The sequence below is a fragment of the Bacillus sp. AM 13(2015) genome, from assembly GCF_001518755.1.
Lineage (GTDB): Bacteria > Bacillota > Bacilli > Bacillales > Bacillaceae > Bacillus > Bacillus safensis.
In genome coordinates this window covers 1-56889 of sequence record NZ_LKCP01000082.1, presented here as the reverse complement: position 1 = coordinate 56889, position 56889 = coordinate 1, and the positions used below count along the sequence as shown (strand labels likewise).

Below are 56889 nucleotides of genomic sequence, written 5' to 3'. Positions count from 1 at the left end.
CTTTCACTTTGTCATGATCATGACCTTTCGCAGACACAATCAGCTTTACGCCAAGCTTAAAGCCGCCGTCGCTTTCATCTTTTAAAAGACTGACATGTCCTTCTACTTCCGATTCAATTTCTATCCCTTGCTTCTTGGCTACCTGTTCAAGTGCTCCTCCGAAACAAGCTGCATAGCCTGCTGCAAATAATTGCTCTGGGTTTGTACCAGTCTCTCCATCTTTCTTTGCGTTAGGCATGACTATGTTATGATCGAGCACACCATCTTCTGAACGAACATGTCCAGCTCTTCCATGCTGCGCCTTTACTTTTGCTGTGAATAATGGTTTCATCTTCATCTCCTCCTTTATCTATTGATCCTTTTCACGTTCTATTCATTTCTCAAACATTTATCGCACATTGAAGAATTTTTCATTTTTCGTCTGTATTTATTTTAAAAAGGAAGAAAATCTTATACAATGATAAGTATGACAAAAAATAGTTGGTGACTGACATGACAAATGAATTTGAACATATGAAGCTGGAAAATCAGCTTTGTTTCTTGTTATATGCAAGTTCACGAGAGATGACGAAGCAGTATAAACCGTTATTAGAAGAATTAAACATTACGTATCCGCAATATTTGGCACTGCTTTTATTGTGGGAGCATGGAACATTAAATGTGAAAACGATGGGAGAACTTCTCTATTTAGACTCCGGTACACTCACACCCATGCTGAAACGAATGGAGCAAAACGGACTCATTATCCGAGAACGCTCGAAAGAGGATGAACGGTCTGTGCAAATTCGTTTAACGGAATATGGAGAACAGCTAAAAGAAAAGGCTACTGCAATTCCGTCTCACATGCTGACTGGGACAGGCAGATCAGAAGAAGAGCTAAAAATACTGCGCGCCTCTTTACATGAGCTTTTGCAAAATTTAACACAACCAAAAGGCTGAGGGAACGATCCCCTCAGCCTTTTATTGATGTCTAATTATTGTGCGACAGCTACTAGTTCTACTTCGATATTTCCTTGAGTTGCTTTTGAATATGGACATACACCGTGTGCTTTATGAACAAGTTCTTCTAATGCTGACTGCTCAATGCCAGTTCCCTTTACTTCTAATTGAACGCCTAGTTTGAAGCCGCCATCTGAACTGTCTTTTAATAAGCTGACATGTGCTGTTACTTCACTTTCAAAACGGATACGCTCTTGTCTTGCTACCATTTGAAGGGCAGAATCAAAACATGCAGAGTAGCCTGCTGCGAATAATTGCTCTGGATTTGTTGCTTTTTCAAGTTTTTTTGCTCTTGGTGTTCCAGGCATTGCTACATCATGCTCTAGTACACCATCTGTTGAAACAACCTTTCCTTCTCTTCCTCCGACAGCTGATACCGTTGCTGTAAATAAAACGTCTGACATGAATATAACCCTCTTTCTCTCCAATAATATTTTCTACAATTGAATTGTACACAATTTAAATTGCGGAGTCAATCAATAAATACTCTTTTTTAAGTTTTCCTCCCTGAACCCTTTTTATGAGCATGTCCCAAAATTGTTAGACATAAAAAAAAGCCCTTTAACAAGGGCTTTTAGATCGTGTCATGCTGTGGATTCGGTTGTTCTAGCGTATGGTTTCTGTTATCTGGATCGGCATTTGCTGCTGCCAGCCACAATGCCATGATGGTGATGCTTGTACAGACGACTGCCCATTTTTTAAAATTCATATAAACAATCCCCTCTCTGAATATAGATTCGAGCATGTTCCGCTTCCCCATAGAACATGGAAGATTTTTCATAATCCCCCATTTCATTATAATACTTTGCGGTATCTAATGCCAGCTCCTCTATATCAGGATATGCATAGGCAGACTCTAAAAAATGGAAAATTCGTTTCATATGCTCCGCATCTTGTCTTAAATACAAAGCTTCTAGAAATATGGTTTTCTGAATATGAATGTCATCTTGAAGAGCTTCTGCTCGCTTCATACATTCTTCTCTGTAGTGTAATGCTTCTTCGTGTTTTCCTTGTTTGTATAATATCTGAGCGGCTGTATAAAGAGGGTCTATAGATCGACGAAGATGATCGGATTGATTTTGATCAAATAACGAGATGGATTCTTTCATTAATTCGAGTGCGCGGTCCAAGTCTCCCATTCGGTAATAACTGTTGCCCATATTAAATAAAGAGGAGGCAATAAAACGCACATTCTGAAACTCTCTTGATCTCGCAAGTGCTCTTTCGAGATGTGGTAATGCTTTTTCATGCCTTCTCATATCATCGTAGTTACCGGCCACAATAAATTGACACTGAATGGTGCGAAGCGCATACAGTTCATGCTGAACATAAACATCCAGCGCTAGTTTAGCATGGTGCATCGAGATATGTGTTTGTTTCATGTGGTAATATATTTCTGACATTTTAAAATGAAATTCCGCACGTTCAATATCATCTGATACAAAAGAAAGCTTGTGCTCTGCCTTTTGATAAGACGATATGGCAGCAATATACTCCCTCCGTCCGAATTCATACATGCCTCTGAAAAAATGATAGTAGTATTCAAGCATGCCTGTGACATGCGTTTGATGCTCATCTATTTCTTTCGAAAGCTCGGAAAAGTTGGCGCGAAGCTTTCCTTCCTTTAATGGCTTTAAATAATCGAGCATGACCTCATGCCGAAATTCCATTAAAGAAAAATAGAGAAGCAAATTCTGATCTTCTTCCATTGAATCAAGAGAGGTGCGAATTTCCTGTTTTAACTGTTCTGCTTGTTCTGAATCAAATCTGCGGATTAATTCATACCACTTGTTGATTTTCACTCCAATATCCGAAGAGGGAATGATTTTCGCCATACGTTGCCTTCTCCAATCTTCTCAAAATATAAAACATTACCATATTTTATCATACTTGACCGGAGAAATACAAAAATGAAAGGAAAAAGAGAGCCTGTTGTCATAAGACTCTCTTTTGAATTCGTTATTCTCTTATTTGTCCTTGTCCACGAATGACAAATTTTTCAGACGTTAAGGCTGGCAGACCCATTGGCCCTCTTGCATGAAGTTTTTGTGTACTAATACCTATTTCCGCTCCATAACCAAATTCAAATCCATCTGTGAAACGAGTAGAAGCATTATGATAAACAGCGGCTGCATCGACAGCTGTTAAGAAAAGGGCTGCATGTTCATCATTTTCTGTAATGATCGCTTCAGAGTGCTTAGAGCTATATGTTTGAATATGCTGAATCGCTTCTTCTAAGTTTTTTACTATTTTAATGCTGACAATCGGTGCTAAAAACTCCGTTGCATAGTCCTCAGTTGTCGCTAATGCAGCACTAGGAGCAAGCGCGCAAACGGCTTCATCACCGCGTATTTCTACCCCATTTGATTGAAGGGCTTCAAATAACGAAGCACCGTAGGTTTTTGCCCAAGTTTCATGAATGACAATGCTCTCAATCGCATTACAAACAGATGGTCTTTGGGTTTTGGCATTCAGCACAATCCGCTCAGCCATTTCGTTTTTCGCTGTTTCATCAATGTAGATATGACAATTTCCTGCACCTGTCTCAAGCACCGGCACAGTTGACTCTCTCACTACAAGATCAATTAAATTCTTCCCGCCGCGCGGAATGAGGACATCGAGGTATTCATTTAAGGTGAACAGTGTTTTCGCCGTTTCACGGCCAGTATCTTCAATCAATTGCACACTGTCTACTGGAATATCCGTCGTATGAAGCGCTTCATGAATCACCTTTACAATCGCTTTATTACTATGAATAGCAGATGAGCTTCCGCGCAGAATCACAGCATTCCCAGTTTTCAAGCAAAGGGTCGCAGCATCGACTGTCACATTTGGTCTTGCTTCATAAATCATGCCAACCGTTCCAAGCGGTACACGGACCTTTTCGATGAATAGACCGTTTTCTTTTTGAATGGTTTCTAACGTTTCACCAATTGGGTCTTTTAGCTGAATGAGTTGAAAGGTCGCGTCTGCAATGGCTTCAATTCTCTCTTCCGTGAGTGTGATCCGGTCAATGACAGATGGCGTGAACTGCTTTTCCACAGCCGCTTGGACATCCTTTTGGTTCTCCTCTATTAAATAAGCTGAAGATGCTTTTAGTGCACTCGCAATGGCGTGCAGGGCAGCATTTTTTTGTTCCGTCGTTTTTAGAAGCAGCTGATCTTTAGCTACACTTGCTTTTTTTGCTTTTTCAAGAACTTCATTCATCGTATTCCCTCCTCAGTTTTGTACATGCTGTACCCAGTGATCTCGGTGTATGACCTCAGGCTTCTCTTTTGAAAGCTCGTCACTTCGCATTCCTTTAATGCCGAGAAGCTCATCGGATGCGTACAAGGTTTGTCCCTTACCAACTAATCCGTTTGGCCCGACGACTTCTACAACCTCTCCTTTAGAAAAGTCACCAGCGACATCAATGACTCCTGCCGGAAGAAGGCTTCTGCCATTATGCAAAATCGCCGCTTCCGCTCCTGCATCAATCATGATCTTTCCAGAGACCGGTGAGTGGAATTGAATCCATTGACGGCGGTTGTTCACGGCTGATAAATCCTGTTCACCGATATACGTTCCGTCACCTTGACCCGCAAGAATGCGAAGCAGTTTGTCTCCCCCAGTGCCTGTGCCAATGAAGACTTTCACACCAAGTGAAAGTGCCGTTTGTGCAGCAGACAGCTTCGATTTCATTCCGCCTGTGCCAACCTTTGAACCAGTGCTCTTTGCATATGAAAACAATTCTTCTGAAATGTGAGTCAGGACATCAAACCGCTTCGCCTCAGGATGCTCATTTGGATTTGCATCATAAATGCCATTGATGTCTGTTAATATGATCAATTGGTCTGCATGGATTAATCCACTGACAAGAGCTGACAGCATGTCATTATCCCCAAAGGTAAGCTCCTCGATGGAAACTGAATCATTTTCGTTTATGATCGGCAAAATCTTTCTTTCCAGCAGCTCCATCATCGTTGCGTAAGCATTTCGATATCTTGTTCGATCTGAAAAGTCATTACGTGTTAAAAGCATTTGAGCAGGTGTCATCTGAAACTGTGAAAAAAGCTCTGTATATTTTTGCATTAACAAGCCCTGACCAACGGCAGCGGCTGCCTGTTTCCCCTTTAAGGTCACAGGTCTTGATGGATAGCCTAGGCTTCCAAATCCTGCCGCAACGGCTCCTGATGAAATTAAAATGATTTCATGCCCTGCTTCTTTGAGCTTTGCTATGGCTCTTACATGATCCTGCATCTTTTGTTCATCAATGGCTCCTTTTTGCTCTGTTAATGAACTGCTGCCAATTTTTATGACGATCCTTTGCTTTTTCATCCTTGATTCCCTCCGCTATACCTTTAGGCACAAAAAAATCCCTTTTTCTCCTTATGTAAAGGACGAAAAGGGATTTTCCGTGGTACCACCTTCATTGAATAAGCATGCGACATGCTTATTCCACTCAACTCCTGTAACGCCAGGCACGCGCTTAGATTTTTCCTCTAAGGCTCAAAGGGCAGGTTCAGCAGCTGTCTGCGGCAAATGTTTCAGCATATCATTTGCTCTCTTTACGCATCAGTTCCTGCTTACTATTCCTTTTCAACGCTCGTTAATTTTTTTATATTATCACCAATTGCTAAAGAAAAGTCAAGCGGTCAATTAAAGACAATCGTTTTATTCTCATGAACAATAATTCGATCTTCCAAGTGCCATTTGACAGCACGTGCAAGCACACTGCGCTCAATTGTCCGGCCAATATTTTTTAGAGCTTCCGCATCATCCCGGTGATCTACACGCTCAATATCTTGTTCAATGATCGGTCCTTCGTCTAAATCATTGGTCACATAATGAGAAGTCGCACCAATTAATTTGACTCCCCGCTCATATGCCCGCTTGTATGGGTTTGCACCAATAAACGCTGGCAGGAAGGAATGATGAATATTAATGATTTTATTCGGATGCTCTTCAATAAATTTAGGCGTTAAAATTTGCATGTATCGAGCAAGCACAACGGCATCAATGTCGTACTTTTCTAATAGAGCAAGCTGCTGTTTTTCTGCCTCTTGACGAATGTCTTTATTCGCCTTCACAAAATGGAATGGGATGCCGAGTGCTTCGACCGTATCCTTTGCCGTTTCATGATTGCTGATCACAACTGCGATTTCAGCCATTAAATTTCCGCTTTGCCATTCCCATAGAAGTTCATTTAAACAATGAAGCTCTTTCGATACAAAGATCGCCAGCTTTTTCAGATCACTTGCACGTGACATGCTCCATGTCATTTGAAATGATGCGGCAATTGGCTCAAAGCTATTTTTCAACTGATCTAAGTTGGCCGAAATGTCTTTCCAATCAAATTCAATTCTTAAAAAGAACCGGCCGCTTTCATGATCTGTTGTATATTGGCTGGATTCAATGATGTTCGCTCCGTGCTCAAATAAAAAGGAAGAAACAGCTGATACAATACCAGGCTGATCCGGGCAGCTGACAAGCAGTCTGCCTTTTTGGTCGTGCTTTTGTCTGTGTAATTCAAGTTTCTCTGTAATCAATGTTCTCATGTATCATGACCTCATTTACGTTTTCATTCTAATGAAATATTATACTGGACTGGAAAGAGAAAAAGCAATGAAGAGTCAATTTTTTATTGAATATTCATTCAATTCTGCACCTAGCGTGATATAATGTGAGTAGACCTTTTATCACAAAAGGAGTGATGGAGATGAAAAGCATGACTTTGTTTGGTAAAGTGAGCTTTTGGCTCGGCATCGTATGTCTGATCACAGGTATTTATCTATTTATGACCGGTGAGAGACTCATTCCTTTGCTCACATTTGGTGTCTGTTTTCTGCTTGTGAGTCAGCTTTACCGAAAAAATGAAAACGATTCCAATCATCATTCGATGTAATAAAAAAGGCTGGCAGACAGATGCCAGCCCTTTTCTTATTCAATAATCTTTAACCCGACCGCCGCAGATAAAATCAATGCGATAAAGAAAATACGTTTTGCGTCTTTCGACTCACCATAAAACAGCATGCCGACAATGGCTCCTCCAGCAGCTCCAATACCTGTCCAAATGGCGTACGCCGTTCCCATCGGAATTGTATTCATCGCAAGAGAGAGCATGAGAAAGGACAGCGAAAATCCAGCTGCAATAAATAAAATCCATTTGACATGCCGGTCTTTCTGGAATTGATTCATCATGGTGACACAAAGCATTTCTAAAATGCCTGCCCCAATGAGTAAAAGCCAGCTCATGATTCAGTCTCTCCTTTCTTTTCTCCTGTTGTCAGTTTGAGCCCTAATACACCGCTTAAAAGCACCATGATTAAAAGTAATTTCACTAGCTGTACCGGCTCCCCCATGACCATACCTACTATGACAGTACCTGCTGTCCCAAGTCCGGTAAAAACGGCATAAAGTGTGCCAACTGGCAGTACAGTCGTAGCTCTCAGGAGTAAATAAAAGCTGACGACAATACAAACGATGGTTGCGGCCCATTCCAATAAAGAGTCAGCATATTTCAATCCCATCACCCAGCCGACTTCAAAGATCGCCGCAATCAAGACATTTCCCCATTTCATTAGATCCCTTCCTTTCTGAACGATTCCAACCAACAAAAAAAAGCCTGGAAATCGATCGTTTGATCAAATCTCCCGGGCTTTTATCCCTCCGTGTCATACGGTCTATTGTCTAGACCCTATGTGTTTTCTCTCGGTCCAGACTGCGCCACCCGCACGGAACCCTAGAAAACCAATTCATGATAAGCAGATCTGACTTAGAGCAGATTCTGTGTCAAAATTGTATCACACCCCTAAATACTGGTCTATCACTTTGCTTTCCTCTGCCAAATATACTTGTTCATTTTTCGAAAGAATTTTTATGGGACCGCCGTATACTAAGTGTTAGAAACAGGTTAACTGATCAAGAAGATTTACGGGCTGTTTCGCGTGCTGCGGACTGAAGGGAAATGAGCATATATGACAATCCATTTATTTTTTATCACATTGACGATCAAGCGTAAATACAAGGACATGGAGACCGTACTTTACGAACAAGAAGTTGAAGCATTTTATGAAGAAATGAAACAGAAGCAGCTAAAGTATATGAACTAAAACAGGAGGAGATCGACATATTTATCATGCTTTCATACGAGAAAGAAGATTCATTCCGCCTTCCTTAAAGCGCGGGTACGGGTACGGCAACGATCACATCGCTGATATAATGAAATAAGATTGATGTGATGAACGTTCAACTTTAAAATACTGAAAAACATTTTATAGAAAATCAAGAGGTGGATTCATATGATGATGACCGATGAACAAAAACATGAATTTTATCAAGCACTTGTTGACAAGAATCCGCAATATGACGGCACATTCTTTGCCTGTATTAAGACAACCGGCATCTTCTGTCATGCCACATGTACGGCCAGAAAGCCCAAATATGAAAACTGTGAGTTTTTCTTTACAGCGGAGGAGGCACTGCTGGCAGGGTATCGCCCATGCAAACGCTGCACACCATTAACATACCCTAACAGTATTCCTGAAGAAGTCAAAACACTCGTTTCAGCAGTAGAAAAAAATCCTGAGAAACGCTGGAAGGAAGAGGACTTCCGTCAATTAGGGATTCACTCTGCCACAGCTCGAAGAAAGTTTAAAGACATTTACGGCATGACCTTTGTTCAATATGCAAGATCACGCCGAATGGGACTTGCCTTTAAAGAAATTTTGAACGGAAAAAAAGTAATCGATCAGCAGGTCACCTTCGGCTATGAATCTTCAAGCGCCTTCAATGATGCATTTACGAAAATCATGGGAAATCCCCCTAAAAAAGCGCAGATTCACATTCTCTATGCTAATTTTATTTCCACACCGATCGGGCGGATGATCAGCGTGACAGATGCCACACATGTGTATTTACTGGAGTTTATGGACAGGCGGGGGCTCGAAAAAGAAATTGAAACATTAAGAAAGAAGCATCATGCCCGTATTTTAGTTGGAGAGACAAACGTCCATCAGCAATTAGCAAAGGAATTGGCCTTATATTTTGAGAAAAAGCTCACTCAGTTTACTGTACCCCTTTCCTTACATGGCACCCCTTTTCAAATGAAGGTGTGGGAGCAGCTCTCACTCATTCCATCAGGCGAAACGAGATCCTATCGTGATCTAGCCACAATACTGGGCGATCCGCATTTGGTTCGTGCCGTTGGTAATGCAAATGGTGCGAATCAATTGGCGATTATCATTCCTTGTCACCGCGTGATTCAAACAAGTGGTGAGCTTGGAGGCTACGGCGGGGGAATTGAACGGAAGAAATATTTGCTTCAGTTAGAACAGCGCGGATAAAAAAACGGCTCTGCTTATTCAGTAAGCGAGCCATTTTCTCCGTCACGGGTGATGCTGTATACATCAATGATTTGGTCCCATTTTGAAATGGTTTTTTCTTTTTTCATGCCCATTTTTAAAGCAACCTTCACCGACGCTTCATTCTCAGGACGTATTAGGCTGATCATCCGTCTGACCTTCATTTCTTCAAATCCATAGGTGAGACAGCCTTTTGCAGCCTCCGCAGCATAACCATTCCCCCACGCCGCTTTCTTTAGCATATACCCGATCTCAAGCTCTGTTTGCCCTTCAATGTTTTGCAGGACAATTCCGCTTTGTCCAAGTCGTTCATTTGTTTCTTTATCTTCAATGATCCATAGCGAGGTGTGGTACGTGCGGTCATTTTTTTGATTCCATGCAATCCACTCTTTTGTCTGCTGTTCATCCTTCAAAGAAGGATAATACTTCATCACTTCTTCGTCTTGAAACAGCTCGTCATATAAAAATGACGCATCATGTTCATTCATCGTTCTCAGTTTCAGGCGCTCTGTTTCAAATACTGTTCTTGTTTGAATTGTCATTGATGATCCTCCCTTTTTTTACTTGCTAAAAATATCTCCGAACAACCCATTTGAATCTGGGGCAAAGTAATGGAAGCCCGCACCGGTTAAACTTGCAGCCAGCGCTGTCCACATCATTAAGCTGACGGTCATCCACACCGCGACTTGCTTTCTTTTCGTTCCAAAGCTCATGCACATCAAGGCCGCTAAATGACTGCCGATGATAAAAGGACCAATGAGCGCTAATCCAGGCAGACCATATCGTTCCCAAATTTTTCTCGCCCGCAGCTGCTTTTTCTCTCCTTTTTCATCACCTTTCTCTTCTTTTCTCTTTAACCACCATGCTTTAAACCGGTCCACAAACAAAATGAGAAACAAGACTGTGAGAAAGTTGCCGATAAATCCAATCACAGCCGTTGTCACAGGATGCAGCCCACTTAAGATTGCGAATGGAACGACTCCAATCACTTCAAAAAAAGGCAAAGCAGCCAATACAAAAACGAGTACATACCCCCATACGATATCCAAAAACAGAACCCCTTTTCATTTTTGTCCTCTCCCCATTGTAATGAAAAACACAATTCCATTTCTACATTTTTTTAGAAAAAGAAAAGCACATCGGATCGGATGTGCTCAGTTTACATTCGTATTTTCATTTTTCTTATTTGCCCGGCGCAGGACAACGAGCATAAGTCCTATTAAAATCACAATAGACAGCAGGCTTTGCAGTAAAATCACACTTGGTGACGTCCAGCCAATCCATTCGAATATGAGCTGCGGTCCGAAAAAGATGAGCGGAATCAATGAAACGACATTCGCCTTTAAGATCGCATTGAATACAACGATACATAGCAGCATAAGCAGAATGACGCCCCATCTTTGTCCTGAAGTAAGTACAAGTAATGGCGTGCCAAGTTTTTGATCCAAAAGTTTGATTGTCACCATTGCTGTCAGCTGAAAAATTCCTAATAACCAAAAGTAGAGAAATACCCGGCTGCTTGTTTGAAAGGCGGTCGCTCTAAACATCACAATGATCATGATCACATTGGCCACTAAAACGATTGGATATCCAATCAAAGCAAACCAAGAATACGATAAATTTTGGCTGATTGCATCTGATAAAATCATGTAAAAAAGTGACCCAATCAAAAATGCACTGACAAACGGCACCCAGTCTTTATGATTTCCTGACAGCTCTTTTGAGAGTTCATCTGCATAGCTCCGTGGATCTCCGCCGAACACATCCTCTCCTGTTTTGCCGTCTTTTTCAGCCTCAACTGCATGTGTGGTCAGTTCGTCCATCAGCTCATCAATCTCATCCTGATTTTTTCCCTTTGATATGAGATAAAGTTGCAGCTCTAGTAGAATGTGTCGTGTTTCTTTTGATACCATAATCTCACTTCCCTTTTTGTAATAAGCGGTTTACATTATTTGAAAGCTCATCCCAGCGGACAATAAACTCTGTGAGCGCTTGTTCACCCGCTTGTGTGAGCGTATAGTATTTCCTTTTCGGTCCGCTTGCTGACGCTTTTGTGACAGTGGTCACCAGCTGTTCCTTTTGCATTCGCAGCAAAATCGGATAGATACTGCCTTCACTTATTTGATCAAACCCATAATGCGCGAGCTTCTTCGTCATTTCATACCCATAAATTTCACCCTCAGAAATAATCGACAGCAGGCAGCCTTCTAAAATTCCTTTTAGCATTTGTGTGGATGTTGTCATAATCGTTCCTCCGGTTTCAGTATCTTGCATCACAAGATAGCTTCATCTTACCATACACTATCTTGCCATGCAAGATACCGTACTAGAAAAAAATCACCGCTTAAAGGGTGATTTTTACGCCCAAGGTTTATCTGTCCCAAGTGCGTCAGCAAGCGCCTTACTATGTTTTCGGCGGCTTTTTCTTTCCTCTGCCCGCTGCTTCGCTGTTTGATGAAGCATGATCTCTTCTTCTGTTTCCGGCATCACCTGCGGGACTCGTTTAGGCTTTCCGTTTTCATCTAATGAAACAAATGTCAGAAATGAAGTCGCTGCGAGCCTGCGTTCTCCAGACATCAAGTTTTCTTTAATGACTTTAACGAACACTTCCATAGAAGACGTGCCGACCCATGTGACATAGGATTCCAAGCATACTGACTCCTTTTGTCCAATCGGCTCTAAAAAGTCAACAGAATCCATTGAAGCTGTGACCGTTTCACTGCGGCTGTGTCTTGCTGCCGAGATAGAGGCAATGTCATCTATATAGCTCATTAATTTCCCGCCAAATAACGTTTGGTGGTTATTCGTATCGAGAGGGAATACCCTGCTGGTTTTTACAACTTTCGATTCCTTGCAGTATTTGAAATTTTCTTCACTCATCATCATAGCTCCTTCTTGCTGTTTTCGTAGATGCGGAACGACTTTTATTAAACACTATTCTTTTAGGTTTGTCTAAACTTTTTGCTTTAGTCTTATGTGAGAGATTTTCTTTCGGAAATGTTTCAACCCTGACAAGAAGAAGGAATAATAGAACTATGAACGAACAAGGAGGCCATTTGATGGATTCGATGAGAGCAGAGCAATTATACAAAATGCCGCAATGCATGAGTGAATACGACGATTTAGAAGAAGTTCTTTTATGCAGTCCTATTTATATGGAAATCAAACAAATTATCAACGAAACACAGAAACATTTTGCGAAAGAAAATATTTCTCAAATGAAAGCAGTCGCTCAGCATAAAGAATTGATCCAAACGCTTAAAGATCATCAAGTACGGCCCATCCTGCTCCCAGCGAATGACCGCTTCCCTGAGCAAGTCTTCACTCGGGATATTGGGTTTACGATTGGACATACACTGTTTGTTTCAAAGATGGCCGCTCCGGTTCGGCAAGGGGAAGAACAATGTCTAAAAGAGTGGGCACAGGCAAACGGGTTATCAGCTGTCACCTTGACAGAAGGAACGATTGAAGGCGGCGATGTGCTTGTGGATCAGAACCGTGTGTTTGTTGGCACGAGCAAAAGAACTAGTCCAGCCGCTATCTACCAGCTCAAAAAGGAACTGCCGGATCACGACATCATTCCAATTCACCTTCCCCCTCACATTTTGCATCTCGATTGTGTGATGAATATTCTGTCTCATGACGAGATATTCATTTATCCTGAAGCGTTCAAGCAAAAGGATCTCCAGCTGCTCAAAACGTATTATCATTTTGTTGAAATCAGTGAACAAGAGCAATTCACACTTGGACCAAATGTTTTATCCATTGGGCAGAAAAAAGTGATCAGCTTGCCAAGCAACCAAGAAACAAATGCTGCATTAATCGCTCACGGGTACACTGTTATTGAAGTGGACTTTTCTGAAATTATTAAATCTGGCGGCTCGTTCAGATGCTGCACATTGCCTATTCGGCGTTCATCTATTAAAAAAGCCAGCGTGTAGAACAGCTTGTCTACTTGCTGGCTTTTTATCTGGCTTGTCCTATTTTCTATTATATAAATGACAGGCGACTTCATGTCCTTCTTCCACTGCTTGTAATACTGGCTTTTTTTCAGCACACACATCCATCGCGGCAGGACATCTTGTTCGAAATACACAGCCGCTTGGCGGGTTCACTGGACTTGGAATTTCTCCTTTTAAAATAAACCTTTTGCGCTTGTCCTCTACGTCAGGATCTGGAATGGGGATGGCAGACAGCAAGGCTTGTGTATATGGGTGAAGCGGTGTTTGATATAATGCATCACTCGTCGTCAATTCAACGAGATGGCCTAAATACATGACACCGATTCGGTCGCTAATATATTTCACCATCGACAAGTCATGTGCAATAAAAAGAAAAGTTAATCCTTCGTCTTTTTGCAGTTTCTTCAGCAGATTCACGACCTGCGCTTGAACGGAGACGTCTAATGCAGAAATCGGCTCATCTGCCACAATAAACTTTGGCGCCAAGGCAAGCGCTCTTGCAATGCCGATTCTCTGCCTCTGTCCTCCGCTAAATTCGTGCGGATAGCGGGTGGCAAAATCATAGCTTAACCCTACCGCTTCGAGCAGTTCTTTTACGCGGGCAATCCTTTTCTTTTGACTGCCATAAAGCTGATGAATCTCCATTGGCTCCAGCATAATATCTTTTACTGACAGTCTCGGATTTAAGGAGGAATACGGATCTTGAAAGACCATTTGCATTTGCCGGTTGAAATCAAATGATTCTTTTTTAGAAAGGCGGTGAAGGCTTTTCCCTTCATATAAGGCTTCACCATCTGTTGGTTCATAAAGACGCATGAGCACTTTTCCAAGTGTGGATTTGCCGCAGCCAGATTCACCAACGAGACCAAAGGTTTCACCTTGTTTCAGCTTAAAAGAGACACCATCCAGCGCTTTTAACGTTCTCCCTTTTGATAGGTGAAAATGTTTTTTGAGGTTGTTTACTTGTAAAAGTGGTTCAACTGTCATGATCGCTCCTCCTCTCGCTTGGTAAATACCGCCTTGCACCTGCCCATTCCTTTTCATATGAAGTGCCAGAAAGGGAGAGCAGTTCAATTTGTCTGCCGGTTTTAGGCGAATGAAGCATCTTCCCGTCCCCAGCGTAGATCCCTACATGGCGGACCGCTCCCTTTCCGTTTTCATTTGCAAAAAACAACAAGTCGCCTGGTTCTAAATGGCTTGATGTCACCGGCGTTCCTTGAACTGCTTGGTCACTTGCGTCTCTCGGCAAAAGATATCCGCACGCTTTGTACATGCTGTAAGCAAAGCCTGAACAATCATAGCCAAAGCTGCTCATGCCTCCCCATAAATACGAAAGTCCAATAAATTGTTTTCCTGTGTCTACGACATCTTTGCCGGTCAAAGAGTAAGCATGTGAAACTGGGCGTACATCCGCTTTGTTGATTTCTCTTATTCCTACTGGGGTGACAACATAAAATTGATCATCTGTTTCTTTGGCTGCTGCCAGCTCTGTTAAAAAACTAATCTCCATATCGGGTTCCCCGTTTTGATAGAGCGTGGCTTTTTTCTGACAAACAATCAGAGATGCTGCTGACGCACTTCCCTCTGTTACTTGGTTTAATTGCTCAACAGGTATATAGCCTGGATAGCCTTGCGGATGTTTCCGGCTGGCCTGCTGCGGTATGACAACTTTCATCCAGCCATCTGCCTCTTCTAATCCAATCACTCGCCCGCCGAGCAGTACTTGAGATTGAATCAAATTTTCTTCACATAAAGCCAACTTTTCTTCATATGTTTGCTGGTCAATCCACTCTTTGATGTTGATGGAGTCCTGAAGTACATTTCGATCGATTTCTCTCGTAGACTGCGGCGCTGTCCATACGTTAGCGACTGGAACCTTTGATTCATATATCATCACGAGACTCCTTTCACCCCTTGAATCCCTAACCCATGATCGAGCGGTAAAAATATGTCTTTTCCTTTGTACACGATTCCTCCGTCTATCATGTCTTCTTTCAGCATAAGCGGCGCATCAAAATCGCAGCGGGTGATATTCGGCTGACTTGCGGCGAAATGTGCCGCTGCTGTAATGCCAAGCTTTGACTCAATCATACTGCCAACCATGCACTGAACACCGTATGCTTCAGCTAGGGCATTGATTTTTAGTGCTTCTTTTATGCCGCCCGATTTCATTAGTTTTAAATTGATCAGATCACAGCTTCTCGTTTCAAGCACTTTGATTGCATCATGAAAACTAAAAATGCTTTCGTCTGCCATAATCAATGTATCAGTTGCTTCTGTCACACGGCGCAGACCTTCGATATCTTCTTTCGGCACTGGCTGTTCTACTAATTCAATATTCAGTGCTTCCATTTTTCGAATGGCTGTGATCGCTTCCTTCCACGTCCATCCTTGGTTTGCGTCGAGCCTGATCTGAATGTCCGGTCCGACTTTTTCTCGAATCCGCTTGATCCGCTGAATATCCGTGTGTATGTCATCTTTCCCCACTTTCACCTTTAACGTCTGAAAGCCTTCGGCTGCGTATTGTTTCGCATCTTCTGCCATCTCGAGCGGACGGTTTACACTGACCGTATAGTCGGTTTCGAGCTGATGACGATATCCGCCAAGATATTGATAAAGCGGAAGTCCTGCCTGCTTTGCTAACCCATCATAAATGGCCATATCGATTGCAGCCTTTGCGCTTGTGTTGCTTGCGAGCACACGGTTCATAGCAGAAAAGATTTGTTCATACTCTGCCAAGGAAGCCCCGAGCAAAATGGGTCTGATCACTTCACAGATAGCATAGTCGATGCTTTCCAGCGTTTCTCCTGTAATCACCGCCGTGGGAACTGCCTCTCCGTAGCTGACGTCACCTTGATCATATGTGATGATGACGATTAGAGATGCTGCGTCATACACCGTTCTTAAAGCGGTTTTAAAAGGCTTTTTTAGCGGTACACTCGTTCTGCATGTATGAACATCCACGATTTTCATTTGATCGCCTCTTTCGCAGCAACGCCTGGAGAAATGTGCAGTTTTTTCCCCTCCGCATCTAGTGCAGCCTGCACGCCCATTGGAATGGCAAAGTTCGGTGATGAATGACCGATCCGAAAGCCGCCGAGTGCAGGTTTCTTTTGCGGCACAATATAGGTTTCCCACAGCTGTTCCAAGGTTAAGGACTGGTCTTTCTTTTTTGGTTCACATTGATGAAAATCTCCAATGATGAATCCTGCCGCATCATCCAGTTTTCCAGCAGAGGTGAGGTGCTGCATCATGCGATCGATTTTATACGGCTCTTCGTCAATATCTTCAATGAACAACAGCTTTCCCTTCGTATCAATTTCAAAAGGTGTACCAAGTGTTGTCACGATGAGGGCAAGATTCCCTCCTATGATGTCACCTGAAGCAGTGCCGGGGTAGAAGGTATGAAGAGGTGACAAGTGATGCGTATACGTAAAGGCCTTAGGCGTGAACAGTTGCAAAAAGGTATCCTTCGTATACGGATGAACCTCTTCAAGTCCTACATCAGAAGCAAGCATTGGTCCATGAAAAGTCACAAGACCGGTCTGCTGCTGGATGGCCGTATGTAAAAACGTAATGTCACTATAACCCCAAAAGATTTTCGGATTCCGGCGAATGAGATCATAGTCAATGGCTTCCGCAAGTCTTCCAGTTCCGTACCCTCCGCAAGCACAAATAACTGCTTTGACTTCTGGATCTTGAAACATGCCATGAAGATCTTCCACTCTTTCATGATCACGCCCCGCTAAATACCCGTACCGAGAATCGAGATACTTCCCTTTTTTCACCTTCAGCCCGAGGCTTTCTAAAAAGGCAATTCCTTTTGCTAATTTCAATTCATCAGGCGGGCTTGCTGGTGCAATAATCCCCACCGTATCCCCTGTTTGAAGCGCTGCTGGCAGCTGGTTCATGCCAATCCCCTCTTTCTATTTGTTTCTTTCAATCTATGGGCATCTTCTCCATAACATGAACGAATAAAGGAACAGACGCTTTTTTCCAAAGCGTCCGTGTTTCTCATTTACTACTCTCCATCTACTTGTGCCCATTTCAAATCGATATACCCAACAGGGTGGCGGACAATTCCCTTTACGCCCTCTTTTTGTAAATGGACTTGGTTATAAAAATGAATTGGAATGATCGGTGCTTCTTCCATGAGAAGTGCCTCTGCCTCATGAAGAATGCTGTTTCTCTTTTGTTCATCTGCTTCCTGGCTCGCCTTTTTAATCAGCTGATCATAGGTGTCGTTTGACCATCCCGTCCGGTTCATCGCATTCCCTGTTTGAAAGCTCTCTAGGAAATTGATCGGATCTGCATAGTCTGCTAAAAATGAACTTTGCGAGAATTGGAATTTCAGCGCCTTTTGATCTTCTGCAAATACATTGGCTTCCATGTTCGCAAGCTTCACGTCTACACCCAGCGCTTCTTTTAATTGCTGCTGGATAGCTTCAGCTTTTTTCTTGTTCTCAGGCTTTGTGCTATATGTTAATGTGACGGGCGGCAGCTTCGAATAGTTCTCTTCTTTCAGCCCTTTTTCTAATAGCTTCGCAGCTTCACTCGTATCTTGTTTGACAAGATCGCCGCCAGCTTCTCTGAAATCTTCACCCTTTGAATCTAGAATTCCCGGTGAAACGAAGGCGCGGGCAGGCTTCTCTTTATTCTTTGTTACATAATCCACGATATCTTGCGGATTGATCGCCATTTGAAAGGCTTTGCGAATGTTATTATTTTGAAAAGGTTCCATGTTCACATTCAGACGATAAAAGAACAGTCCTGCCTGATCTTCAATTTGCACATCTTTATTTTTCAGCAAATTTTCACTTTGTTCTGCTGGGACGAAGGCAGTATCTAAATCTCCCGATTGATACATTTGATAATCCGTGTTGCGATCACTGATCATCAGCCACTTTACCTGGTCCAGCTTAACTGATTTTTTGTCCCAATATGTCTCACTTTTTTCCATAGTGAAGCTCTCATCATGCTTCCATTCTGTCAGCTGAAACGGTCCATTCCCAACAAAGGTTTTGGCATCCTTTGCCCAATTTGGGTCCTTCTCAGCTACCTTCTCATTGACAGGGAAAAAGGCAGGGTTTGCGGTCATATTTAAGAATGACTTCTGCGGGTATGCCAGTGTGACTTTTAGCGTTTTGTCATTTTCAGCACTGACTTTTACGTCCTCTTTCTTTCCCTTTCCGCTGTTAAATGCCTCTCCGCCTTCAATCATGTAAGCTAAGAACGATGCAGAGGAGCCTGTTTTCGGATCGAGCAGACGCTTCCACGCATATTCAAAGTCACTCGCTTTCACTGGATCACCATTCGACCACTTGATACCATCTCTTAAATGAAACGTGTACGTTTTTCCATCCTCTGAAATCTCCCATTTTTCAGCCATTGCAGGAGATGGTTCGTGCTTTTCATTCAGTCTCGTTAATCCTTCCATTAAGTTATTCAGCCCTTGCCACGATACATTATTAAAACCAATCGGCGGGTCAAATGACGTCGGTTCATTTTCGTTATTTAAGGTTAATATTTTCTTTTCACCCTTGTTACTTGATGATCCTTTACCTGCTTGCTCATTCGCTGTACATCCTGCGAGCAGCATGATGATGAACAAACAAACACTGATGATCCACCCTTTTTTTCTCATCAAAAACTCCCCCTTTGTGTTGAAGATAACATCGCTTGGTTCGCTCGCTCATCCTGGAGCCAGCAATGCACTGTATGAGTAGGTGATCGCTGCGTTTCATGCGGCATGATATGATCACACACTTTCATGGCCACCGGGCAGCGATCGGTATACGGACAGCCCTTTGGCGGCGCAAATAAATCAGGCGGGCTTCCTTCGATCGGAATCAGTTCATCTTTCATATCAAGTCTTGGAACGGATTGCAGGAGCCCTTTAGTATAAGGATGCTGCGGACTGTAAAAAATATCTCGTCTTGTTCCGACTTCAACCATTTTCCCTCCGTACATGACTGCTACTCGGTCGGCAACTTGGGCTACGACCCCTAAGTCGTGTGTGATTAAAATAATGGTGACACCTGTTTTCCTCTGAATCTCTTTAAACAGCTCTAAAATTTGTGCCTGTATGGTCACGTCCAGCGCGGTCGTCGGTTCATCTGCGATCAGCACCTTTGGCTCACAAATCAGTGCCATTGCAATCATGAGCCGTTGCCTCATTCCTCCGCTGAATTGGTGCGGGTATTGCTTTAATCTCTCCTTCGGCTGCGGAATACCAACCAAATCAAGCATCTGTACGGCGGCTTCTTTCACTTCTTTTTTCGTCAGCTTTTGATGTTCCTTCGCTGCTTCCATCAGCTGATCTCCTATTGTCAAGGTTGGGTTGAGTGCCGTCATCGGATCTTGGAAGATCATCGAGATATCGACACCTCGTATGGCGCGCATTTCTTTTTCAGATAATGACAGCAAGTTGCGGTCTTGAAACCAGATTTCTCCCTGATCAACATGCGCGCTGTATGCAGGCAGAAGCCTCATAATACTTTGTGATGTCACACTTTTTCCGCAGCCTGATTCTCCTACAATGGCTAAGGTTTCTTTTTCATAAACATCGACATTCACTCCGCGTACTGCTTGAACTGAACCGCCGTATGTTCGAAAGCTGACGTGCAGATCGATAATTTGCAGAACTTTTTTCACAGCACCATCACCTCTTCATCTTTGGATCAAGCGCATCTTGCAAGCCATCACCTAAATTGTTAAAGCAAAACATCGTGAGTGAAATAAAAAATGCCGGGAAAAATAAACGCCACCAATGTCCATTGTCTGACAGCACAGTCGGCAAAGCATCATTGGCCATCACGCCCCAGCTTGCAAACGGCGCTTGAATACCTAAACCGAGAAAGCTTAGGAACGCTTCAGCAAATATCGCGGTCGGCACAGTGAGGGTCATCTGGACGATAATCGGCCCCATCGTATTCGGCAGAAGGTTGCGGCGAATGATCCGCAGGCTTTTGGCACCAAAGGTTTTGGAGGCAAGGACATATTCCTGGCCTTTCAGCTGAAGAACCTGACCTCTCACAATTCTTGCCATTCCAATCCATCCGGTGACAGTGAGCGCTACAATAATGGTGACAAGCCCTGGTCCCATGAGCACCATCAATAAAATGACGACAAGTAAATAAGGAAGTCCGTAGAGCACCTCGACAATCCGCATCATGATATGGTCATAGCGTCCGCCTTTATAGCCGGCTATGCCCCCATAAATCACACCGATGGCAAAATCAATCAGGGCTGCCATGACGCCCACAAATAACGAAATGCGTGCTCCGTACCAGGTACGTGTGAACACATCTCGCCCAAGCTCATCTGTTCCGAACCAGTGAGCAGCCGAGGGCGGCAGATTTTGCATCGAAAGACGCTGCTCTGTCACACTATTTGGCGCAAGCAATGGGCCTAAGATTGCCATGACAAAAAGAAAAATCAGGACCGATAGACTAAACATCGCAAGCTTATTTTGCTTCAGCCGCCTCCATGTATCAGCCCAATAGGAAAGAGAGGGTCTTTTAATGGCATGGGCTTCCGTTTTCTTTTGCTCTCGAGGAGAAAACCATTCGTCCGGGACTTCAGGATGCCTGTTCGGTGGATCATGCTGAAGGTGTATACTCATGCCTTTCCTCCTTTCTGATGCAGCTGAATCCTCGGATCAAGGAGACGATACGCCACATCGACAATGAAGAGAAGTGTGATTAAAATAATGCTGTAAAAAACAGTGGTTCCCATGATGACAGGATAATCACGGTTGTTAATGCTCTCGACAAAGTATTTTCCCATTCCAGGAATGGCAAATATTTTTTCAATGACAAAACTTCCTGTTAAAATACTTGCGACCAGTGTTCCAAGAATGGTCACAACGGGTAAAAGTGCATTTCGAAGCGCATGCTTAAATACAATTTTTAAGGGAGAAAGTCCTTTTGCTTTGGCAGTACGGATATAGTCTTGCGACAGCACTTCAATCATGCTCGATCTCGTTAACCTGGCGATAATGGCCATTGGCCCGACAGCAAGGGCGATTGTAGGCAGCACCATATGCATTGGACTTGTCCACATCGCTGTAGGAAAGAGCTTCAAATTGACAGCAAGCTGCTGAATTAATAAGGTAGCAAAGATAAAGTTTGGAATGGATATACCGAAAACAGCAATGGTCATAGCGATGTAATCAATCAAACCATTATGCCGGAGGGCAGCCATGACCCCTAGCAGAATGCCAGAGATGACAGCAATCAATATTGAGATAAGACCAAGTTCTAATGAGACTGGGAAGCCTCTCGCCAATAGATCATTGACACTTTCAGAAGGCTTTTTAATGGAAGGACCAAAATCAAAGGTAACAATGGATTTTAAATAGATGACATATTGAACATAGAGTGGCTCGTCTAAGTGATAGTAGCTTTCGAGGTTTCGCTGGACGGTTTCGTTTGTATTTCGTTCTTCATTGAAAGGCGATCCTGGGATGACCTTCATTAAAATAAACGTTAAAGTCGTAATCGTTAAGATCGTGGCAATCATCGCAATGAAACGCTTGAGCAAAAAGCTGGCCATCTGCTGTCTCCCCCTCGCTTAACAAAATGTTGTACGTGCGGCAAGCTCTGTCATGACAAGCATCGCTTGATAGGCTTCTAATATATTCTCTGCTTGGTACGTTACCATTGCTGTTCCTTCTATGATGGCAGTACCCGGCATTAAATTCGCCCATTCAGCTTGTCCATAGTTGGCAAACTCAATCTTAAGCAGCGGCTGATCAGGAGGCGTCAGCGGGTTCATTTGATCAATCTGTTTCATCGCGGCTTCCACTTGCTGCGAGATTTGTTTATTGACTTTGGCAGGAGGTAAGCATTTCACAGCAGATCTTGAGATGGTCTCTTTCACCGCTACTGTCTTTACACCAGGCATCAGCTCTTCTGCCTCAAGTGCTGCTTGATCATCCCCGCAAACAAGAATCACTGGAACACCATAGTAGCCTGCAATATACGCATTAAAGCCCATTTCACCAATTGGATGATCATTTATGTAAAAATGTCTGACCCCAAAAATCATACTGTGCGACATCACACCTTTCATTGATGCTCTTGCATGATAGCCTAAAAAAACAGCTGCATCATAGGTTTGATCCAACCCTTGCACCATTGAATAAGGCTTTACATCACCTGATATGAGAACTGCCTCTTCATGCAGTTCTTCGATCAAAAGATTATTCATTTTAGAATGACTGTCATTCACCAAAATGTCGGTGGCACCATGCTGAATAAGCGCCTCTACACAGGCGTTCACTTCACCTGTCATAATGCGTCTGCCCCGCTCATAGTTATGCTGGCGTGAATCAACAAATGTATGATCAGCTAGACCAGTAATTCCCTCCATATCGACAGATAGATAGAGCTTCATTCCCATCCCCCTTTAATTAAACATAAAATTTGTGTATATTTTTCTAAATTTTCTAAAAAATTATATGAGAACTTGATTGATTTTTCAATACAATGTCTGAAAATAAGGAATTTAGACTCAGATAATACAGGTCAAAAGGCTATTCCAGAAAGGATTTTTTTAACAAATAAAACACCACTAACTATGCCTTTAGTGGTGTTTATCCGCTTCATTAATCTGCGATTTCAGCTGATCATATTTCTTCATGGTTTGTGTAAATAAATCATCAAACATCTGAGGTGCCTGCTGTTGAATGACCTCAGCACCTTCTCCTGTAATTCCCCCTTTTGTCGCCACTCTATCGACAGTTTCAGCAAAGGTGAGACCTCGTTCTACAAGGATTTGGCCTGTCCCTAAAAGGGCATACGTTAAAAACTCATTCGCTTCCTCTAAGGAAAGATCACTATTTCTCACAGCCGCTTTCGCCATTTCTTCAAACAGAGCAGCAATAAAACCAGGAGATGAGCTTGTCAAATTGCTTGCCACATCAAACCGGTCTTCCTCTACCTCCCTGACGATGCTAAAAGCTGAAAGCAGACGGTGTAAACGTTCTTTGTTCTCACGCCCTGCGGCTGCACCATGCGCAACAAGGGATACGCCTGTGCCAACAGCTGACGTGAGTGTTGGGATGTATCTAGACACTGGCTGTGTTGTATGTGCTTGTAACTTTTCTAATGTCACAGCTGCTGCTACTGACACAATATGTACCGCTTTCGCTTTAGATGGCAGCTGATCTAGAACATCTAGTACAGCTAGCGGCGGCACGCAGACAAACAATATATCACATGACGCAGAAAGTTTGTCTAATGAACAAATGTTGATTTCTTGGTGCTTTTCTTTAAGCTGATGCAGGCGTTCCGTTTCACTTCTTGTATGGATCATGATTTGATGAGCATCTAGTACCCCATTTTCCAGCCACTTTTGCACCATCATATCAGCCATACTTCCATATCCAATAATTCCGATTGTCTCCACAGTTTAAACTCCTCTATTTGCTAAGATTCACTACTTATTTTAACAATTTCCCACAATGTTTTCATTTTTATCCCACACTTTTTTCTTACGATAAAATCAGTCACCACCACATACGGTAAAACACCTTGAACACATACATGAAAAAATAAATGAAAGAGAGTGATTCGAATGACTCACAAAGATGACAAAAAAACTATTGAACAACCTCAAAAACAGAAGAAGCCAAATGGCTGGTTTAAACCATTCGTCAGCGGTGTTGTGGGCGGTATATTAGCGTTAGGTGTCTACATTCTTACACCGTATGCTCAGCATTCATCAGACAGCACTGCAAATGATTCGGCAGCGAAAACAGAAGCAGTATCGACAAATCACACGAATTCGTCAAAAACAACAGCCGTCCAAACATCAAATTCATCAAACAGCATTTCCAGCATGGTCGAAAATGTATCACCAGCAATTGTCGGCATTACAAACTACCAAGCACAAACTCAAACAGACACGAGCTTTGGCGATTTCAGTAACCCTTTCGATGAATCACAGCAAAACAAAAGCAGTCAAGAGGAAAAAACCGGTACAGGCTCAGGAGTGATTTTCAAAAAATCAGGCAATAAAGCCTATATCTTAACAAACAACCACGTCATTGAAGGGGCAAACAAACTCACCGTATCCTTACACGATGGCAAAACCATTGAAGGAAAACTGGTCGGAGCTGATCCGCTCACTGACCTAGCTGTTGTGGAAATTAGCAGCAGTCATGTGACCAAGGTGGCGGCATTAGGCAATTCCTCCTCACTGCGTGCTGGAGAAACTGTCATCGCAATCGGAAACCCGCTTGGTGAAGACCTTTCAAGAACGGTGACACAAGGAATTGTCAGCGGTGTCGATCGAACAGTCTCTATGAACACATCAGCAGGCGAAAGCAGCATTAATGTCATTCAAACAGATGCAGCCATTAATCCAGGTAACAGCGGCGGCCCGCTTCTGACGCCAGACGGAAAGGTTGTGGGGATCACGAGTATGAAAATCTCTGAAACAGGTGTGGAAGGCATTGGGTTCGCACTGCCAATCAATGATGTCAAACCAATCGCTGATCAGCTTCTCGCAAAAGGAAAAATTGAACGTCCATATATCGGTATCAGTATGCTGGATCTCGAACAAGTTCCAGATGTGTATCAGAAAGAAACACTCGGACTTAAAAGCAGTCAGCTCGATCAAGGCGTGTATGTCAAAGAAATCGCCGCTGGCTCACCTGCCGCCAAAGCAGGCTTAAAGTCAGAGGATGTCATTACCGCCATCAATGGAAAACAAATCAAAACTGGCAGCGAATTACGTCACGAGCTATACACGAATACAAAAGTAGGAGACACCGTGAGCATCACCCTCATTCGAAACGGAAAACAAGAAACGAAACAGGTCACATTAACACAATCTGAATCTAAGCAGGTCAGTTCCTAATGAAAAAACAGCTCATTTATGAGCTGTTTCAGATTGTTGACAAAGGGTTAAAATGATGTTGATTTTAGCCCTTTGTCTTCTTTTCAGCGTGATAGAAAACCTTTGCAGTCTAGGAAGGACGGCTACCTTTGCGGAGCGAATTTGACATTCGTGAGCATCGGCGCACAGGACTGACACCGAATGCGAGGGTTTGTCTACATGCTGAAAACAGCTCAGTTATGAGCTGTTTTTTTATGACGATTGAATTGGCGTTAATCTTTGTTCAATTTCTGCTCGTTTATGCTCTAGGAATGGCGGAAGGGCTAATTGATCGCCAAGTACATCCACCCCTTCATCAACTGTAAACCCAGGACCATCTGTTGAAATTTCAAATAAAATACCATTTGGCTCTCTAAAGTAAAGAGCTTTAAAGTAAAAGCGTTCTACAACACCAGAGTTCGTAAAGCCTGCTTTTGATATTTTTTCATACCATTTTTCAAGCTCTTCTGCATCCTTCACGCGGAATGCGACATGATGCACACTTCCTCTGCCGGAACGTTCAGAAGGCCCTTCTGTTTTTTCAATCACATGAATTTCTGTTCCAGCACCGCCATTTCCTGACTCAAAAATGGTCACGATCTCACCATCATTTGATTGTTCACGTGCTCTTTCGGTGAAACCAAGGATGTCTGTTAAAACACGGATCGTCTTATCAGCTTCTGCAACAGTTAATTCAACTGGACCTAAACCTCTAATCGCATACTCTGCAGGGATATCGTCATGCACTGGCGGTGAGCCTTCTTCTTGTGCGTTCGGTTCTACTGTTAAAAACAGCTGCTGTCCTTCTGGATCTTTAAAACGCAAGGCAGGTCTTCCGCCTCTCAAGGAAGCTGTTTCTTGCTGTACGCCTTTATCTTCAAACCGCTTTTCCCAAAAAGAAAGCGCCTCTTCAGAAGAAACGAGAAGGCCTGTGCTTGTGATCGCATTTGTCCCTTCCAAACGGCGGGCAAGCATTGGAATCTCAAAGAATGTAAGCTCTGTTCCTGGTGAAGCAACCTCATCTCCATAAAACAAATGATACATAGACGGGTCATCTTGATTGACTGTTTTCTTTACAAGTTTCAAGCCAAGAATTTGGCGATAGAAATCAACATTCTTCTGAGCATTGGCTGTTAACGCAGATACGTGGTGAATCCCATTGATTTTCATTATTTTCACTCCTATTTTAAATTATCTCGAATTCGAGATAATATCCTTATGAATAAAATAGTTCATTTTTCAAGAAAAGTCAACCATTTAACTGTACGTTTACAGGATGTTCGGTTTCTGGACATTAAATTAACATTAAATCGAAAATAATCTTTCATTGTTCGTTTTTAACACAACATTCACCCTAATATCTCCAATAAACGAACACTTTCAATCACAAATACGAAAATCAGAAAATTTTTTTAATTCTTGTTTTCCTAAAATCGTATTACAATGAACAAAATACATGTCACAGTAACGTACGAAAGTGATGCAGGAGGTCGTGTGTAATGAACAAAGAACAACCAGCGTTAAAACAAGACATCGGCTTATTTTTCGCCCTATCTCTTGTCATCGGGACCATTATCGGGTCAGGCGTCTTTATGAAGCCAGGCAACGTCCTTTCCTATTCAGGGAGCTCAGACATCGCATTATTCGCTTGGCTGTTAGGTGGAATCTTAACCCTTGCAGGCGGACTGACTGTCGCTGAAATTGGTACACAAATCCCGAGAACCGGCGGTTTATACGCCTATCTTGAAGAAGTGTATGGTGAATTTTGGGGCTACTTATGCGGCTGGGTGCAGATTATTATTTACGGACCCGCCATCATTGGTGCACTTGGTCTTTATTTTGGTTCATTATTAGCCAATTTATTTTCGCTTTCAACTTTATGGTCTACAACGATCGGCATTATCACCGTTTTATTTTTATGTATCATCAACATCATGGGAACAAAATACGGCGGATTTGTTCAGGGGCTGACCACTATTGGAAAGCTTGTCCCAATTGCCGCTATTATTGTGTTTGGCATATGGAAAGGTAACGAAAACATCTTCATGGCTGTCAACGATAGCATCGCTCAAATGAACTTCGGTGCAGCGATTTTGGCTACATTATTTGCTTATGATGGCTGGATTTTACTTGCTGCGCTTGGAGGAGAAATGAAAAACCCTGAGAAACTGCTTCCTCGCGCGATGGCAGGCGGAATTTTAATTGTGACGGCTTGTTATCTCTTTATTAATGTCGCACTTTTGCACGTGCTGCCAGCTGATCAAATCATCCAGCTAGGTGAAAATGCGACAAGCACTGCTGCTACCATGCTCTTTGGACCAATTGGCGGGAAAATCATTAGTATTGGGATCATCATCAGCATCTTTGGCTGTTTGAATGGAAAGGTTCTTTCATTCCCACGTGTGATTTTTGCGATGGCAGAACGAAAGCAGATTCCTTTCGCCAACGCGATTTCCCGTATTCACCCAACGTTTAAAACACCTTGGATCGCTGTATTTGTGCAAATTTTGATCGCCATTGTGTTTATGATCGTCAGTAATCCCGAGAAGCTGTCTGAAGTATCGATTTTCATGATTTACATCTTTTATGTCATGGCCTTTTTCGCCGTCTTTAAGCTGAGAAAACAAAACAGCGGAATGAAGCGTGCGTACAGTGTACCACTTTACCCGCTGACACCCATCATTGCGATTATCGGTTCATTATTCGTCTTAATCAGCACCATGATCACCGATTGGAAAAGCTGCCTGATCTCCATGCTGATCGGGATGGCTGGACTGCCTATTTATTATTATATGAAAAAAACACAAAATAAAGCAGAGCACTAAACAGTGCTCTGCTTTATTTTTTATATTGTTTGATCACTTTGTATGATTCGTTTAAATATCTCATGAGCCGGTATGGCTTACTAAGCACGCGGATTGGGAGCCTTGAGATAAATCCATTCAGGTTCGACTTATATTCCTGCGTGATCCGCTTTGGCTTTGTCGCTATTTTCTCATATACTTCTTTGTAAAATTCCTTCATGATGTCGACTTGCACACTGATCTTTTGATGACACTCTGTACACTCAACGCTTTTCATCTGATCATTCACATAAACGATGCTGTGGAGGGTCTCTTCTTGGCACCGAGTACAATGTAGGTTTGCTTCCATTTCGGTTTTCTTCAAGATACACAGCTCCTTTCTCGTTTGATGTTGCTCTTGTTATACCATTCGAACGCTGCAAGCCTTTTATTGCACGGATGCTTCCTTTAAAATGGCTGCCGCCGTTAGTTCGTCTGTCACCAGTACTTGGATGAAGCCGCCATTTAAAGCCCCTAAAATACTTTCAGCTTTATGGGTTCCTTCTACAACAGCGATGACCGTTTTGACGCTCTTTAATTGTTCCAGCGATAAGCCTATGACCTTTTGATTCAGTTCATCTTGGACAGGTTTTCCTTCTCCATCAAAGAAACGAAAACCAATATCACCGACAGCGCCTGATTGCCTTAAACCAGATAAATCCTCTTCTTTTAAATAACCGACTGTTTTTAAAGTCGACCCTTTATGCGGGTTGCCAATACCGATGAGGGCAATATCCACATTTCTGCCTTCTTCAAGCACAGCTTCTATGTCCTGCATCGCCATGAGCCGTTCTTTTAATTCTTCTGTTTCTAAAATCGCAGGGGCATATAAATAGGAACACGTGCCGTTCATTTTCTTTGCCAGCTCATATGCCAGCTGATTGGCATGAATATCGACTGCCTGCCTGCCCATTCCGCCCTCTAAAGGAATGACCTTCACATCGTTTCTTCGTTCAAACGGATATTCTTTGACAAGCTCAGCAAGCGTCGTCCCCCATGAAATACCGATTTTCTCCGCATTTTTCATGTTTTTAGACAAATAATAGGCGCCTGCTTGACCGACTGCCCGCTTCACCATCTCAGACATTGTCCCAACACTTGGGACAACGACCGCATCTGTTAATTGAAAGGTTGTTTCCAGCTGCTTCTCAAGTTCCACTGTATGAATGCTTTCGTCTTTAATGTACACTTCAACGATCCCCACATCTTTTGCTTTTTGTAAGAGCTTTGAAATGACTGGCCTTGAGACATTGAGCTTTTTTGCAATTTCTTGCTGTGTCCACCCGTCTGTATAATAAAGATGAGCAACTTTGACGAGCTGTCGTCTTTCTTCCCAATTCAGCATGTGACATCATCCTTTTAATATACTATGATTACCAGTATATCAAACATTCGTTTCCAATTGGAACAATTGTTATGAAAATGACAAAAAGAGCGATTAACTCTCCGCTCTTTTTCCCTCAGTATATTTCGGCTGATATGTTCTCCCACCGTCTAACAGGATAATTTGTCCGTGCAAATAACTCCCCTCATCACGTGTGAGAAATAAAGTGAGTCCCGCGATATCATCAGGTTTTCCTAACCTTCCGATGGGAATGAGTGATTGCAGCTGCCGTTTCTCCTCAACAGTCGGATAGAGTGTATCAAGCATTTGAGACTCAATCACACGGGGAGCAATCACATTGATGCGTATATGATGGGAGCCTAGGTCCTTTACGAGCGATCGCATCAATCCAAAAGCACCTGCTTTTGATGCATAATATTGAATACCTCCGCCTGAGCCGGTGATGGCCGATCCCGATCCAATAATGACAACACTGCCTTCCTGCCGCTCACACATATAGGGTGCCAACGCTTTGATGCAATAGTAAAGACCATATAAGTTCACAGCCAGTGTCTTCTTCCAAAGTGAAAAATCGACTTCTAAAAAAGGCAGAGATTTTGTCATTCCTGCTGAATACACAAGATGAGCAATACCGCCCAGCTCCCTTTCAGCTGCTGATATCATTTGCTGAACACTTTCCCACGATGAAACGTCAGCTTGAAATATCAGCAGCTGAGGATACTGTGTCTTTAAGAGCGAAAGTCCCTTTTCATCTATATCTGACACAGCAACTGGCTGTCCTTCTTTTAAAAAACGCTCAGCTATTTCTTTTCCGATCCCTTGTGCTCCGCCAACGATGAGAACTGGTTTTTGATCATTAGCCAGCGCTCTCACCCCCATCAAGCATAATCGCCACGCCATCTGTAAATGCACCATAGGATGTACTGAGGAACACCGTCATATGGGCCACAGTCTCCTTGATTTGCTCTGTATCAGGAACCAAATCGAGAGGCGGAGGCAGCAGCGCAAGCACCCGAATGCCTTTGTCTTTAAATTCTCTTGCTAACCCTTTTGTCATGGCATTCAGCATAGAATTCGAAGTAGCATGCGAGATCCCGCCATCTCCTGTGATACTGCCTGATGACGATATATTAATGATGCAGCCTTGCTTCTGATCAACCATATGCCATACGGCAGCCTGACTGGAAAGAAAGACGGTATTCACAGCCGATTCCACTTCATCTACCCATCCATCAGGGCTCACGTCATCAAGCTCTGCGCCCGTTCCTTGCTCTGCTTGATTGACCAAAATATCCAGTTTACCGCATGTATCAATCACTTGCCTCAGCATCCGTGTCGCATCACGCGGCGTTTCCAGCGGGTTCTGAATAATACTCGCTTGACCGCCCATTTTTTGAATGTCTTCACGAATGGTTTTAGCCTTTGATTCATCATGAAACGTGTGTAAAAAAACATGTGCACCTGCCCGGGCTAAAGCCAGGCAGATGGCTTCTCCAAATCCATCTGTGCTACCTGTCACAAGTGCCGCTTTCTGATGAAGCTGGACGTGCACACGTATCTCCTCCCTATCCCTTGTTTGGCCATTATTTTCTCAGCTTACTCACGATATCAAGTGCTGCTTCATAAAAACCTTCTGAGATGGTCGGATGCGGATGAATCATTTTCGCCATCTCTTCTGCTGTTCCTTCTAAGTACATAAAGGAGGAAGCTTCTGAAATCATCTCTGTGACGTGCGGGCCAACCATCGTCGCGCCAATCACCTCACCATAGGCTGTATCGTATACCAATTTAATAAAGCCTGTTTGCTCGCCTGCCGCTAGTGCTTTACCGCTTGCCGCTAAATCAAATCGTTCTGCCCGCACATTAAGTCCTTTGGCTTTTGCCTCTTTCTCAGTCAGACCGACACTTGCTACCTCTGGTAATGTATAAATACACCTAGGCATGATATCAGCATTCATTTTTTCAGACACACCGCAAATATTACTGACCGCAACAGCGGCCTCTGCCATCGCTGCATGAGCCAGTTGATAGCCGCCAGCAACATCCCCAACTGCATAGACACCTTCAACGCTTGTCTGCATCTTGTCATTCACCTTGATAAAAGGACCATCCAGCTGAAGATCAAGCTGGCTGACAGCAGAAACACTAGGTCTTCTTCCTACACAAACAAGCAATCTTTCAGCCGTGAAGATATGCGTCTCCCCTTTATCGTCTGATGCATGAACCGCTTTGACTCCTTCGCTTTCCGTTACCTCTGTCACAGTGGTTTTCTTCGCGATATGGATGCCTTTTTTCTTTAATTCTCTTTCTAGCAGCTTAGATGCTTCCTCATCCTCTTGCGGAATAATGGACGGAGCTGCTTCAATAATCGTGACTTTTGATTGAAGGCTCTGGAAGATACAAGCCAGCTCAAGTCCAATGACACCGCCACCAATGATGACGACAGAAGCAGGAATATCTGGGATGTCAAAGATCGTATCACTTGTGTCAAATTGAATGTCTTTAAGGCCCGGTATTGGCGGAATGGCAGGTGAAGATCCAGTGGCAATCATGAGCTCTTTCGTTTCAATCAATTCTGAACCATCTTGTTTTTCAATCTCAATCTGGTGTCTTGTCACAGCTGTACCTCTGCCGTTATATACATCAATCTTTCCTTGCTTTAATAAAAAGGCAATTCCGCCTCTGAGCTTTTCAATGACGTCATCTTTGCGCTTTCTCATTTTATCGAAGGAAAGGACCAAATCACCTGTTTCAATTCCCCAGCTTTTCGCCTTCTCAATTGATTCAATGACTTCTGCATGTTTGAGCAGTGTCTTTGAAGGAATGCAGCCCCGATTTAAACAAGTACCGCCAAGAAAATCCTCTTCAATCAATGCGACCTTCCGTCCACGCTCAGCTGCTTGAAGGGCGGCAGTATACCCGCCAGGTCCTCCGCCAATGACTGTCAGATCATACGTTTTCGTCATCCGATTCATCTCCTACATTAGCAATTCAAATGGTTGTTCAAGCACTTTTTTAAGGTCTGTTAAAAAGGCAGCCGCTGGTGCGCCATCTACCACTCGGTGATCAAACGATAAACTAACGCCCATCATCGGCCGCACCTGAATTTCTCCATCTACCACAACAGGTTTTTCTTGAATGCGCCCAACGCCTAAGATCGCCACTTCTGGCTGATTGATAATCGGGGTAAAGGTATCAATGGCATACATACCTAAGTTACTAATGGTAAAAGTGGACCCTTTCAGCTGGTCTGGCAGCAGTTTTTGGTCACGTGCGTTTCGGCCGATTTCTTTCGCCTCTTTTGTCAGCTGTTTTAATCCTTTTTGGTTCGCATGAGAAATGACTGGAACCATTAAGCCATCTTTTACAGCGACAGCGAGACCAATGTGCACATCATCATGGAAATGGAGCTCATTTTGTTCAAACGTCATATTGATATGCGGGTGGCGCGTGAGTACATTGCTAACCGCATGAATGATAATTTCTGTGAACGACAGTCTGTAGCCTGTCTCTTTTTCAATCGCTGGCAATAGCTGTTTGCGTACTTCTTTTGCTTTTGTCATATCGATTTCACTTGTTAATGTCACGTGCGGTGCTGTAAAGGCACTTTGTGACATGCGATCAGCGATCACTTTTCTCATGCCAGCTAGTTTTTGTGTTTTCACTGGAGAAGACTCAGCTGTTTGTGCAGCTGCTGCCGTTACATCACTCTTCATAATTTTTCCGTGCGCACCAGATCCAGCAACATTCGCTAAATCGATTCCTTCACGAGCAGCCACTTTCTCTGCTAGAGGTGACACGCGCTGGTCTTTCTCATTAGAGTGGACAGCCGCCTCGACGTCCCGCTTTTGAACTCTGCCTTTAGATCCTGTGCCAGATACCTCATGAATCGCCACATGATGATCCTTTGCCATTTTTCTCGCCGCAGGAGTGGCACGCACTTTTTCATTAGGTGTTTTTGGGGCTTCAGTAGAACTGGATGAAGCCGTGTCTGATGAAGCCGATTCGCTGCTGCCGGATGAATCTTCATCTGATTGTGCTGGCGGTTCGCTTGGCACCTGTTCATTTGTCTCTCCGATATATCCAATGACAGCATTGACTGGAATTTGATCATCGGCTTCATAATATTTCTTTAGAAAAATACCATCATCATAGGCTTCCACTTCGATATTGATCTTGTCTGTCATAATTTCAAAAAGAGGCTCACCGATTTCAACCGAATCTCCTTCTTCTTTAAACCATTGAAGCAAGGTGCCGACTTCCATCGTACTGCTTAGCTTCGGCATAAATATCTCTTTTGGCATGATCTTCTCCCCTTTACTTAAGAGCGCACAAGCTCTTTTGCTGCTTCAATAATATCTGGCACTTGTGGAATGACCGCTTTTTCCAGCGTCGGGTTGTATGGTATTGGAACCGCAAGACCGCCAAGTCGTTTAATTGGAGCATCTAAGTAGTCAAAGGCTTCACTTTCCGCTATCATACTTGCAATCTCTCCGCCATAGCCGCCTCGTTTTACCGCTTCATGAACCACGATACATTTACCTGTTTTCTTCACAGATTCGATAATCGTTTCTTCATCTAATGGGACAAGTGTTCTTGGGTCAATGATTTCAACATCGATTCCCTCTGCTTCTAGTTCCTTCGCAGCTTCTAACGCTTTGTGTACCATAATCGCTGTTGCTACAATCGTGACGTCCTTCCCGCTTCTTTTCACATCTGCTTTTCCTAGAGGAATTGAATATTGCTCTTCAGGCACTTCACCGATTGTTTTATATAAAAGCTTGTGCTCGTAGAAAATGACAGGGTTGTCATCATCCATCGCTGCTTTTAAAAGACCTTTTGCATCATAGGCTGTTGAAGGCTGAACCACTTTGAGTCCTGGAATATGTGCCATCCACGCTTCTAAGCTTTGTGAGTGCTGCGCCGCTGCACCCGTTCCCGATCCTGCTGGCGTTCTTACAACGAGCGGCACCTTCCCTTTTCCGCCAAACATGTATCGTGTTTTGGCTGCTTGGTTCACAAGCTGATCCATTGCGATTGTAATAAAGTCAGAGAATTGAAGTTCTAAAATCGGACGCATACCGGTTAAAGCCGCTCCGACTGCCCCACCTGCGATGGCAGCCTCTGAGATAGGTGTATTGCGAACGCGCTCTGGCCCAAATTCTTCAATCATGCCGCGCGTGACCCCAAAAGCACCTCCATATACGCCAATATCTTCACCTAAAATGAAGACATCTTGGTTTTCTCTCATTTCCTGACTCATAGCCTCTCGAACGGCTTCTAAATATGAAATCTCTCTCACTGTTGTTTTTGTCACGTGATTCCCCTCCTAATTAGGCGTATACATCCTCTAATAGTGTGTCGATTGACGGTTCTTTACTGTTTTTGGCGAATTCTACAGACGCTTCAATTTCCTGCTTCGCTTCTTCCTGTAAGCTTGCTGCCTGCTCTTCTGTCAAAACATTCAGTTCAATCAAGAGAGACTTAAAGCGCTTGATGCCGTCTTTTTGTCTCCACTCTGTCTCTTCTTCACGTGTACGGTATTTTTTCGCATCACTCTTAGAGTGACCCTTCCAGCGGTACGTTTTCATTTCAATAAGTGATGGGCCTTCTCCCGCTCTCGCACGGCTGACTGCTTCATCAACTGTGTTCATAATTTCAACCATGTCATTTCCATCAACTGTTTTCCCTGGCATTCCATAGCTTTCTGCTCTTGTTGAAATATCTTCAATGTTGATCATTTCTTTCACAGGACCAGACATACCGTACTGGTTGTTTTCACAAATAAACACAACCGGTAAATCCCAAATGGATGCGAGGTTTAAAGCTTCATGGAAGCTGCCTTCATTTGTGGCACCATCTCCGAAGAAACAAAGAACAACAAAGCCTTCCTGCTTCATTTTAGATGTGAGCGCTGCACCTGTTGCCAGCGGGATACCGCCGCCAACGATTCCATTTGCCCCAAGGTTTCCTTTTTCTAAGTCCGCAATATGCATGGAGCCGCCTTTTCCTTTACAATAGCCGGTTTCACGTCCAAACAATTCAGCCATCATTTTATTGACCTCGGCCCCTTTTGCAATACAGTGACCATGTCCTCGGTGTGTGCTGACGATCTTATCTTTATCCTTTAACACTGCAATCGATCCAACAGCTGACGCTTCCTGTCCAACACATAAATGAGTGGTGCCATGGATAAGTCCTTTTGCAAAGAATTGATCGACCTTTTCATCAAAATATCTCACTAACCACATTTGTTTATATAAATCTGCTAACTTCTCATGACTAATCTGTTCAGGCAAAGTGATTTGTTTTTGCATTTCTTCTCTCCCCTTTACATTTGTTCTTGTATGTTACATTTGTAATTATCATACGTTTAAGTGTCAACGAAGTCAAGCAATTCTCTCTCATTTTTAAGCGTTTTCATCTTTTGTCAGAAAAAAAGAGAAAGGCAAAGCCCTTTTCCAAAGAACTTCTCTTTCTCTTTTAATCTCCTACACTCATTCATCTGGATACATCATGATTTTGACGCTCTCACCCTCAGGATTCCTTGCGCATTTTATCGCCTGAAGCAGCTGGCTTAACGGATAACGGTGCGTCACCATCTTTTCAGTGTTGACCACTTTTGCTTTCAGAAGCTCAAGGGCTTCACGATAATGATATGGATGCGATGAATAGGCTCCTACTACCTTCACTTCATCATTGAAAAATCGTTCAGCAGGAATGGCCACATCTCCCTTTGGAAAATGAGCAAACACCAAAATCGTCCCGCCTCGCGCTACAGCTTGAAACGCCTCTTTTAAAAGCGCACTGCTCCCAACAGAAATAATAACGAGGTCTGCTCCCTTTCCATTTGTTTCTTTCATCACCCGGTTTTCCACTGGTTCAGCTGCTGGATGAAAAGCGGCATCTGCACCTAAACTTCTCGCACGCAGCAGCCTGTTCTCATTCACATCTGTTATCATCACTTTTCCAGCTAAATAATATTTGGCAAGCTGCAATTGAATACAGCCAATTTGCCCCGCTCCAAGGATCAAGACGGAATCTCCTGGATGAACAGGTGCTCGTTCAAATCCGTGCAGGCAACAGGCAACGGGTTCTACCATCGCCCCTTGCTCATACGATACGTCTTTTGGAAGCTTGCCCATCGTGTGCTTGACATGCAAAGCAGGTATACGGATATATTCTGAAAACCCGCCTGGCTCTACATTTGTGGCTGTAAACTGCGGACACATCGTATAGAATCCCTTTTGACAAAAGTCACAGGTGAAACAAGGCACATGATGCGCCACATAGACCCTGTCCCCCGTCTGGACATGTGTCACTCGTGTGCCGGTCTCGACAATATCACCAGCGATTTCATGTCCCAGCACGGTCCCAGGAGGTACTGTCTCATGCGTTGCTTTATAAATATCCGTTCCGCATAAGCCGCAGGCTCGTAGCTTTAACAGAACTTCATCATCACCGATGGCTGGCCGGTTCCGCTCCTCATACCGAATGTCCTCTGAAGAATAAAAGACAGCTGATTTCATGTAGCGGCATCCTCCTTTTCATCACCCGTCGCAAAATCCTGTAACGTTTGAACAAGCTGCTTATACTCACTCATCTCACTTGATATCCAGTAGCGCCCTCCGAATATCAGGGCTGGTCCCACCCTGACATAGACTTTCCCAATATGAGGATATGGCTTTAAAAAAAGCTTTCCTTTAATATCAGACACTGCATATGTGTGCCATCTGCCAAAAGCCCCTATCTTCAGTTGATCTTCACTAATGACGACATTTGTCGGCTGGTTCAGTCCTGTGATACTAGACAGCATGAGAATCGGCAGTGTATAAACGCCCAGCACAGCTAACGGCTCAGGTCCTGCTGACCATAACGTATAAAGAGACCAGAGAAAAAACAGACAGATAAGCACAGCCGGAAGAAAAATAGACAACACTGCAGACGTTCGGCTATAAGCATGATGCTGCATGAGACTTCCTCCTTTCAAATCACTAGAAGGAGCCGCGAAAGCTCCTCCAGAAAATAGCCCTCTACTTGATATACTCTATGATTTTCTCGATATCATCTTCAATGCCAAATCCAGTTAAAAAGGATAATGTTTGAATCACAGGTGTCCCTTTTGTATCACTCACAGGCGTTGTTGTCACAATTAAATCGGCGCCCTCTGCTTTTTGCGGGACTTCAGATGCCTTACATTGTTCCACCACGACATCATATCCTTTTTCCTTTAACGTCTCTTCTACCTTTTTAGCCACAACCGTTGATGTTGCAACTGCCGTTCCGCATGATACTAATATTTTCTTCGCCATTAGAATCCCTCCAGCTCATTTATTGTTCTTTCTGATCTAAACCCATTTCTTTTGCATACTGCTTTTTAATATCATTTCGCACCCAGTACCATAGAAGCGCATAAGCCAGAGCACAGATAATCGCTGCAATAAAGTAAGGGTTGCTCGGATCAAGAAGTCTCACCATGATCCAAGGAATGACGTGAGAACCAAGGTCAATACCTGAAATCATGTTTGCCCCTTCTGGGAAATCAAAGCCGACGGCTTTCCCCATGGTCGTTGCAAGCGGTGCAAGGTTCGTTGCGATAAAGAAGACAATCATTAATGTAAAAATACTGTTAATAAGGCCGCGAATAATATTTCCACGAGCGGCTGCTACTGCCCAGACAACTGTAAATGGCAGAACCGATAAGTCAGCAAACGGAAGCATGCCATTGTAAGGCAGAACAACAGCGAGCAAAATCGTAATCGGCACCATTAAAAGGCTACCGCCATATTCGCTGGATGACCAATGACAATCGCTGTATCTAAACCAATATAGACATTTTTCCCTGGGAAACGCTTTTGAATATAAGAACGAGCGCCCTCAGAGATTGGAATGAGTCCTTCCATTAATAACGCAACCATTCTTGGCATTAAGACAAGAACTGCTGCCATTTGAATCCCGAGTGTCATCACGCCTTTTGCATCATAGCCGCCGAGAAGACCAATAATGATACCAAGTATGAGACCCATCACAAGCGGTTCACCAAAGATGCCAAAGCGTTTCTTTAATGTTTCTGGATCAGCATGAATTTTGTTTAAACCAGGAATTTTATCAATGACGCGGTTGGACGCATACATCAGCGGTGCGAAGTTGACCGTTTCAGCATGAGCCATCGATACGCCTTTTAATCCAAAATGGTGTTCGATTGTCGGCGCTGTCCAATCGGCTAATTTAAGCGTGATCGCAGAAACAATCAAGCCAACAGCAAGAGCCAAGAACATATTATGATAAGCGTAGTAAGTAACAGAGGCTGCGAAAATTAAATGCCAGAAGTTCCAAATATCCACATTCAGTGTTTTCGTGAAGTTTACGGACAATAAAATCACATTTAACAAAAGTACAAGAGGAATCATGAGCGGGGCAACAGGTGTACCAAAGGATATGGCAGCGCCAATCGGCCATCCAACATCCAAAATGTCGAGCTTTAGTCCAAGGGAATTAACCATAGCTTTCGCTGCTGGCCCAAGACCGCTCACGAGCAAATTAATGACAAGATTGACACCGACAAATCCAATTCCGATCGTAATACCGGCCCTGAAGGATTTCTTAAAGCCCTGTCTTAAAATCATACCGAAAAGCGTCATAATAATCGGGAGCATAATAGTTGGTCCAAGGTCTAATATAAAATCGACGGCTTGCTTGATCATACATCCACCTCCTGAATTTTTCAGATAAAGCGCTTACATTATTTCATGAATGATTATTGGTTTAGCTCTTGTTGAAGCAAGTGAGCCGCTTCTTCATAAGAGGTCATGTGAGACAGCTTTGTCATCACTTCTTCTTTTCTAAAAAGTGTCATCAGCTTCTCGAGCATCACAAGCTGCTTACTAGGCTCAGAGATTGCTAGGACAAACACAATTTTGGCTTGCACTGGTTCATCGGGGCTCCCCATCTTATGAAACACGACAGGTTCCTTTAATGTAGCAACACTAATCGCCGGTTTGTTCACATGCTCAGGATCTGTATGCGGAATCGCTACCCCAAAAGTTGCAAGCGGGAGACCTGTAGGATATGTTTTTTCTCTTTCAAGCACTGCAGGTAAATAGCTCGATTTAATGTACCCTCCAGCTTCTAACCTATCTGCTAAGTATGTCGTCACCTCCTCTCTCGAAGATGCTTCGAACTGCAGCGTAATCAGTTGTTCATTTAACTCAAACAAGTTATTCAAACAACCACCCCTTTCATTTGGTATAAATATGAACACATGTAACAAAAAAAGAGAACATTTTAGAATAGAACCTTTTATAAAGCGCTTACAATTATACATTATGAAAAATGTTCAATATTGTTACCTTTGTAAAGATATTATAATATTCAAAATTATAAGTCAATGTTCCTAGGGGAATTTTTATAAAAAAAAGACGCAGTGCTCACTGCGTCTTTCTCTACTCGCCTTCTATACTTCTTGTTAAATGTGGCTTCCTATATCTAAAAATTCAGATACAAATAGATTGTCTGTCTGTACTGCCATTTCTTCCTTTGTGCCAATTTTTTCGATTCTTCCTTCATTCATCACCACGACACGATCAGCAATATCGAATGCTTCTTCTTGATCATGTGTCACAAAAATAGTGGTCATTTGAAAGTCACGATGAACTTTTTTCAGCCAATGCCTTAATTCTTTCCTCACCTTTGTATCAAGAGCGCCAAAGGGTTCATCTAAGAGGAGTGCCTTCGGCTGAACGGCAAGTGCTCGTGCCAGTGCTACACGCTGCTTTTGTCCGCCTGACAGCTGCTCTGGATAACGCTGCTCATACTGAGTGAGCTGAACAACCTCTAAAAGCTCATGCACCCGCTCTTTGATGTCTTTTTTAGACAGTCTTTCTCCTCTAGGTTTAATTTTCAGCCCATATGCCACATTATCAAAAACCGTCATATTTCGAAAAAGTGCATATTGCTGAAACACAAAACCGATTTGCCGTTTTCGTACTGGAATGTGTGTGTAATCCTGATCTCCGAATAAAACTTGCCCGTTATTGGCGTAATCAAGACCTGCAATGATTCTTAATAACGTCGTCTTTCCAGAGCCAGATGGTCCTAATAAAGAAATCAATTCACCATTTCTTATCGATAAATCCACTGTTTGCAAACCTTTGTCTGACCAAATTGTTTTGATATTTGTTTTGCTGTAATCCCCAAGGCCGATCCCTCCATTTATGTTGACCGCTTGCCAAGCCGGTGATCCCTCTGCTGAATGATTTGTTTAATGATTAAAGTAATGACTGCCACAAATGCCATAAGAGACGCCACAGCAAAAGCGGCTTGAAATTGGTACTCATTGTATAAAATTTCGATATGAAGCGGCATCGTATTGGTCATCCCTCGAATATGACCTGATACAACCGACACAGCACCAAATTCACCAATCGCTCTTGCCCCGGCTAAAATAACGCCGTAAAAAAGAGCCCATTTGATATTTGGGAGTGTCACAAGGAAAAAAGTCTTCCATCCGTTTGCACCAAGTGTGAGTGATGCTTCCTCCTCATGAATGCCTTCATGCTGCATAAACGGGATTAATTCTCTAGCAATAAACGGAAATGTAACGAATATGGTTGCTAGAATCATGCCTGGTACAGAATAAATGACTTTCCATCCATTCTCCATAAGCCAAGGTCCTAAAAGCCCGTTTGAACCAAATAAAAGCACAAATACAAGTCCAGCAATCACAGGCGAAACGGCAAACGGGAGATCAATCACAGTCGTTAACAAACGTTTGCCGCGGAAGTTAAATTTTGTGATAAGCCATGCAGCACTCACCCCGAAGATCATTTGAAGCGGCAAGGTAACGACGACAATGAAAACGGTCAATTTGATTGCCGCTAGTGTATCTGGATGTGAGATGGCCAGAAGGTATGAACTCCACCCTTTCTCGAATGCCTTTGAAAACACGGCGATCAGCGGTATGAGTAAAAATAAAATCAAAAAAGCATACACCACCGTAATTAATAGGATTTTCACCGCTTTAGATTCGGTTACAGGACTTTTATACTGAACATGATGCCGATGACTAAGCTCTCTCTCCAATGGTTTCACCTCACGTATACTTGTTTTTTCCGCTCAACATACCACTGAATGCCGTGAATCAATAACAGGATGAAAAACGAAAGAAGCAGCATCAAGCATGCAATCGCTGCTGCACCATGATAATCATATTGTTCAAGCTTGGACATGATCATCAGCGGTGTAATTTCTGTTTTAAACGGAATATTTCCAGCAATAAACACAACAGAGCCATATTCCCCTAGTGCTCTTGCAAACGCAAGTGAAAATCCAGTCATCACCGCAGGAAACAAGGCTGGTAGCAGCACGTGAAAAAAGGTCTGTCTCCTTGTCGCACCAAGAATCGCCGCAGCCTCTTCCACTTCCTGCTGCAGCCCTTCTATCACAGGCTGAACGGTTCGGATAACGAATGGTATGCCGATAAAAATAAGTGCCAAAATAATCCCAATCGGTGTGTATGCCACCTTTAAATGCAGAAATTGACCAATCCACCCATTTGGAGAATAAAGGGTGGTGAGAGCGATACCCGCAACAGCCGTTGGGAGCGCAAAAGGCAAATCGATGAGAGCATCTAAAATTTTCTTTCCGGGAAATGTGTACCTGGCGAGAACCCAGGCAATCAGTACACCAAACCCTGCATTGATGAGAGCAGCTGCAAAGGAAGTCGTCACGGTCAGCTGGAGCGACTTCAATACTCTTGCATCGGTAAACACCTTCCAAATCCCCTCTGCTCCTAATGAAGCCGTCCAAATAAATACCATGGATAAAGGAATGACGACAATCGCACTTACATAAACGAGCGTCACCCCAAGGCTCAGCCCAAATCCAGGCAATATACGTTTTCTTTTATTGGCGGCTGCATGTGTTTTCTTCATCACATCGCCCCCTATTTTTGTCCGCTGTATATTTGATCAAATAAGCCGCCATCATCAAAAAATCTTTTCTGCGCCTTTCTCCACCCGCCAAACGCTTGATCAATCGTCACCATATCAATCTTTTTAAACTGGTCTTTATATTTGTTTAAGACTTCTTGATTTCTAGGGCGATAATAGTTTTTCGCCGCAATTTCCTGCCCTTTTTTAGAATATAAATAATCTAAATAAGCCTTTGCCACTTTCTCTGTTCCTTTACGTTTCACATTTTGATCGACGACCGCAACAGGCGGCTCTGCTAGAATACTGATTGATGGGGTGACAATCTCAAATTTGTCTTTGCCTAGTTCGTGCTGTGTTAAATAGGCTTCATTTTCCCATGCAATTAACACATCTCCAAGACCGCGTTCAACAAAGGTCGTTGTGGCCCCGCGAGCACCTGAATCAAGGACTTCGACATGTTCATATAGCTTTTTGACAAAATCCTTTGTTTTGTCTTCATTCCCATGAAATGTTTTATCGGCATATGCCCATGCAGCTAAGTAATTCCATCTCGCACCGCCGGACGTTTTCGGATTTGGTGTAATGATGGACACACCTGGTTTAATCAAGTCGTCCCAGTCTTTAATATTTTTGGGGTTCCCTTTCTTCACAAGAAACACAATGGTCGATGTATACGGAGTTGACTGATTTGGAAATTCTTTTTGCCAATCTTTCGAAAGCAGTCCGCGATCTGCAATCGCATCAATGTCATACCCTAAAGCCAGCGTTGCCACATCTGCCTCGAGTCCATCAATAATCGATCTTCCCTGCTTTCCTGATCCACCGTGAGGCTGCTTGATCGTGACATCCTCACCTGTTTTGTCTTTCCAATACGTCTGAAAGGCTTGATTGTATTCCTGATACAATTCACGTGTAGGATCATACGAAACATTTAACAGCTCAACCTTCCCTTTTTGCTTTGAGGCTTCGTTTGCGTTTGAGCATGCAGCACTCGTCACAGCCAAGACCACTACGATGGTTATAACCGAGATCCATTTCCACTTTTTCACGTTATCCCGCTCCCCTGTTATCAAATAATAGTGACACCAACCTTGCCGTTTCATACGCAAAAAAGACCCTTAGCCACTTGAAATACATTACAGTCCTGTACTTCAAATTGCCAAGAGCCTTCGGTTGTCCGATCAGCTATGTATGATTGATGTTAGTCTATATATTATTCAAACTATTCACAGGTGTCAACTATGTTTTTTAATTAAACAAAAAAAGAAACGCCATCTTGCAGAGGCGCTTCTTTTCCCGGGAAATGGTTTTAATCGGCAGATAGCTTTAAATTGACACCAACAGCGGTTCCATTTCTCGAGGAGTCAGCTACTCCAGTAAATGTCCCTGCTTTTCGATCAATAAGTAAGGCTTGCACATTTCCTATATCAATAGGCGAACTGCCAAAACGGTGACCCATATCATTTAGCTTCGTTCTCACATCAAGGGGAACTCCTACTTCGTAACGGTAAGAAGTTGGACTGTTTGTATATATCCGCGGCTCTTCCACTGCATCTTGAAGCTCCATATCGTATTCAAGCAAGTTTAGGATGGTTTGTGAAACAGAAGCAATAATGGTCGTTCCTCCAGGTGAGCCAACAGTCATGACCGGCTCGTTATCTTTGAATATGATCGTCGGGGTCATACTGGATAATGGACGTTTATTCGGCTGGACTTCATTTGCTCCGCCTGGTCTTGCGTCAAAATCTGTTAGTTCATTGTTTAAGAAAAAGCCATATTCCGGAACAAGAATCCCTGTACCAAATAACTGTTCAATGGTTGTTGTGAATGACACGACATTTCCCCACTGATCGGCAACAGTAAAATGAGTGGTCTCGCCAATGGTTTTATCTTCTGGCTGCGGGACAATCGGGGATGGATTTTTTTCATCCTCATAAGCCCATGGATCTCCTTCTTTCGGGTTTTTGTTCATTTGATCTAATTGAATGAGAGAAGCTCTTTTTGAAATGTAATCATCGTCTAGTAGTCCTTTTAGTGGAACATCTACGAATTCGGGGTCGCCTGCATATGCAGCACGGTCAGCATAGGAGAGATGCATTGTTTCAGCAAGCAGCTGATATTTTTCGAATGATTTGGGGTCATATTGTGATAGATTGAAGTGATCTAGTATTTTGAGTATTTGCAGCATAAACACACCGCCTGAGCTTGGTGGAGGCATACTTGCAAGCTGGTATCCTTTATAGTCCCCCCAGATAGGCTTGTCAGTCTTGACCTCATAACGACCAATGTCATCAGTTGTCATCGTTCCGCCAAAATCTTGGACTGTATTTGCAAGTGCCTTTGCTACTTTTCCTTCATAAAATGCTTTACTTCCTTTTTTCGCAATGAGCTTAAATGTTTTAGCAAGACCTGGCTGTACAAGCAGATCGCCTTCTTTGAGCGGCTGATCATCTGGAAGAAAGATTGGCGCTGCAGCCGTTTTTTTCAGCTTCCCTTGATGATCTTCAATGGCTTGTGCCAGAACAGAATCGATTTCAAATCCATCCTCTGCAAGCTGAATGGAAGGCTCAATCAATTCCTTCATCGAACGGGTCCCCCACTTATCCAATGCTGCCTCGAGACCTTTTACTGTCCCTGGAACACCAACCGCATTACCGTGTGTAGACCGCTCAGCAAATGGGATGACTTTTCCTTCATCCGTTAAAAACATGTCAGGTGTTGCGCCCTGTGGTGCTCGTTCTCTACTATTGATGATGGACGTTTCTTTTGTCTTTCCATCATAAACCATCATAAAACCACCGCCGCCAATTCCAGACATCATTGGCTCTGTCACATTCAGTGCGTACTGGATGGCAACAGCAGCATCCACTGCGTTTCCACCTTTCTTCAATACATCAGCACCTACTTCTGATGCCAGCGGGTGAGCAGTAGCCACCATGCCATCTTTACCAACAGCTACTTTACTCCCATGAGATTCGTTCGCATTGACTTGGCTGACAGGCAGAAAAAACGAGAAAACAAACAGACATATGGACAAAACAGTTAGAGAAATGCGTTTCATGAACAACACCCCTTCCATATTCTTACTTTGACCTTACCGACTTCTTGACCAGAATACAATAGATTATTCTAAAATTTCAAAAATTTTCATCCTATCATCCTACATTTCCCAAATCGGACATTGTTTTTCAAAACATATGACACACTCAATCATTAGGAATAAAGACACAGCATTTCCAACGATTCGGGTTCAAGGTATAATAAATACAACAAAGAGGGGGAAAAAACGGTGAACAACAAAAGCAGATTATTTTGGGAAGACTATTGGAAAGAGAAATCAGAACAAGCACCTGCTGACGCATTTGTATCGGCGTGGGCATTCGGATCAGATCCAGATCATTTACTTGATCTTGTCAAGCAAGGAAAGAAAACAGCCACTTGTTCTGGTCACCTGTTTTATGAAAAGGAACATGAGCCGCTTCCAAAACCCGGACAATATGCGGTCATTTTGGATAGCCAGGAAGAGCCAAAAGCCATCATTGAAATTACAGATGTAGATGTCATGCCAATGAATGAAGTCCCCGAATCATTTGCAAAAGCAGAAGGTGAAGGCGATTTATCTTATGACTATTGGTATAGAGAACATAAAGAATTTTTCACAGAAGCACTCCAATCATACGGATTAGATTTCAAAGAGGATATGCTTCTTGTTTGTGAAAGGTTTAAGCTGATTCATTCGGCTTCTTAGACTATAAGCGGTGCCAAAAATGGCCCGCTTTTTTCGTTGCTTTTCCCCTTTTAGAAAAAGGTGTGTTGAGATCACATCTTTAGGTCAGAATAAGATCAAATAGAAAAAGTGAAGAAATTTTCGACTACACCTGTTTTTTTTCGACAAAAGAATATATAATTATTTGATGTGTGCATTGTCTCATTTATACAATGGAGGGTTTTTACATGTTAAAAAGGAAAAAAGACAAGTTTTCCGTCTTGTTAACGGAAATTGCTAAAAATTTAGATGAAACTGCTGAGTATTTTGTTAGCTATAAAGTAACAAATCAAACCACTCTGAAAGAATTTTCTGACACATTGAAGGAATATGAGACAAAAGGTGATAATCATGTTCATACCATGATTAAAGAGCTGAACAAAGCCTTTATTACACCGATTGAACGTGAAGACATTCTTCAATTAACGAATAGCCTCGATGATGTTTTAGATGGAATTGAGCATTTTTCCGCAACATTAGAAATTTACTCAATCACAAGCTCTGACGAACATATCGACAAATTCAGCCACTACATCAGAGAGTGTGCGAAAGAAATTTTAATCACAATTGATTTACTAGCTGAAAATCGCTTGAAAGATATTCATCCGCACGCAATCAAGATTAAAGAGATTGAACATAATTGTGACAATCTTCATCGTAAATCATTAAAGAACTTGTTTGGAAAAGAAACAGATCCAATTAAGGTGATTCAATACAAAGAAATTTACGAAACACTTGAAGAAATCGCTGATTCCTGTCAAAGTGTTGCCAACAATCTAGAAACAATCATTATGAAGAATGCGTAACGGGGTTAGTTAAACATGGACACATTACTCATCCTTACCATACTTATTGTCATTTGTGCACTTGCTTTTGATTTCATTAACGGGTTCCACGATACAGCAAATGCCATTGCGACTTCAGTTTCAACGAAGGCATTAAAGCCTAGACATGCGATTATCATGGCAGCGTTCATGAACTTTTTAGGAGCAATGACATTTACAGGTGTGGCAAAATCCATTACAAAAGATATCGCAGATCCATTTACACTTCAAAACGGCTCTGTTGTGATCTTGGCTGCTTTAATTGCCGCCATCACATGGAACTTGCTTACTTGGTATTACGGGATTCCGAGTAGTTCTTCACATGCACTAATCGGATCAATTGCAGGAGCGGTTATTGCCTCTGCCGGTTTTGGCGCTTTAAACTATTCGGGATTCATTAAAATCATTCAAGCCCTTTTGCTTTCACCTATCCTAGCTTTCGTATTGGGATATATCGTGTATACCATTATCAAAATTATATTTAGAAACAACAATCTCGCAAAAACGAATAAACAATTCCGACGTGTTCAAATTTTAACGGCTGCACTGCAATCGTATACCCATGGAACAAACGATGCGCAAAAAGCGATGGGTATTATTACAATGGCTTTAATTGCAGGTAATTTGCATACAACAGACGATATTCCTTTCTGGGTACAATTCTCTTGTGCGCTTGCAATGGGACTCGGTACTTCTATTGGCGGCTGGAAGATTATCAAAACAGTCGGCGGTAAAATTATGAAAATTCGTCCAGTAAACGGAGTATCTGCCGACTTAACAGGTGCAGCTATTATCTTCGGTGCGACGTTTATTCACTTACCTGTTAGTACCACTCACGTGATCTCATCTTCTATTCTAGGTGTAGGTTCTGCACACAGAGTCAAAGGGGTAAACTGGGGTACGGCAAAACGTATGCTTGTCACTTGGGTGATTACATTACCGATTTCAGGAACTCTAGGAGCTCTTATATACTTTGTGTTAAATGCGATTCTTTAATTTCAAAGACCTGTCTGACAGGTCTTTTTTTATTTGTCTGCACACTTAAATATCCTTTCCTCGCAGGACATTTTTTCATGAAGCAGGGTTTCCAATCATATCCATAGAAATAAACAAGTATTCATCTGTCTATGGGAGAGAAGAACATGCTATTATTTTTTCAATTGACTGTCTGGTTATTGCTAGGTGCTCTTGCTGTGTATGTATTTGCAGTATGGCGCTTTGAACAAAAAGTAAAAGAAAAGATGTTTGCCATTCGTAAAACGTGGTATTGGATTTATGTAGCGGGTGCTGTCGTGTACTGGACAAATGACCCTTCTTCTATCTTCACTGATTGGATGCACTACTTGATCATTGCCGTTTTTTTCGCATTAACCGATGCTTTCATCTTTCTTAGCTCCTATATTAAGAAACTCGGAAATCATGAGCTGGAAACCGACACCCATCAACTCCTTGAACAAAATAACGATCTGCTTCATTCTTACCTTAATAAACTAAAAACGTACCAATACCTATTGAAAAATGAACCGATCCATGTATATTATGGAAGTGTAGAGGCATATATAGAGGGAATTGAGCGGCTGATTTATTCTTTTGCCGACAAGATGAATATTCAAGCGGTGCTTTGTCCATACGATACGCAGGAACAAAAAGATGACCTGCTTCGGACACTTGACCAGCGGGCTCTCATTCAGGCGAAGCTTGACAGGCAGGAAGTATATTATGATGATTTCGGTCATTTGGTGCTCATCCCATTTTCTGTAGCAGATGCTCATTTTGTCATTAAGCTCACCTCCGATGAGATTGTCACGGAGTTCGACTATTTATTAATGACATCACTTACAACAATTTATGACCTAATCTTGCCTGACGAAGAGGAAGGTGATGAAGATGGACCACGCACTTCAAGGGGATAACAACAATCCTAAGAAAAACCCTTTAAAATTTTAAAAGAAAAAACGCCATATCAGTATGGCCGATTATAAGGTAAGCCCCCATACTGAGCGAATTTTTAAAAAGAATGAACAGCTTCTCGATGAGTATAAAAACAAAAAGGCTTGATTACACTAAAGGACGCGGAACGAAATCCGCGTCCTGATTCCATTTTTACATAGACTTGCATACAATACGCTATATGCTGCAACGATTGAGGTGCCAAAATGAAAAAGAAAATCAAACAACTAAGATATGTTCAGTTTGCCGAATATCAGCCATCCCCATATACTAGGCGATTAATTGAAAAAAGTGAAACTGCCATCCAATCATACAAACAGAAACACTCACTGATTTAATAGTTTAAGCAGCTTTTCCTTCGTTTTAGGACCGTATACCCCATCACTTGTCAGACCGTTCACCAGCTGAAAGCGTGCCACGGCATTCGCCGTTTTTTCTCCGTAAACACCATCGATGCCTTTATCTGCAGCCGATTTATCAGGATAAAAATAAACGGCAGCAAGCGCTTTTTGGACGAGGCGTACGTGCTCTCCCTTCGTTAGAGGCGAAGTCGCCTTTAAAATCCCATCCGGCAGCTCATACATCATTTTTCCATCATTTCGATAAATTTTAAGAACCTGTCCAATTTGAATCTTGTTCGGGTCGCTAATGTTATTCCACTTCTGTAGATCCTGAACTGTGACGTCATGAGCTTTAGCAATACTCGTTAACGTATCCCCGCTTTTGACGACATACGTGATGACCGTCTCAGGGTCTCCTGCCGTTTCAATTCCTTTTTTAAATTCATCCCATGTAGCAAGAAGCAGGCGTGGACATGCTTTTCCAGACCAGTGCTGATGTGTAACCACGTTAGCTAGTGGAATGTTATGTTCTTTCAACAGCTTTTGGATGAGCCATTGCGCATGTTTGACCGCTTGCTGGAAATTCCCATCTTCATTTTCACAAATTTCAATGCCGATCGACTTTCGGTTACCATTGCCTTGTCCGTCCCCTGCATGCCAGCCATTTTCATTTAACGGCAGATGCTGAAAGATTTCATGATCATCCACTGTAAAGTGCCAGCTCACCTCTGTCGTTGGGCGTTTCACATATGCCGCATGACTTTTCGCATCCGCTCCTTTTGATGTGTTTGCTGTGTTATGCACCGTCACATACATCGGTGTCATGGCGTATCCTGGGCGGTTTCCGTTTCCAACTGGAATAAAATCTTGATAAATTTCTACCATGTTCTGCACTCCCTTTTGCTAGATTGAATTGATCTTTCTCATCAATTGGTGGCGTTCGTAAGACACATGAGTTTGTTTTAGTGATAAGACTATGGTAAAATTTGAATTCAATCCACTCTTTTTAGTAGTGGAAAACGTAAAAATGCAGAAAAAAACAGGAATTAATTCCATTTTTCCTTGATTTTATGTTAAAATTGTTAAAAATAAGCCGATATTAAAAGTAAGCAATAGCTCAATTAGCTATTTAGTCCTATATGGACTTTTCTTTTACGCCAAAAACAGAACATACGTTTGCTTGGAGGTTTTTAAATGACTGGATTTTTAACCCATTTAGAAGAAGAGATTAAACGGTTATATGCCAAATTACAAATAAGCGGTCCTGCTTATAGAGACATGCAAAGGATCGCTTCTGAATTTCATGTATGGGTCCACTATGAGGATACTGGCAGCATGATGATCAAACATCAAGGTCTTTACAGTATTATATTAAACAGATCTCTATCGTCAGAGGAACAATGGCAGGATTTTGCCCACGAGCTTTGTCATGTGCTGAAGCATGCAGGCAATCATTTCAAGATGCACAAACTCTTTCGAGAACTGCAAGAGTTTCAGGCTAAACAATTCATGTATCACTTTTGTGTACCGACCTTTATGCTGATGCAAATGAAGCTTCCAAACCTTCGGCAGCAAGCCATTTTACACATTGCGCAAACATTTCATGTCACCTGGGCTTTTGCTGAAAAGCGGCTTGCCTTATTCGAACAGCGGAAAGCAGGCATTCGCTTTCAACAAGAGTTTACATCTTATTTAATGAAAGCTGAAAAGGTCGCGGAAAAAGAAGCTGTTTATCAAACGTAAGCCTCTCTGCATAGGGGAACAGGCGTTTATTCATACAGGTTTAATACTTGCTTGAGTACATTTGTGTACCGATAAAATTGCTCATTTTGCGTTTCGCGGCGATAGCGCCGTCTGAAGTCTTGAAAGAATGCTCTTCTTTGCGCCTGACTGATTTCAAGTTGTACACTTTTTCCCGTCAGACATTGATTATTGATATTGTGAGGATGTGTTCCAGAATAACGATCAGATTCAGATAGCAGCACTGCTTGGAAGCCATTAAGCGTTAAACGTTTCACTGTTTCCGCCGCTCTTTCTCTGTCTGTCCCGCCCACTAATGTTTGAAGCATCTCCGTTTCCCCGTAGCCATGGAGCGCAAACGTGTAATGATGGGTATGCACTAGAGAAAGGCAGACCGGCTCATCGAAACGTGTGCTTGTAATGTGAAGCACATGATTGCCTTTCACTTTAAGGCCTTCAAATAAATACATAGACTGATCACTTGCGATTTCATGAATGAGCTCACTTACGCCAGATTCAATACCTCCAGCATGAGGGGATAAAACCAAAAGCTGGTCACCTTTCCGCTCGTGAAGAATTTGATAATCGATTCCTTCTCTTTCATGAGCGGAAAGCTCTTCATAACTTTGATATGTATCAATGATTTGCGTCATTCCATCTTCCCCATTTCTCTATATGAGCATAAGTCTACTGATCTTAAATTCTTTTGTAAAGGGATTTCGAATGACCTATCAACATAAAACATCCTTAAATTTTCCTTATCTTTACGGCTATCTGTTGAATTTTGAGAAAAAATGACCGATAATTGAAATGAATAGAACTTTTGGACTATATGAATCTTTTTGCATTCTCTCTCATAAATTAGAAATATTGTGATCTACATCTGGAGGAATTCATGTTAAAAAAGAAAACCACCATCACCCTTGTCATCTTATTCCTTAGCTTCGCTGGCATCATTTACTGGAAATGCTTTTCTCTTCAAGGCGTATCTCACGGAACCTTTATCCGCTCGATGACATCACCAGACGGAACATATATCATCAACACCTATCGACATAGCGGAGGGAAACTAAAGGAGAACGCAGTTAGAGCAGAAATTGAAAACAAGCTCACCCACCGAAAGAAAACGATTTACTGGAAATACCCTGATAAAGACCCCCTCATCAAATGGAAAAATGGACAGCTTGTTCAAATCGGGCATGAATTTTTAAATGTGGTAAAGGGTGAAACATACGATTATCGCTTTGATCGGAACAAAAGAAAATAGCGTATTAAAAAAACGAATCCCTCTTGGATTCGTTTTTTACGTTGACATCACATGCTGCATAAATTCTTTCATTTCTTTACTTACGATTGTCAGTCGTTCCACAATTTCACTACTCCGTTACAAGTAAAGCCTGCTCTGCTGATGAACCTTTCATATGTCCCATACTCTCAAGTAATGTATGTATATTGGAGGAAATTCCTTGCAAAGAGCTTTCGATATTTTCTGTTGCACGTGAAGTTTCACTTGAAAGCTTTTGAACCTCACTGGCTACAACACTAAAACCAGCCCCTTCTTTTCCTGCCCTGGCTGCTTCGATTGACGCATTCAATCCTAGCAAACTCGTTTGCTTCGAAATCCCTTTAATCATCTTTGTAATATCGGATGTTTTTTTCGAGCTTTCAAGTGTTTGCTGCGTTTGTAAGGTCATTTCCTCACTTGTCGCAGAAAGCTCCTCTGAATGCGCCGCCACCACATGCACCTTTTCTTGAATACTATGAATGATGTCATTTAATGACTCCATATATGCTTCAAGCTCTAATTGATTTTTAAGCGGAAAACCTAAAGCGAGTGCGCCGATCACTTGTTGATTTTCATCAAAAATTGGCAGCCCCATTGCATTTAACGGTATTCCGTAAACCGATTCAGGCACAAACATACTTGATGTCTCACCTCTAAGCGCTTTTTTCATATTTAAATCATCTGGTTTAATAAGTTCTCCAGCACGAATTTGAAAATCCACATCTTTCGATGGCAAATACAGCAAAAATTTCTCTCGATCAATGACACCCATCGTCACTTCGTTTTTTAAAATCTGCATCATATAAGGTGCTGCTGTCACAATACTCTGTAGTATATCCAATTTCTCTACCCCCTTATATAGTTTATCGGTCGTTCTTCTTAAATTAATAGTTACTTTTTAAAAATAATAATAATGATTGAAGAAATTCTTCATATTTACGAGTAAAAAGAAGTACGTTTCCTATCTATATTCAAGCGGAAATTTGCTATAATTAATGAATCAACATATGATGAAATGGTCATGTAACCATTTTGTGTATTCAATGGAGGCGCATGTTTTGACACAACCCATGAAATATGAGCGGGCAATCGTCATTGGCGGAGGTATCACCGGGATGCTCGCTGCAAAAGTTTTATCAACGTTTTATCATCAAGTATTGATTATTGAAAAGGATGAACTGCCGGACTCTCCTGAGAATCGTCTCGGCACTCCTCAAGCCTTTCATCCACATAGAATGCTGCCACTTGGCCAGCAAATCGTTGAACGGCTATTTCCTGGTTATACAAAAGAGTTACTGGCAATGGGCGGATTTAATACCATGCATCAAACCTCTCGATTTATCACAAAAGATGGCGAATTAACACTCACTGATAGAGAAGAAACCGCCGTCACAAGACGCGCAATGCTAGAGTGGGTATTGATGCAAAGAATGGTAACAGAAGAACGCGTGCAGTTTTTAGAAAAACATGAAGCCATCTCCCTTCAGTTTAAAGAGGGAACTAATCAAGTCATGGGGCTTATCGTGAAGGACCGGCAAGTAAAACCTGGCTGCATTCATAAAATGAAAGCGGACTTAGTAATTGATACGTCTGGAAGAATGTCTAAATTGCCAAAATGGCTGAAAGACGCTGGACTCACCTTACCACAGACTGATGAGTTAAGTGTGTTTCTAGGCTACAGCACAAGATACTATCAAATACCATCAGGTGCGCCACCCCTGCAATCAATGGTTGTAGTTGGCCAGCCAGACAAGCAAATCCCAACAGGACTGTTTGAACGGGTAGATCATGATTTAGTAGCTGTGCTTCTTTCTGCAGCCGGCGGTTCACATTATCCAACAACGGATGCTGATCAGTTTGATTCAGAAACCGCTGCTCTGAGCGATCCCGCGATAGCAGAAGCCATCACCCATTTAACGCCCTTTACAAAACCAAAAGGATTTAGAGTTCCTTCTTGCGTAAGACATCACTATGAACACATGCAGGATTGGCCAAGTGGATTATTGGTGATGGGCGATGCCTTGTGTACATTAGATCCCATTCATGGGCAGGGTATGACCAAAGCAGCTCTTGAAGCACAAACACTTGACCGTATGCTCAAACAAGCACAAAAAAATGAGCGAGTCTCTTTTGAAAAGGACACATTACAACAAATGCAGCACGCGAGTGAACTTGGCTGGTGGCTTTGTGCAATTGCTGATATGGCTTGGGACGGTGTCGAGTTAAAAGGAGAAACAACCATACCCCACTTGACGTTCGTACAGGAATTTTTAAATCGCTACGTACAATACGCCATTGTCACAAAACAGCCTGAACGTTTTGAGGTGTATCACCGGATGCATTCTTTCTTAACAGAACCGAGAGAAATCATCAACTTAGAACAGCTGCACGACATGATTCAAGCTGACACCTCAGGAGAAACCGCCGAATGGTGGAAGCAATGGGATCAAAAGAACGATGAAGGCAACCGAGCTTTTTTCCATGAAGCGGTTCCTGACTTTCGTCTAGAGCACTTGCTGTCATTTGATTGAACTAAAAAAAGCCCCTTTAATGGGGCTTTTTCATTAACGTAATAATTGAAGTACGTTTTGTGGCTGTTGGTTTGCTTGTGCTAACATTGCTTGAGATGCTTGAGAAAGAATGTTGTTCTTTGTGAACTCACTCATTTCTTTCGCCATGTCAACGTCACGGATACGAGACTCAGCAGCTGTTAAGTTTTCAGCAGAAGCACCAAGGTTGTTGATTGTGTGCTCTAGACGGTTTTGAACTGCACCAAGAGCTGAACGCTGTTTAGATACAGCGCCGATTGCTACGTCGATTTTTGCTACTTCAGTGTCAAAGTTAAAGCCTTCTTCATTTACTTTAATATCTTTGACAGTCAATGTTTCAGCATCCATTTTACCAATCTTTACATTGATATTTTGCTCAATGTTCGCTCCAATTTGAAATTGGAATCCATCCTCAACAGTACCATCCAACAGTTGCTTTCCGTTAAATGCTGTACGCTGAGAAATACCATCAATTTCCTCAACCAAAGCATCGAGTTCTTCTTGAATAGCTGTTAAATCTTCTGTTTGTTGAGTACCAACGTTACCCGCTTGAACTGTCAATTCACGCATACGTTGAAGAATCGCATGTGTTTCAGTTAATGCACCCTCAGCTGTTTGAATAAGAGAAATACCATCTTGTGCGTTTTTAGACGCCATTTCTAATCCGCGGATTTGTCCACGCATTTTTTCAGAGATTGCTAGACCTGCTGCGTCATCTCCTGCACGGTTGATTCGAAGACCAGAAGAAAGCTTTTCCATGTTCTTTTGCCCTGCTCCATTGTTTGCAGACAAACGGTTCAGTGTGTTAAGTGCTGCGATATTGTGGTTAATTCTCATGTTAAATAACCTCCATGTGTTTGAACCAATTGGACGTCCTTATCCAAAAGTTCTAAATTAGAATTTTTTGTAAGCCTTACAATCCATTTATCGAACTCAACTGGAATATGTTTAACAAAAAAGGAATAAATAAGGATAAAGTCTCATTCACTATGATCGTTTCGCTAGAGTATGCCAAATTTAAAGGTCATTTTTCATGATTTATCAGAGGGATTTAAGAATCATAAGAGTGGGGGAAATTCGAAGAAAAAACATCATAAAAAAAAGCCCCATAAAGGGGCCTTTCATTAACGTAGTAATTGAAGTACGTTTTGTGGCTGTTGGTTCGCTTGTGCAAGCATTGCTTGAGAAGCTTGAGAAAGAATGTTGTTCTTCGTGAACTCACTCATTTCTTTCGCCATGTCAACGTCACGGATACGAGACTCAGCAGCTGTTAAGTTTTCACCAGAAGCACCAAGGTTGTTGATTGTATGCTCTAAACGGTTTTGGACTGCGCCAAGTTTAGAACGTTGTGCAGAAACTTGTTTAATTGCATCGTCTACAATTTTCAATTGTGCATCGTAGCCAACATCTGCTTCATCAGGTGCATTATCAGCAAATTTAGTTACATCTAAAGATTTAACATTTAAAGTATCGCTTGTTCCTAACGCTGTAGATGTCATCTCTTCAATATTCACTTCAATTTGTTGTGTAGCATTAGCTCCAATTTGGAAGACTAAATTCTTTTGATCAGCTGGAGTAGCTGTGTTTACTTTAAACTCACCAGTAAGAAGTTTCTTGCCGTTAAACTCAGTACGACCAGAAATACCATCTACCTCTGAGATTAATGCATCCATTTCATCTTTAATGGCAGTTAGATCTTCATCTTGTTGAGTACCAGTATTTCCTGCTTGAACTGTCAATTCACGCATACGTTGAAGAATAGCATGAGTTTCAGTCAATGCACCTTCAGCTGTTTGGATAAGAGAGATACCGTCTTGTGCGTTTTTAGACGCCATTTCTAATCCGCGGATTTGTCCACGCATTTTTTCAGAGATTGCAAGACCTGCTGCGTCATCTCCTGCACGGTTGATTTTAAGACCAGAAGAAAGTTTCTCCATGTTCTTTTGGCTCGCACCGTTGTTTGCAGACAAACGGTTTAATGTGTTAAGTGCTGCGATATTGTGGTTAATTCTCATTTCCTATTACCTCCATGTATGTGGGACCTGACAGACGTCCTTGTCTGAAAAAGTCCTTAATTCTAGGCTTATCAACCTGACAATTCTATTATCGATGTGATTATAGGATG

General features: G+C 42.5%; 60 protein-coding genes, 3 pseudogenes, 1 riboswitch and 1 other annotated feature (1 of these 65 only partly in view). Of the genes and pseudogenes, 15 read left to right on the top strand and 48 right to left on the bottom strand.

Going from position 1 to position 56889, the window contains the following annotated elements; all coding sequences use genetic code 11:
• Nucleotides 1-331: the 5' portion of an organic hydroperoxide resistance protein gene (locus AOQ70_RS13925; protein ID WP_034281509.1), read on the bottom strand. Its footprint begins 86 nt before the window's first position; 331 of the gene's 417 nt are visible here — the first part of the coding sequence; its start codon is at nt 329-331; its stop codon lies beyond the left edge, outside the window.
• Between the two features lie 161 nt (nt 332-492).
• On the opposite strand from AOQ70_RS13925, the gene AOQ70_RS13920 reads away from it, so the two are divergent.
• Nucleotides 493-939: a MarR family winged helix-turn-helix transcriptional regulator gene (locus AOQ70_RS13920; protein ID WP_039178012.1), complete on the top strand. Its 447-nt coding sequence runs from the start codon at nt 493-495 to the stop codon at nt 937-939.
• Nucleotides 940-974: 35 nt separating this feature from the next.
• Here AOQ70_RS13920 and AOQ70_RS13915 read toward each other — a convergent pair whose 3' ends face one another.
• The 6 genes from AOQ70_RS13915 to purU form a co-directional block, all read right to left on the bottom strand.
• Entirely contained in the window at nt 975-1403 is a 429-nt protein-coding gene (locus AOQ70_RS13915; RefSeq protein WP_024424643.1) for an organic hydroperoxide resistance protein, read from the bottom strand.
• Nucleotides 1404-1573: 170 nt separating this feature from the next.
• Complete coding sequence (locus AOQ70_RS13910; RefSeq protein WP_024424642.1) at nt 1574-1708, bottom strand: hypothetical protein; 135 nt, start codon at nt 1706-1708, stop codon at nt 1574-1576.
• The gene (locus tag AOQ70_RS13905) at nt 1698-2834 is read right to left on the bottom strand and encodes a Rap family tetratricopeptide repeat protein (protein ID WP_039178008.1); all 1137 of its coding nucleotides are present in this window, start codon (nt 2832-2834) and stop codon (nt 1698-1700) included. Before AOQ70_RS13905 ends, AOQ70_RS13910 begins: the two co-directional genes overlap by 11 nt.
• Before the next feature lie 124 nt (nt 2835-2958).
• Nucleotides 2959-4206: a glutamate-5-semialdehyde dehydrogenase gene (locus AOQ70_RS13900; RefSeq protein ID WP_059376897.1), complete on the bottom strand. Its 1248-nt coding sequence runs from the start codon at nt 4204-4206 to the stop codon at nt 2959-2961.
• Nucleotides 4207-4218: 12 nt separating this feature from the next.
• Nucleotides 4219-5316 (bottom strand): glutamate 5-kinase, encoded by a 1098-nt coding sequence (gene proB / locus AOQ70_RS13895; RefSeq protein WP_059376894.1) that lies wholly within the window; start codon nt 5314-5316, stop codon nt 4219-4221.
• 55 nt (nt 5317-5371) lie between these two features.
• Nucleotides 5372-5590: a binding site (T-box leader), on the bottom strand.
• Nucleotides 5591-5633: 43 nt separating this feature from the next.
• Nucleotides 5634-6536: a formyltetrahydrofolate deformylase gene (gene purU, locus AOQ70_RS13890; protein WP_059376891.1), complete on the bottom strand. Its 903-nt coding sequence runs from the start codon at nt 6534-6536 to the stop codon at nt 5634-5636.
• A gap of 161 nt (nt 6537-6697) precedes the next feature.
• On the opposite strand from purU, the gene AOQ70_RS13885 reads away from it, so the two are divergent.
• On the top strand, nt 6698-6883 hold the full coding sequence (locus AOQ70_RS13885; protein WP_024719622.1) for a hypothetical protein: 186 nt from the start codon (nt 6698-6700) through the stop codon (nt 6881-6883).
• A 35-nt stretch (nt 6884-6918) separates the two neighbouring features.
• Here the strand turns inward: AOQ70_RS13885 and AOQ70_RS13880 are convergent, their stop codons facing one another.
• Nucleotides 6919-7233 carry a DMT family transporter gene (locus AOQ70_RS13880; protein ID WP_024424636.1) on the bottom strand — a complete coding sequence of 105 codons (315 nt, stop codon included), beginning with the start codon at nt 7231-7233 and terminating at the stop codon, nt 6919-6921.
• Entirely contained in the window at nt 7230-7559 is a 330-nt protein-coding gene (locus AOQ70_RS13875; RefSeq protein WP_059376890.1) for a DMT family transporter, read from the bottom strand. The genes AOQ70_RS13880 and AOQ70_RS13875 overlap by 4 nt, the downstream gene beginning before the upstream one ends.
• A gap of 67 nt (nt 7560-7626) precedes the next feature.
• Nucleotides 7627-7735: riboswitch (guanidine-I (ykkC/yxkD leader) on the bottom strand.
• Nucleotides 7736-7955: 220 nt separating this feature from the next.
• Here AOQ70_RS13875 and AOQ70_RS19365 point away from each other — a divergent pair.
• Nucleotides 7956-8090 (top strand): YrzI family small protein, encoded by a 135-nt coding sequence (locus AOQ70_RS19365; RefSeq protein ID WP_080652936.1) that lies wholly within the window; start codon nt 7956-7958, stop codon nt 8088-8090.
• A 189-nt stretch (nt 8091-8279) separates the two neighbouring features.
• Entirely contained in the window at nt 8280-9323 is a 1044-nt protein-coding gene (locus tag AOQ70_RS13870) for a bifunctional transcriptional activator/DNA repair enzyme AdaA (protein ID WP_059376888.1), read from the top strand.
• Nucleotides 9324-9337: 14 nt separating this feature from the next.
• On the opposite strand, the gene AOQ70_RS13865 is transcribed toward AOQ70_RS13870, so the two are convergent.
• From AOQ70_RS13865 to AOQ70_RS13845, 5 genes are all read right to left on the bottom strand, one after another.
• A complete protein-coding gene (locus AOQ70_RS13865) occupies nt 9338-9883 on the bottom strand; it encodes a GNAT family N-acetyltransferase (protein ID WP_059376885.1) in 546 nt (181 codons plus the stop codon).
• Between the two features lie 18 nt (nt 9884-9901).
• Nucleotides 9902-10390 carry a small multi-drug export protein gene (locus AOQ70_RS13860; protein WP_059376883.1) on the bottom strand — a complete coding sequence of 163 codons (489 nt, stop codon included), beginning with the start codon at nt 10388-10390 and terminating at the stop codon, nt 9902-9904.
• Nucleotides 10391-10495: 105 nt separating this feature from the next.
• Nucleotides 10496-11254, bottom strand: coding sequence for an HAAS domain-containing protein (locus tag AOQ70_RS13855; protein WP_059376880.1), 759 nt, complete (start codon nt 11252-11254; stop codon nt 10496-10498).
• 4 nt (nt 11255-11258) lie between these two features.
• Complete coding sequence (locus AOQ70_RS13850; protein ID WP_059376879.1) at nt 11259-11585, bottom strand: PadR family transcriptional regulator; 327 nt, start codon at nt 11583-11585, stop codon at nt 11259-11261.
• A gap of 114 nt (nt 11586-11699) precedes the next feature.
• The gene (locus tag AOQ70_RS13845) at nt 11700-12221 is read right to left on the bottom strand and encodes an acyl-CoA thioesterase (protein ID WP_008346212.1); all 522 of its coding nucleotides are present in this window, start codon (nt 12219-12221) and stop codon (nt 11700-11702) included.
• Nucleotides 12222-12400: 179 nt separating this feature from the next.
• Between AOQ70_RS13845 and AOQ70_RS13840 the strand changes: the two genes are divergently transcribed.
• Nucleotides 12401-13282, top strand: a complete 882-nt coding sequence (locus AOQ70_RS13840) for a dimethylarginine dimethylaminohydrolase family protein (RefSeq protein ID WP_059376875.1) — start codon at nt 12401-12403, stop codon at nt 13280-13282.
• Between the two features lie 39 nt (nt 13283-13321).
• On the opposite strand, the gene AOQ70_RS13835 is transcribed toward AOQ70_RS13840, so the two are convergent.
• The 10 genes from AOQ70_RS13835 to proG all read right to left on the bottom strand — a co-directional run bounded on the left by AOQ70_RS13835 (nt 13322) and on the right by proG (nt 23716).
• The gene (locus AOQ70_RS13835) at nt 13322-14290 is read right to left on the bottom strand and encodes an ABC transporter ATP-binding protein (RefSeq protein WP_059376873.1); all 969 of its coding nucleotides are present in this window, start codon (nt 14288-14290) and stop codon (nt 13322-13324) included.
• The gene (locus AOQ70_RS13830; RefSeq protein WP_059376872.1) at nt 14280-15197 is read right to left on the bottom strand and encodes a C40 family peptidase; all 918 of its coding nucleotides are present in this window, start codon (nt 15195-15197) and stop codon (nt 14280-14282) included. Before AOQ70_RS13830 ends, AOQ70_RS13835 begins: the two co-directional genes overlap by 11 nt.
• Entirely contained in the window at nt 15197-16276 is a 1080-nt protein-coding gene (locus AOQ70_RS13825; protein ID WP_058838946.1) for a dipeptide epimerase, read from the bottom strand. The genes AOQ70_RS13830 and AOQ70_RS13825 overlap by 1 nt, the downstream gene beginning before the upstream one ends.
• Nucleotides 16273-17214 carry a S66 peptidase family protein gene (locus tag AOQ70_RS13820; protein ID WP_059376869.1) on the bottom strand — a complete coding sequence of 314 codons (942 nt, stop codon included), beginning with the start codon at nt 17212-17214 and terminating at the stop codon, nt 16273-16275. The genes AOQ70_RS13825 and AOQ70_RS13820 overlap by 4 nt, the downstream gene beginning before the upstream one ends.
• 110 nt (nt 17215-17324) lie before the next feature.
• Nucleotides 17325-18947: a peptide ABC transporter substrate-binding protein gene (locus tag AOQ70_RS13815; protein WP_059376868.1), complete on the bottom strand. Its 1623-nt coding sequence runs from the start codon at nt 18945-18947 to the stop codon at nt 17325-17327.
• Nucleotides 18947-19957, bottom strand: coding sequence for an ABC transporter ATP-binding protein (locus AOQ70_RS13810; RefSeq protein ID WP_059376867.1), 1011 nt, complete (start codon nt 19955-19957; stop codon nt 18947-18949). Before AOQ70_RS13810 ends, AOQ70_RS13815 begins: the two co-directional genes overlap by 1 nt.
• A 7-nt stretch (nt 19958-19964) precedes the next feature.
• Nucleotides 19965-20927: an ABC transporter permease gene (locus tag AOQ70_RS13805; protein WP_058838943.1), complete on the bottom strand. Its 963-nt coding sequence runs from the start codon at nt 20925-20927 to the stop codon at nt 19965-19967.
• A complete protein-coding gene (locus AOQ70_RS13800) occupies nt 20924-21859 on the bottom strand; it encodes an ABC transporter permease (protein ID WP_039177974.1) in 936 nt (311 codons plus the stop codon). Before AOQ70_RS13800 ends, AOQ70_RS13805 begins: the two co-directional genes overlap by 4 nt.
• An 18-nt stretch (nt 21860-21877) precedes the next feature.
• Nucleotides 21878-22702: a M55 family metallopeptidase gene (locus tag AOQ70_RS13795; RefSeq protein ID WP_059376866.1), complete on the bottom strand. Its 825-nt coding sequence runs from the start codon at nt 22700-22702 to the stop codon at nt 21878-21880.
• Between the two features lie 189 nt (nt 22703-22891).
• Nucleotides 22892-23716, bottom strand: a complete 825-nt coding sequence (gene proG, locus AOQ70_RS13790) for a pyrroline-5-carboxylate reductase ProG (protein ID WP_059376865.1) — start codon at nt 23714-23716, stop codon at nt 22892-22894.
• 168 nt (nt 23717-23884) lie between these two features.
• Here proG and AOQ70_RS13785 point away from each other — a divergent pair, with 168 nt between their 5' ends.
• The gene (locus AOQ70_RS13785; protein ID WP_059376862.1) at nt 23885-25171 is read left to right on the top strand and encodes a S1C family serine protease; all 1287 of its coding nucleotides are present in this window, start codon (nt 23885-23887) and stop codon (nt 25169-25171) included.
• 231 nt (nt 25172-25402) lie between these two features.
• On the opposite strand, the gene AOQ70_RS13780 is transcribed toward AOQ70_RS13785, so the two are convergent.
• Nucleotides 25403-26359: a ring-cleaving dioxygenase gene (locus AOQ70_RS13780; RefSeq protein WP_059376861.1), complete on the bottom strand. Its 957-nt coding sequence runs from the start codon at nt 26357-26359 to the stop codon at nt 25403-25405.
• A gap of 329 nt (nt 26360-26688) precedes the next feature.
• Here AOQ70_RS13780 and AOQ70_RS13775 point away from each other — a divergent pair, with 329 nt between their 5' ends.
• On the top strand, nt 26689-28014 hold the full coding sequence (locus AOQ70_RS13775; RefSeq protein ID WP_059376859.1) for an APC family permease: 1326 nt from the start codon (nt 26689-26691) through the stop codon (nt 28012-28014).
• Nucleotides 28015-28027: 13 nt separating this feature from the next.
• Here the strand turns inward: AOQ70_RS13775 and AOQ70_RS13770 are convergent, their stop codons facing one another.
• The 18 genes and pseudogenes from AOQ70_RS13770 to ggt all read right to left on the bottom strand — a co-directional run bounded on the left by AOQ70_RS13770 (nt 28028) and on the right by ggt (nt 45370).
• Nucleotides 28028-28357, bottom strand: a complete 330-nt coding sequence (locus AOQ70_RS13770; RefSeq protein WP_024426788.1) for a hypothetical protein — start codon at nt 28355-28357, stop codon at nt 28028-28030.
• A 63-nt stretch (nt 28358-28420) separates the two neighbouring features.
• The gene (locus tag AOQ70_RS13765; RefSeq protein ID WP_024424944.1) at nt 28421-29377 is read right to left on the bottom strand and encodes a sugar-binding transcriptional regulator; all 957 of its coding nucleotides are present in this window, start codon (nt 29375-29377) and stop codon (nt 28421-28423) included.
• A 93-nt stretch (nt 29378-29470) separates the two neighbouring features.
• Complete coding sequence (locus AOQ70_RS13760) at nt 29471-30256, bottom strand: SDR family NAD(P)-dependent oxidoreductase (protein ID WP_059376856.1); 786 nt, start codon at nt 30254-30256, stop codon at nt 29471-29473.
• Nucleotides 30234-30929 carry an SDR family NAD(P)-dependent oxidoreductase gene (locus AOQ70_RS13755; protein ID WP_059376853.1) on the bottom strand — a complete coding sequence of 232 codons (696 nt, stop codon included), beginning with the start codon at nt 30927-30929 and terminating at the stop codon, nt 30234-30236. The genes AOQ70_RS13760 and AOQ70_RS13755 overlap by 23 nt, the downstream gene beginning before the upstream one ends.
• A 31-nt stretch (nt 30930-30960) precedes the next feature.
• Nucleotides 30961-32343 carry a dihydrolipoyl dehydrogenase gene (gene lpdA, locus AOQ70_RS13750; RefSeq protein ID WP_059376851.1) on the bottom strand — a complete coding sequence of 461 codons (1383 nt, stop codon included), beginning with the start codon at nt 32341-32343 and terminating at the stop codon, nt 30961-30963.
• A gap of 12 nt (nt 32344-32355) precedes the next feature.
• Entirely contained in the window at nt 32356-33681 is a 1326-nt protein-coding gene (locus tag AOQ70_RS13745) for a dihydrolipoamide acetyltransferase family protein (protein ID WP_059376849.1), read from the bottom strand.
• A 17-nt stretch (nt 33682-33698) separates the two neighbouring features.
• Complete coding sequence (locus AOQ70_RS13740; RefSeq protein WP_034281944.1) at nt 33699-34679, bottom strand: alpha-ketoacid dehydrogenase subunit beta; 981 nt, start codon at nt 34677-34679, stop codon at nt 33699-33701.
• A gap of 31 nt (nt 34680-34710) precedes the next feature.
• The gene (pdhA, locus tag AOQ70_RS13735; protein WP_039177954.1) at nt 34711-35694 is read right to left on the bottom strand and encodes a pyruvate dehydrogenase (acetyl-transferring) E1 component subunit alpha; all 984 of its coding nucleotides are present in this window, start codon (nt 35692-35694) and stop codon (nt 34711-34713) included.
• Between the two features lie 180 nt (nt 35695-35874).
• A complete protein-coding gene (locus tag AOQ70_RS13730) occupies nt 35875-36906 on the bottom strand; it encodes an alcohol dehydrogenase catalytic domain-containing protein (protein WP_039177952.1) in 1032 nt (343 codons plus the stop codon).
• Nucleotides 36903-37349, bottom strand: coding sequence for a hypothetical protein (locus AOQ70_RS13725; protein WP_059376847.1), 447 nt, complete (start codon nt 37347-37349; stop codon nt 36903-36905). Before AOQ70_RS13725 ends, AOQ70_RS13730 begins: the two co-directional genes overlap by 4 nt.
• A 61-nt stretch (nt 37350-37410) precedes the next feature.
• Entirely contained in the window at nt 37411-37689 is a 279-nt protein-coding gene (locus tag AOQ70_RS13720; RefSeq protein WP_039177949.1) for a PTS sugar transporter subunit IIB, read from the bottom strand.
• Between the two features lie 19 nt (nt 37690-37708).
• Nucleotides 37709-39003, bottom strand: a pseudogene (locus AOQ70_RS13715) (PTS galactitol transporter subunit IIC).
• Between the two features lie 131 nt (nt 39004-39134).
• Entirely contained in the window at nt 39135-39602 is a 468-nt protein-coding gene (locus tag AOQ70_RS13710) for a PTS sugar transporter subunit IIA (RefSeq protein ID WP_059376844.1), read from the bottom strand.
• 240 nt (nt 39603-39842) lie between these two features.
• Nucleotides 39843-40514 (bottom strand): sulfate/molybdate ABC transporter ATP-binding protein, encoded by a 672-nt coding sequence (locus AOQ70_RS13705; protein ID WP_231730878.1) that lies wholly within the window; start codon nt 40512-40514, stop codon nt 39843-39845.
• A 74-nt stretch (nt 40515-40588) separates the two neighbouring features.
• Entirely contained in the window at nt 40589-41458 is an 870-nt protein-coding gene (gene cysW / locus AOQ70_RS13700) for a sulfate ABC transporter permease subunit CysW (RefSeq protein WP_059376840.1), read from the bottom strand.
• Nucleotides 41459-41463: 5 nt separating this feature from the next.
• A complete protein-coding gene (cysT, locus tag AOQ70_RS13695) occupies nt 41464-42309 on the bottom strand; it encodes a sulfate ABC transporter permease subunit CysT (protein ID WP_039177942.1) in 846 nt (281 codons plus the stop codon).
• Between the two features lie 11 nt (nt 42310-42320).
• On the bottom strand, nt 42321-43358 hold the full coding sequence (locus AOQ70_RS13690) for a sulfate ABC transporter substrate-binding protein (protein ID WP_059376838.1): 1038 nt from the start codon (nt 43356-43358) through the stop codon (nt 42321-42323).
• Nucleotides 43359-43618: 260 nt separating this feature from the next.
• Complete coding sequence (gene ggt / locus AOQ70_RS13685; RefSeq protein ID WP_058838928.1) at nt 43619-45370, bottom strand: gamma-glutamyltransferase; 1752 nt, start codon at nt 45368-45370, stop codon at nt 43619-43621.
• A gap of 228 nt (nt 45371-45598) precedes the next feature.
• Between ggt and AOQ70_RS13680 the strand changes: the two genes are divergently transcribed.
• From AOQ70_RS13680 to AOQ70_RS20095, 5 genes and pseudogenes are all read left to right on the top strand, one after another.
• A complete protein-coding gene (locus AOQ70_RS13680; RefSeq protein ID WP_059376836.1) occupies nt 45599-46057 on the top strand; it encodes an ASCH domain-containing protein in 459 nt (152 codons plus the stop codon).
• Between the two features lie 206 nt (nt 46058-46263).
• The gene (locus AOQ70_RS13675) at nt 46264-46881 is read left to right on the top strand and encodes a DUF47 domain-containing protein (RefSeq protein ID WP_024426775.1); all 618 of its coding nucleotides are present in this window, start codon (nt 46264-46266) and stop codon (nt 46879-46881) included.
• Between the two features lie 15 nt (nt 46882-46896).
• Nucleotides 46897-47895, top strand: a complete 999-nt coding sequence (locus AOQ70_RS13670; protein ID WP_017359158.1) for an inorganic phosphate transporter — start codon at nt 46897-46899, stop codon at nt 47893-47895.
• 146 nt (nt 47896-48041) lie between these two features.
• Complete coding sequence (locus tag AOQ70_RS13665) at nt 48042-48812, top strand: type II toxin-antitoxin system SpoIISA family toxin (protein WP_039177934.1); 771 nt, start codon at nt 48042-48044, stop codon at nt 48810-48812.
• 15 nt (nt 48813-48827) lie between these two features.
• Nucleotides 48828-48957: pseudogene (locus AOQ70_RS20095) on the top strand (type II toxin-antitoxin system SpoIISB family antitoxin); the annotation flags it as partial.
• A 218-nt stretch (nt 48958-49175) separates the two neighbouring features.
• On the opposite strand, the gene AOQ70_RS13660 reads toward AOQ70_RS20095, so the two are convergent.
• The gene (locus AOQ70_RS13660) at nt 49176-50075 is read right to left on the bottom strand and encodes an N-acetylmuramoyl-L-alanine amidase (RefSeq protein WP_059376834.1); all 900 of its coding nucleotides are present in this window, start codon (nt 50073-50075) and stop codon (nt 49176-49178) included.
• Between the two features lie 309 nt (nt 50076-50384).
• Between AOQ70_RS13660 and AOQ70_RS13655 the strand changes: the two genes are divergently transcribed.
• Nucleotides 50385-50933: an ImmA/IrrE family metallo-endopeptidase gene (locus AOQ70_RS13655; protein WP_024424963.1), complete on the top strand. Its 549-nt coding sequence runs from the start codon at nt 50385-50387 to the stop codon at nt 50931-50933.
• Nucleotides 50934-50959: 26 nt separating this feature from the next.
• On the opposite strand, the gene AOQ70_RS13650 is transcribed toward AOQ70_RS13655, so the two are convergent.
• The gene (locus AOQ70_RS13650) at nt 50960-51583 is read right to left on the bottom strand and encodes a poly-gamma-glutamate hydrolase family protein (RefSeq protein ID WP_059376833.1); all 624 of its coding nucleotides are present in this window, start codon (nt 51581-51583) and stop codon (nt 50960-50962) included.
• 242 nt (nt 51584-51825) lie between these two features.
• On the opposite strand from AOQ70_RS13650, the gene AOQ70_RS13645 reads away from it, so the two are divergent.
• The gene (locus AOQ70_RS13645) at nt 51826-52197 is read left to right on the top strand and encodes a DUF5412 domain-containing protein (RefSeq protein WP_039177928.1); all 372 of its coding nucleotides are present in this window, start codon (nt 51826-51828) and stop codon (nt 52195-52197) included.
• 36 nt (nt 52198-52233) lie between these two features.
• Here AOQ70_RS13645 and AOQ70_RS13640 read toward each other — a convergent pair.
• Nucleotides 52234-53056 (bottom strand): annotated as a pseudogene (locus AOQ70_RS13640) (methyl-accepting chemotaxis protein).
• 217 nt (nt 53057-53273) lie between these two features.
• Here AOQ70_RS13640 and AOQ70_RS13635 point away from each other — a divergent pair.
• Nucleotides 53274-54746, top strand: coding sequence for an FAD-dependent oxidoreductase (locus tag AOQ70_RS13635; protein WP_059376830.1), 1473 nt, complete (start codon nt 53274-53276; stop codon nt 54744-54746).
• 33 nt (nt 54747-54779) lie between these two features.
• On the opposite strand, the gene hag (AOQ70_RS13630) is transcribed toward AOQ70_RS13635, so the two are convergent.
• Both hag (AOQ70_RS13630) and hag (AOQ70_RS13625) read right to left on the bottom strand, forming a co-directional pair.
• Nucleotides 54780-55601, bottom strand: coding sequence for a flagellin Hag (gene hag, locus AOQ70_RS13630; protein WP_024424967.1), 822 nt, complete (start codon nt 55599-55601; stop codon nt 54780-54782).
• A gap of 287 nt (nt 55602-55888) precedes the next feature.
• Nucleotides 55889-56779, bottom strand: coding sequence for a flagellin Hag (gene hag / locus AOQ70_RS13625; RefSeq protein ID WP_059376828.1), 891 nt, complete (start codon nt 56777-56779; stop codon nt 55889-55891).
• Nucleotides 56780-56889: the final 110 nt, after the last annotated feature.

Excerpts from the sequence above, each read along its gene's own strand:
- AOQ70_RS13920 (WP_039178012.1), top strand. The coding sequence starts at position 493 with ATGACAAATGAATTTGAACATATGAAGCTGGAAAATCAGCTTTGTTTC.
- AOQ70_RS13915 (WP_024424643.1), bottom strand. The coding sequence starts at position 1,403 with ATGTCAGACGTTTTATTTACAGCAACGGTATCAGCTGTCGGAGGAAGA.
- AOQ70_RS13910 (WP_024424642.1), bottom strand. The coding sequence starts at position 1,708 with ATGAATTTTAAAAAATGGGCAGTCGTCTGTACAAGCATCACCATCATG.
- AOQ70_RS13905 (WP_039178008.1), bottom strand. The coding sequence starts at position 2,834 with ATGGCGAAAATCATTCCCTCTTCGGATATTGGAGTGAAAATCAACAAG.
- AOQ70_RS13900 (WP_059376897.1), bottom strand. The coding sequence starts at position 4,206 with ATGAATGAAGTTCTTGAAAAAGCAAAAAAAGCAAGTGTAGCTAAAGAT.
- proB (WP_059376894.1), bottom strand. The coding sequence starts at position 5,316 with ATGAAAAAGCAAAGGATCGTCATAAAAATTGGCAGCAGTTCATTAACA.
- purU (WP_059376891.1), bottom strand. The coding sequence starts at position 6,536 with ATGAGAACATTGATTACAGAGAAACTTGAATTACACAGACAAAAGCAC.
- AOQ70_RS13885 (WP_024719622.1), top strand. The coding sequence starts at position 6,698 with ATGAAAAGCATGACTTTGTTTGGTAAAGTGAGCTTTTGGCTCGGCATC.
- AOQ70_RS13880 (WP_024424636.1), bottom strand. The coding sequence starts at position 7,233 with ATGAGCTGGCTTTTACTCATTGGGGCAGGCATTTTAGAAATGCTTTGT.
- AOQ70_RS13875 (WP_059376890.1), bottom strand. The coding sequence starts at position 7,559 with ATGAAATGGGGAAATGTCTTGATTGCGGCGATCTTTGAAGTCGGCTGG.
- AOQ70_RS19365 (WP_080652936.1), top strand. The coding sequence starts at position 7,956 with ATGACAATCCATTTATTTTTTATCACATTGACGATCAAGCGTAAATAC.
- AOQ70_RS13870 (WP_059376888.1), top strand. The coding sequence starts at position 8,280 with ATGATGATGACCGATGAACAAAAACATGAATTTTATCAAGCACTTGTT.
- AOQ70_RS13865 (WP_059376885.1), bottom strand. The coding sequence starts at position 9,883 with ATGACAATTCAAACAAGAACAGTATTTGAAACAGAGCGCCTGAAACTG.
- AOQ70_RS13855 (WP_059376880.1), bottom strand. The coding sequence starts at position 11,254 with ATGGTATCAAAAGAAACACGACACATTCTACTAGAGCTGCAACTTTAT.
- AOQ70_RS13850 (WP_059376879.1), bottom strand. The coding sequence starts at position 11,585 with ATGACAACATCCACACAAATGCTAAAAGGAATTTTAGAAGGCTGCCTG.
- AOQ70_RS13845 (WP_008346212.1), bottom strand. The coding sequence starts at position 12,221 with ATGAGTGAAGAAAATTTCAAATACTGCAAGGAATCGAAAGTTGTAAAA.
- AOQ70_RS13840 (WP_059376875.1), top strand. The coding sequence starts at position 12,401 with ATGGATTCGATGAGAGCAGAGCAATTATACAAAATGCCGCAATGCATG.
- AOQ70_RS13835 (WP_059376873.1), bottom strand. The coding sequence starts at position 14,290 with ATGACAGTTGAACCACTTTTACAAGTAAACAACCTCAAAAAACATTTT.
- AOQ70_RS13830 (WP_059376872.1), bottom strand. The coding sequence starts at position 15,197 with ATGATATATGAATCAAAGGTTCCAGTCGCTAACGTATGGACAGCGCCG.
- AOQ70_RS13825 (WP_058838946.1), bottom strand. The coding sequence starts at position 16,276 with ATGAAAATCGTGGATGTTCATACATGCAGAACGAGTGTACCGCTAAAA.
- AOQ70_RS13820 (WP_059376869.1), bottom strand. The coding sequence starts at position 17,214 with ATGAACCAGCTGCCAGCAGCGCTTCAAACAGGGGATACGGTGGGGATT.
- AOQ70_RS13815 (WP_059376868.1), bottom strand. The coding sequence starts at position 18,947 with ATGAGAAAAAAAGGGTGGATCATCAGTGTTTGTTTGTTCATCATCATG.
- AOQ70_RS13805 (WP_058838943.1), bottom strand. The coding sequence starts at position 20,927 with ATGAGTATACACCTTCAGCATGATCCACCGAACAGGCATCCTGAAGTC.
- AOQ70_RS13800 (WP_039177974.1), bottom strand. The coding sequence starts at position 21,859 with ATGGCCAGCTTTTTGCTCAAGCGTTTCATTGCGATGATTGCCACGATC.
- AOQ70_RS13795 (WP_059376866.1), bottom strand. The coding sequence starts at position 22,702 with ATGAAGCTCTATCTATCTGTCGATATGGAGGGAATTACTGGTCTAGCT.
- AOQ70_RS13785 (WP_059376862.1), top strand. The coding sequence starts at position 23,885 with ATGACTCACAAAGATGACAAAAAAACTATTGAACAACCTCAAAAACAG.
- AOQ70_RS13780 (WP_059376861.1), bottom strand. The coding sequence starts at position 26,359 with ATGAAAATCAATGGGATTCACCACGTATCTGCGTTAACAGCCAATGCT.
- AOQ70_RS13775 (WP_059376859.1), top strand. The coding sequence starts at position 26,689 with ATGAACAAAGAACAACCAGCGTTAAAACAAGACATCGGCTTATTTTTC.
- AOQ70_RS13765 (WP_024424944.1), bottom strand. The coding sequence starts at position 29,377 with ATGCTGAATTGGGAAGAAAGACGACAGCTCGTCAAAGTTGCTCATCTT.
- AOQ70_RS13760 (WP_059376856.1), bottom strand. The coding sequence starts at position 30,256 with ATGGGGGTGAGAGCGCTGGCTAATGATCAAAAACCAGTTCTCATCGTT.
- lpdA (WP_059376851.1), bottom strand. The coding sequence starts at position 32,343 with ATGACGAAAACGTATGATCTGACAGTCATTGGCGGAGGACCTGGCGGG.
- AOQ70_RS13745 (WP_059376849.1), bottom strand. The coding sequence starts at position 33,681 with ATGCCAAAAGAGATATTTATGCCGAAGCTAAGCAGTACGATGGAAGTC.
- pdhA (WP_039177954.1), bottom strand. The coding sequence starts at position 35,694 with ATGCAAAAACAAATCACTTTGCCTGAACAGATTAGTCATGAGAAGTTA.
- AOQ70_RS13730 (WP_039177952.1), bottom strand. The coding sequence starts at position 36,906 with ATGAAATCAGCTGTCTTTTATTCTTCAGAGGACATTCGGTATGAGGAG.
- AOQ70_RS13725 (WP_059376847.1), bottom strand. The coding sequence starts at position 37,349 with ATGCAGCATCATGCTTATAGCCGAACGTCTGCAGTGTTGTCTATTTTT.
- AOQ70_RS13720 (WP_039177949.1), bottom strand. The coding sequence starts at position 37,689 with ATGGCGAAGAAAATATTAGTATCATGCGGAACGGCAGTTGCAACATCA.
- cysT (WP_039177942.1), bottom strand. The coding sequence starts at position 42,309 with ATGAAGAAAACACATGCAGCCGCCAATAAAAGAAAACGTATATTGCCT.
- ggt (WP_058838928.1), bottom strand. The coding sequence starts at position 45,370 with ATGAAACGCATTTCTCTAACTGTTTTGTCCATATGTCTGTTTGTTTTC.
- AOQ70_RS13675 (WP_024426775.1), top strand. The coding sequence starts at position 46,264 with ATGTTAAAAAGGAAAAAAGACAAGTTTTCCGTCTTGTTAACGGAAATT.
- AOQ70_RS13670 (WP_017359158.1), top strand. The coding sequence starts at position 46,897 with ATGGACACATTACTCATCCTTACCATACTTATTGTCATTTGTGCACTT.
- AOQ70_RS13665 (WP_039177934.1), top strand. The coding sequence starts at position 48,042 with ATGCTATTATTTTTTCAATTGACTGTCTGGTTATTGCTAGGTGCTCTT.
- AOQ70_RS13660 (WP_059376834.1), bottom strand. The coding sequence starts at position 50,075 with ATGGTAGAAATTTATCAAGATTTTATTCCAGTTGGAAACGGAAACCGC.
- AOQ70_RS13655 (WP_024424963.1), top strand. The coding sequence starts at position 50,385 with ATGACTGGATTTTTAACCCATTTAGAAGAAGAGATTAAACGGTTATAT.
- AOQ70_RS13650 (WP_059376833.1), bottom strand. The coding sequence starts at position 51,583 with ATGACGCAAATCATTGATACATATCAAAGTTATGAAGAGCTTTCCGCT.
- AOQ70_RS13645 (WP_039177928.1), top strand. The coding sequence starts at position 51,826 with ATGTTAAAAAAGAAAACCACCATCACCCTTGTCATCTTATTCCTTAGC.
- hag (WP_024424967.1), bottom strand. The coding sequence starts at position 55,601 with ATGAGAATTAACCACAATATCGCAGCACTTAACACACTGAACCGTTTG.
- hag (WP_059376828.1), bottom strand. The coding sequence starts at position 56,779 with ATGAGAATTAACCACAATATCGCAGCACTTAACACATTAAACCGTTTG.